Origin of the sequence: Mesorhizobium sp. M0016 (genome assembly GCF_040324035.1) — a bacterium.
Classification (GTDB): domain Bacteria; phylum Pseudomonadota; class Alphaproteobacteria; order Rhizobiales; family Rhizobiaceae; genus Mesorhizobium.
Genome location: NZ_JAMYVM010000036.1, coordinates 1 through 51,429, shown reverse-complemented (window position 1 = coordinate 51,429; position 51,429 = coordinate 1). Strand labels below are relative to the sequence as shown.

Annotated in this window: 48 protein-coding genes and 3 pseudogenes; 17 read left to right on the top strand and 34 right to left on the bottom strand. The window is 60.3% G+C overall.

The window, feature by feature from the left end; translation table 11 throughout:
- The 4 genes from NKJ88_RS31045 to choX form a co-directional block, all read right to left on the bottom strand.
- A partial coding sequence (locus tag NKJ88_RS31045; protein WP_352446739.1) for a helix-turn-helix domain-containing protein occupies positions 1-244 on the bottom strand: 244 nt, incomplete at its 3' end.
- A 95-nt stretch (positions 245-339) separates the two neighbouring features.
- The gene (locus tag NKJ88_RS31040) at positions 340-558 is read right to left on the bottom strand and encodes a DNA ligase-like domain-containing protein (RefSeq protein WP_352446738.1); all 219 of its coding nucleotides are present in this window, start codon (positions 556-558) and stop codon (positions 340-342) included.
- 541 nt (positions 559-1,099) lie between these two features.
- On the bottom strand, positions 1,100-1,933 hold the full coding sequence (locus NKJ88_RS31035; RefSeq protein ID WP_352446737.1) for an alpha/beta fold hydrolase: 834 nt from the start codon (positions 1,931-1,933) through the stop codon (positions 1,100-1,102).
- Positions 1,930-2,868, bottom strand: coding sequence for a choline ABC transporter substrate-binding protein (choX, locus tag NKJ88_RS31030; RefSeq protein WP_352446736.1), 939 nt, complete (start codon positions 2,866-2,868; stop codon positions 1,930-1,932). The genes NKJ88_RS31035 and choX overlap by 4 nt, the downstream gene beginning before the upstream one ends.
- 121 nt (positions 2,869-2,989) lie before the next feature.
- On the opposite strand from choX, the gene betI reads away from it, so the two are divergent.
- Complete coding sequence (gene betI / locus NKJ88_RS31025) at positions 2,990-3,634, top strand: choline-binding transcriptional repressor BetI (protein ID WP_352446741.1); 645 nt, start codon at positions 2,990-2,992, stop codon at positions 3,632-3,634.
- Between the two features lie 205 nt (positions 3,635-3,839).
- The gene (locus NKJ88_RS31020) at positions 3,840-4,061 is read left to right on the top strand and encodes a hypothetical protein (RefSeq protein ID WP_352446735.1); all 222 of its coding nucleotides are present in this window, start codon (positions 3,840-3,842) and stop codon (positions 4,059-4,061) included.
- A 51-nt stretch (positions 4,062-4,112) separates the two neighbouring features.
- Here the strand turns inward: NKJ88_RS31020 and NKJ88_RS31015 are convergent, their stop codons facing one another.
- From NKJ88_RS31015 to NKJ88_RS30985, 7 genes and pseudogenes are all read right to left on the bottom strand, one after another.
- Positions 4,113-5,441: an aspartate aminotransferase family protein gene (locus NKJ88_RS31015; RefSeq protein WP_352446734.1), complete on the bottom strand. Its 1,329-nt coding sequence runs from the start codon at positions 5,439-5,441 to the stop codon at positions 4,113-4,115.
- 85 nt (positions 5,442-5,526) lie between these two features.
- Complete coding sequence (locus tag NKJ88_RS31010; protein WP_352446733.1) at positions 5,527-6,657, bottom strand: phosphotransferase enzyme family protein; 1,131 nt, start codon at positions 6,655-6,657, stop codon at positions 5,527-5,529.
- Positions 6,658-6,831: 174 nt separating this feature from the next.
- Complete coding sequence (locus NKJ88_RS31005; RefSeq protein WP_352446732.1) at positions 6,832-7,500, bottom strand: haloacid dehalogenase type II; 669 nt, start codon at positions 7,498-7,500, stop codon at positions 6,832-6,834.
- A gap of 426 nt (positions 7,501-7,926) precedes the next feature.
- The gene (locus NKJ88_RS31000; RefSeq protein ID WP_352446731.1) at positions 7,927-9,381 is read right to left on the bottom strand and encodes an aldehyde dehydrogenase family protein; all 1,455 of its coding nucleotides are present in this window, start codon (positions 9,379-9,381) and stop codon (positions 7,927-7,929) included.
- Positions 9,378-9,518 (bottom strand): annotated as a pseudogene (locus NKJ88_RS33065) (FAD-dependent oxidoreductase); the annotation flags it as partial. The gene NKJ88_RS31000 and the pseudogene NKJ88_RS33065, both read right to left, overlap by 4 nt.
- 200 nt (positions 9,519-9,718) lie before the next feature.
- Entirely contained in the window at positions 9,719-10,897 is a 1,179-nt protein-coding gene (locus NKJ88_RS30990) for an alanine racemase (protein WP_352446729.1), read from the bottom strand.
- Between the two features lie 11 nt (positions 10,898-10,908).
- Positions 10,909-11,769 (bottom strand): GNAT family N-acetyltransferase, encoded by an 861-nt coding sequence (locus NKJ88_RS30985; RefSeq protein ID WP_352446728.1) that lies wholly within the window; start codon positions 11,767-11,769, stop codon positions 10,909-10,911.
- A gap of 305 nt (positions 11,770-12,074) precedes the next feature.
- Between NKJ88_RS30985 and NKJ88_RS30980 the strand changes: the two genes are divergently transcribed.
- Complete coding sequence (locus NKJ88_RS30980; RefSeq protein ID WP_352446727.1) at positions 12,075-13,013, top strand: ornithine cyclodeaminase family protein; 939 nt, start codon at positions 12,075-12,077, stop codon at positions 13,011-13,013.
- Positions 13,014-13,293: 280 nt separating this feature from the next.
- On the opposite strand, the gene NKJ88_RS30975 is transcribed toward NKJ88_RS30980, so the two are convergent.
- The 8 genes and pseudogenes from NKJ88_RS30975 to NKJ88_RS30940 all read right to left on the bottom strand — a co-directional run bounded on the left by NKJ88_RS30975 (position 13,294) and on the right by NKJ88_RS30940 (position 23,664).
- Positions 13,294-14,616, bottom strand: coding sequence for an NAD(P)/FAD-dependent oxidoreductase (locus tag NKJ88_RS30975; RefSeq protein ID WP_352446726.1), 1,323 nt, complete (start codon positions 14,614-14,616; stop codon positions 13,294-13,296).
- A 273-nt stretch (positions 14,617-14,889) separates the two neighbouring features.
- Positions 14,890-15,022 (bottom strand): annotated as a pseudogene (locus NKJ88_RS33060) (IS481 family transposase); the annotation flags it as partial.
- A 299-nt stretch (positions 15,023-15,321) separates the two neighbouring features.
- A complete protein-coding gene (locus NKJ88_RS30965) occupies positions 15,322-16,572 on the bottom strand; it encodes an NAD(P)/FAD-dependent oxidoreductase (RefSeq protein WP_502904781.1) in 1,251 nt (416 codons plus the stop codon).
- Positions 16,573-16,686: 114 nt separating this feature from the next.
- The gene (locus NKJ88_RS30960) at positions 16,687-17,565 is read right to left on the bottom strand and encodes an ABC transporter permease (RefSeq protein ID WP_352446724.1); all 879 of its coding nucleotides are present in this window, start codon (positions 17,563-17,565) and stop codon (positions 16,687-16,689) included.
- A gap of 32 nt (positions 17,566-17,597) precedes the next feature.
- Complete coding sequence (locus NKJ88_RS30955; RefSeq protein WP_352446723.1) at positions 17,598-18,548, bottom strand: ABC transporter permease; 951 nt, start codon at positions 18,546-18,548, stop codon at positions 17,598-17,600.
- Between the two features lie 81 nt (positions 18,549-18,629).
- Positions 18,630-20,300, bottom strand: a complete 1,671-nt coding sequence (locus NKJ88_RS30950) for a peptide ABC transporter substrate-binding protein (protein WP_352446722.1) — start codon at positions 20,298-20,300, stop codon at positions 18,630-18,632.
- A gap of 23 nt (positions 20,301-20,323) precedes the next feature.
- Positions 20,324-21,988 (bottom strand): ABC transporter ATP-binding protein, encoded by a 1,665-nt coding sequence (locus tag NKJ88_RS30945; RefSeq protein WP_352446740.1) that lies wholly within the window; start codon positions 21,986-21,988, stop codon positions 20,324-20,326.
- A gap of 788 nt (positions 21,989-22,776) precedes the next feature.
- The gene (locus NKJ88_RS30940; protein WP_352446721.1) at positions 22,777-23,664 is read right to left on the bottom strand and encodes a LysR family transcriptional regulator; all 888 of its coding nucleotides are present in this window, start codon (positions 23,662-23,664) and stop codon (positions 22,777-22,779) included.
- A gap of 73 nt (positions 23,665-23,737) precedes the next feature.
- Here NKJ88_RS30940 and NKJ88_RS30935 point away from each other — a divergent pair, with 73 nt between their 5' ends.
- The 7 genes and pseudogenes from NKJ88_RS30935 to NKJ88_RS30905 all read left to right on the top strand — a co-directional run bounded on the left by NKJ88_RS30935 (position 23,738) and on the right by NKJ88_RS30905 (position 30,497).
- Positions 23,738-24,790 (top strand): four-carbon acid sugar kinase family protein, encoded by a 1,053-nt coding sequence (locus NKJ88_RS30935; RefSeq protein ID WP_352446720.1) that lies wholly within the window; start codon positions 23,738-23,740, stop codon positions 24,788-24,790.
- The gene (gene pdxA / locus NKJ88_RS30930; RefSeq protein ID WP_352446719.1) at positions 24,787-25,779 is read left to right on the top strand and encodes a 4-hydroxythreonine-4-phosphate dehydrogenase PdxA; all 993 of its coding nucleotides are present in this window, start codon (positions 24,787-24,789) and stop codon (positions 25,777-25,779) included. Before NKJ88_RS30935 ends, pdxA begins: the two co-directional genes overlap by 4 nt.
- A 20-nt stretch (positions 25,780-25,799) precedes the next feature.
- The gene (locus NKJ88_RS30925; protein ID WP_352446718.1) at positions 25,800-26,516 is read left to right on the top strand and encodes a beta/alpha barrel domain-containing protein; all 717 of its coding nucleotides are present in this window, start codon (positions 25,800-25,802) and stop codon (positions 26,514-26,516) included.
- 318 nt (positions 26,517-26,834) lie between these two features.
- Positions 26,835-27,272: a cupin domain-containing protein gene (locus NKJ88_RS30920; RefSeq protein ID WP_352446717.1), complete on the top strand. Its 438-nt coding sequence runs from the start codon at positions 26,835-26,837 to the stop codon at positions 27,270-27,272.
- A 264-nt stretch (positions 27,273-27,536) separates the two neighbouring features.
- Positions 27,537-28,862 (top strand): annotated as a pseudogene (locus tag NKJ88_RS30915) (NAD(P)/FAD-dependent oxidoreductase).
- A 74-nt stretch (positions 28,863-28,936) separates the two neighbouring features.
- A complete protein-coding gene (locus tag NKJ88_RS30910) occupies positions 28,937-30,010 on the top strand; it encodes a tartrate dehydrogenase (RefSeq protein WP_352446716.1) in 1,074 nt (357 codons plus the stop codon).
- Positions 30,011-30,020: 10 nt separating this feature from the next.
- Positions 30,021-30,497, top strand: coding sequence for an Lrp/AsnC family transcriptional regulator (locus NKJ88_RS30905; RefSeq protein WP_140876882.1), 477 nt, complete (start codon positions 30,021-30,023; stop codon positions 30,495-30,497).
- A 181-nt stretch (positions 30,498-30,678) separates the two neighbouring features.
- Here NKJ88_RS30905 and NKJ88_RS30900 read toward each other — a convergent pair whose 3' ends face one another.
- On the bottom strand, positions 30,679-32,055 hold the full coding sequence (locus NKJ88_RS30900; RefSeq protein WP_352446715.1) for an aspartate aminotransferase family protein: 1,377 nt from the start codon (positions 32,053-32,055) through the stop codon (positions 30,679-30,681).
- A gap of 14 nt (positions 32,056-32,069) precedes the next feature.
- Positions 32,070-32,909, bottom strand: a complete 840-nt coding sequence (locus tag NKJ88_RS30895) for a GNAT family N-acetyltransferase (protein ID WP_352446714.1) — start codon at positions 32,907-32,909, stop codon at positions 32,070-32,072.
- A 321-nt stretch (positions 32,910-33,230) separates the two neighbouring features.
- Here NKJ88_RS30895 and NKJ88_RS30890 point away from each other — a divergent pair, with 321 nt between their 5' ends.
- Positions 33,231-33,920, top strand: a complete 690-nt coding sequence (locus tag NKJ88_RS30890) for a haloacid dehalogenase type II (RefSeq protein ID WP_352446713.1) — start codon at positions 33,231-33,233, stop codon at positions 33,918-33,920.
- A 141-nt stretch (positions 33,921-34,061) separates the two neighbouring features.
- Here the strand turns inward: NKJ88_RS30890 and NKJ88_RS30885 are convergent, their stop codons facing one another.
- The 5 genes from NKJ88_RS30885 to argE all read right to left on the bottom strand — a co-directional run bounded on the left by NKJ88_RS30885 (position 34,062) and on the right by argE (position 39,257).
- Positions 34,062-35,537 carry an NAD-dependent succinate-semialdehyde dehydrogenase gene (locus NKJ88_RS30885; protein ID WP_352446712.1) on the bottom strand — a complete coding sequence of 492 codons (1,476 nt, stop codon included), beginning with the start codon at positions 35,535-35,537 and terminating at the stop codon, positions 34,062-34,064.
- A 19-nt stretch (positions 35,538-35,556) separates the two neighbouring features.
- Positions 35,557-36,600, bottom strand: coding sequence for a tartrate dehydrogenase (locus tag NKJ88_RS30880; protein WP_352446711.1), 1,044 nt, complete (start codon positions 36,598-36,600; stop codon positions 35,557-35,559).
- Between the two features lie 219 nt (positions 36,601-36,819).
- Positions 36,820-37,176, bottom strand: coding sequence for a cupin domain-containing protein (locus tag NKJ88_RS30875; RefSeq protein ID WP_140499561.1), 357 nt, complete (start codon positions 37,174-37,176; stop codon positions 36,820-36,822).
- A 15-nt stretch (positions 37,177-37,191) separates the two neighbouring features.
- Positions 37,192-38,115 (bottom strand): 2-hydroxyacid dehydrogenase, encoded by a 924-nt coding sequence (locus NKJ88_RS30870; protein ID WP_352446710.1) that lies wholly within the window; start codon positions 38,113-38,115, stop codon positions 37,192-37,194.
- A 17-nt stretch (positions 38,116-38,132) separates the two neighbouring features.
- Entirely contained in the window at positions 38,133-39,257 is a 1,125-nt protein-coding gene (argE, locus tag NKJ88_RS30865) for an acetylornithine deacetylase (RefSeq protein ID WP_352446709.1), read from the bottom strand.
- A gap of 231 nt (positions 39,258-39,488) precedes the next feature.
- Between argE and NKJ88_RS30860 the strand changes: the two genes are divergently transcribed.
- Positions 39,489-40,367, top strand: a complete 879-nt coding sequence (locus tag NKJ88_RS30860; protein ID WP_352446708.1) for a GNAT family N-acetyltransferase — start codon at positions 39,489-39,491, stop codon at positions 40,365-40,367.
- A gap of 302 nt (positions 40,368-40,669) precedes the next feature.
- Positions 40,670-41,047, top strand: coding sequence for an SOS response-associated peptidase family protein (locus NKJ88_RS30855; protein ID WP_352446707.1), 378 nt, complete (start codon positions 40,670-40,672; stop codon positions 41,045-41,047).
- Positions 41,048-42,425: 1,378 nt separating this feature from the next.
- On the opposite strand, the gene NKJ88_RS30850 is transcribed toward NKJ88_RS30855, so the two are convergent.
- Entirely contained in the window at positions 42,426-42,650 is a 225-nt protein-coding gene (locus NKJ88_RS30850; RefSeq protein ID WP_352446706.1) for an ATP-dependent DNA ligase, read from the bottom strand.
- A 230-nt stretch (positions 42,651-42,880) separates the two neighbouring features.
- Between NKJ88_RS30850 and NKJ88_RS30845 the strand changes: the two genes are divergently transcribed.
- Positions 42,881-43,069, top strand: a complete 189-nt coding sequence (locus NKJ88_RS30845) for a DUF3606 domain-containing protein (RefSeq protein ID WP_352446705.1) — start codon at positions 42,881-42,883, stop codon at positions 43,067-43,069.
- 941 nt (positions 43,070-44,010) lie between these two features.
- On the opposite strand, the gene NKJ88_RS30840 is transcribed toward NKJ88_RS30845, so the two are convergent.
- The 4 genes from NKJ88_RS30840 to NKJ88_RS30825 form a co-directional block, all read right to left on the bottom strand.
- Positions 44,011-44,202 (bottom strand): hypothetical protein, encoded by a 192-nt coding sequence (locus NKJ88_RS30840; protein ID WP_352446704.1) that lies wholly within the window; start codon positions 44,200-44,202, stop codon positions 44,011-44,013.
- 442 nt (positions 44,203-44,644) lie between these two features.
- Complete coding sequence (locus NKJ88_RS30835; RefSeq protein WP_352446703.1) at positions 44,645-44,917, bottom strand: DUF6894 family protein; 273 nt, start codon at positions 44,915-44,917, stop codon at positions 44,645-44,647.
- 31 nt (positions 44,918-44,948) lie between these two features.
- Positions 44,949-45,683: a Crp/Fnr family transcriptional regulator gene (locus tag NKJ88_RS30830; RefSeq protein ID WP_352446702.1), complete on the bottom strand. Its 735-nt coding sequence runs from the start codon at positions 45,681-45,683 to the stop codon at positions 44,949-44,951.
- Positions 45,684-45,820: 137 nt separating this feature from the next.
- Positions 45,821-45,979 (bottom strand): hypothetical protein, encoded by a 159-nt coding sequence (locus NKJ88_RS30825; RefSeq protein WP_352446701.1) that lies wholly within the window; start codon positions 45,977-45,979, stop codon positions 45,821-45,823.
- A gap of 374 nt (positions 45,980-46,353) precedes the next feature.
- Between NKJ88_RS30825 and NKJ88_RS30820 the strand changes: the two genes are divergently transcribed.
- Complete coding sequence (locus tag NKJ88_RS30820; RefSeq protein ID WP_352446700.1) at positions 46,354-46,545, top strand: hypothetical protein; 192 nt, start codon at positions 46,354-46,356, stop codon at positions 46,543-46,545.
- A gap of 694 nt (positions 46,546-47,239) precedes the next feature.
- Positions 47,240-47,467 carry a KTSC domain-containing protein gene (locus NKJ88_RS30815; RefSeq protein ID WP_286456740.1) on the top strand — a complete coding sequence of 76 codons (228 nt, stop codon included), beginning with the start codon at positions 47,240-47,242 and terminating at the stop codon, positions 47,465-47,467.
- Positions 47,468-47,603: 136 nt separating this feature from the next.
- Here NKJ88_RS30815 and NKJ88_RS30810 read toward each other — a convergent pair whose 3' ends face one another.
- Together NKJ88_RS30810 and NKJ88_RS30805 are read right to left on the bottom strand one after the other, a co-directional pair.
- Positions 47,604-47,876, bottom strand: a complete 273-nt coding sequence (locus tag NKJ88_RS30810) for a hypothetical protein (protein WP_352446699.1) — start codon at positions 47,874-47,876, stop codon at positions 47,604-47,606.
- A gap of 125 nt (positions 47,877-48,001) precedes the next feature.
- Positions 48,002-48,220 (bottom strand): hypothetical protein, encoded by a 219-nt coding sequence (locus tag NKJ88_RS30805; RefSeq protein ID WP_352446698.1) that lies wholly within the window; start codon positions 48,218-48,220, stop codon positions 48,002-48,004.
- 888 nt (positions 48,221-49,108) lie between these two features.
- Between NKJ88_RS30805 and NKJ88_RS30800 the strand changes: the two genes are divergently transcribed.
- The gene (locus NKJ88_RS30800) at positions 49,109-49,936 is read left to right on the top strand and encodes a thermonuclease family protein (protein ID WP_352446697.1); all 828 of its coding nucleotides are present in this window, start codon (positions 49,109-49,111) and stop codon (positions 49,934-49,936) included.
- Positions 49,937-50,358: 422 nt separating this feature from the next.
- Here the strand turns inward: NKJ88_RS30800 and NKJ88_RS30795 are convergent, their stop codons facing one another.
- Positions 50,359-51,117, bottom strand: a complete 759-nt coding sequence (locus tag NKJ88_RS30795) for an SDR family NAD(P)-dependent oxidoreductase (RefSeq protein WP_352446696.1) — start codon at positions 51,115-51,117, stop codon at positions 50,359-50,361.
- Positions 51,118-51,429 lie beyond the last annotated feature (312 nt).

Genomic DNA, 51,429 nt, shown 5'->3' with positions numbered 1-51,429 from the left:
CCGCACCGCGGAACTTGATGCGCGCCCGCGGCCGGCCCCGGACATTGGCCTCGTCAAACCCGTCATACGCAACCAAATCCTCGGCGATCAGATCCTCGATCACGCGCACCACCGTGGGCAGGCTGATGTTCAGCCGCTCGGCGAGGCTCGATGGTGATGCCACTCCTTCGGTACGGATGAAATCCACCACGGCCGAACGATTGAGTCGGCGTAACAGGCTCGACGTCGTGGGCTGGCGCTTCATTCATGGACCAGTTGCAAAGGCCGGCGGACCGGCAACGAGCGTCGGCATAGACCAGAACCGTGCCAGAGTCCGCCTTTATCTGATGACGCCGAACGTCAGTTGTCGCTCCAAGTGAAAGCTACCGCGGTCGCCCGTTCGATGATTACGGCCTCGCTGAAGTGAATGTGCCCGCCGGGCGGTATCATCTGTTGCAGGATCTCGCGCTGGTCTTCCACCGGCAACCCTCGCAAATCGTAACCGTTGATGAACAGCAGATCGAATGTGACCAGATAGTTATCCGGTGATGGCCGGCGCATTCCAACGATGGCCTGCATAGCGTGGAAGTCGGACAGACCAGGCCGAATTGATCTTGATCGCCTCACCGTCGAGGATGAAGTTTTTCGCCTCGATGCCGGCCGCCTCTTCGGCGAGATACGATATCGCGCCGTCCAGCCGAAACCGTTCTTCGTATAGAACCGGGTGCCGTCTTGGTCCTTGATGACCTGAGTGCGCTAGCCGTCAAATTTGATTCATGAGTCCATTCGTCGCCGGTGGGCGGTGCATCGAACAGCTCAGGCTCCATCGGCTGGATAAACTTCAAACGCATGCAAACACCCACCGCCAGGCGATTTAATTAGGTCAAGCTAAATCGTTCCGAAACTGAAATTCGACCTTTGGTGCAACAAACACGTCAGCTGGGCGTTGCGCGATGATCGCAGGAGGAATCCAGATGGCCGACGACAAGGCGCCCGCTCGCCATGAAGCAGCGCTTGCGGGCTCGTCCCGGTGGGAGGCATTTCAGCAAAGTTGGGGATGTGATCAGGCCGCCCGAAACCGTGCGCCTGTCGCCGACATCGCAATGGCTGTTGCGATGAATTATTCCGCCGAGGCACCGAATGCATTGGCAATGGTCCGGGCGACAAAAGCCGGATCTTCCCAATGGGGATTGTGGCCGCAGTCTTGCGCCCAAAGCAGGGACGCGTTCGCGAGAGCGCCTGACAATGCCTGCTGATGCACCACGCCGAACAACGGGTCGCCTGCGCCAGCGATGATGAAGGCGCGAATCTTTACGCTCCGCGCCGGGCCGGTCAGGTCCGCGGTGCTGATTTCGTCCAGGATCGCCCGCCAACGCACCGCGGACATTGCCGAGGCGTCCCTTGCCATGGCGGCCAGGAATGCCTGCGGCACGCCGGACCTGCAGGCGTGCCACCAATCGTAGAAGGGATCGGTCGGGGATATCGGATCGCGCAACCTTTTCACGCCAGCAACCATTGGGTGATCGAGGCCAAGGTCAGGCTTCAAGGTGCCGGCCAGCAGCACCAGGCCACCAACGATTTCTGGATGTCTGGCAGCGATCTGGATAGAGATCATCGCGCCCATCGAATGGCCAACGAGCACGGGGCGGTCGATCCGCAGCCGCCGAACCAGCGCGGCAAGGTCATCGGCGAAGTCGGCAATGCCGCAGCCCTCCCCCGCCTGCGAAGCGCCATGGCCGCGCAAATCCGGAATGATCAGCCGGCGGCCGGTAAGATGCGGCACCAAAAGCGAAAAGCTGCGGCTGGTGTCGGTAAAGCCATGCACCAACAGCAACGCCGGCTCGGCTCCGGGGAACTCGACATAGGCGATCTTCAGGCCATCTAGGTCGATGATCCGCTTGCGGCTAGCCCAGCCCATCTGCTCGAGCGGAACGTCAAGCGTAGCCGGTCTCACAGGCCGAGCTTCTCCTTGACGGCGGCAAGCCCGGGTTTGCCGTCGAAAGTGGTGACTCCGGCAAGCCAGGCGTCGAGCCGATCCTTGTTCAGCGTGATCGCCTTCAGCCCCGCTTCCTCCGGCTTCAAGCCGTCGTTAATGAGGTAGCCCATGCCGACATTCTCGAAATCGATGTCGAAGGCCAAGTTCTTCAACAGCTGCCCGGCATTCGGGCACTGTTGCAGATAGCCCTTGCGCACTTGGGTGGTCACCGTCGCCGCGCCGAGGTTGGGACCGTAAAACTTGTCACCGCCAGTGAGATATTTGAAATCGTAAATGGTGTTCATCGGGTGCGGCGCCCAGCCTTGGAAGACAATGAACTGCTTCTCCTTTATCTCGTAGCCGACCTCCGACAGCATGCCGGCCTCGCTCGACTCGACGACCTGCCAGCCGTCGAGACCTAAGGACGGGTCGGCGATGGCATCCATCATAAGCTGGTTCGAACCGGGCTCGATGCCGTACATCTTCTTGTGGAACTGGTCGGCGAATTTGCGCAGGTCTGCAAAATCTTTGACGCCGGCATCCCAGACATAGGTGGGGACGGCGAAAGTGTATTTGGCGCCTTCGAGATTGACACGCACGTCCTCGACCGAGCCGTCCTTCTTGTAAGGCTCGTAGTAGGTAACCATCGCCGGATTCCAATAGCCGAGGAACAGGTCGAGATCGTTGTTCTTCATGCCCTCATAGATGACATTGATGCCGAGCACCGAACTCTGCGGCTGATAGCCGAGCGACTGAAAAAGGACATTGGCGATCCCAGTCGTGAAGGCGAGATCGTTCCAGCCGGGCTCGGCCATGCGAACCGCCTTGCACTGCTCGGGCTCTGCCGCTTGAGCCGCATGAGAGGCCAGCGCCAAGGCGGCGAAACACATACCATTTGCAAGGATGCGGGGCATTTCGGTTCTCCCATTGGTTGCAGGGAAATTGACCATGCGGTCTTTTTATTATCCCATTGGTCAATTGTTGATCTGGGCGGACGAAAATGTCAAGGTGGATTCGCAAATACGGATCAAACCTGTGAAACTGACGCGTCTCAGCGACATACGCCGCAAGGAACTGCGGCAGGCAGCCTTCGCGGTATTGGAGCGGGAAGGCGTAGCCGGGGCGACGCTGGAAAAGGTGGCCGCCCATGCTGGCGCCTCAAAGGGCATCGTCCTCCACTATTTCCGCAACAAGCAGGAATTGTTCGAGCACGCGATGCGCGAGGCCAATGCGGTGTTGCGCGATGCGGTGATTGCACGGCTCAGCCGGGCGCTTACGTCCATGGAGCGCGTTGACGCCGTGATCGAAGGCAATTTCGAGCCGCATCTGTTCCAGCCTTCCATTTGCCATGCCTGGCTTTCGCTCTGCGCGGAAGTGCCGCGCGACACGACGCTGGCGCGCATCCAAAAGGTACTCCACGCGCGCATGCGTTCAAACCTGTTGTCAGGGCTGCACGGCCTCACCTCGCCCAAGGAGGCAGACGAAATCGCACTAGGCGTCACGGCTCTGATAGATGGGCTGTGGTTGCGGCTCGGCCTGCACCCCGGCAGCGTTTCGCGCGAACAAGCGATCCGCCAAGTCAAGAATTATGTCGCCGCGCGACTGGCCATGCACGAGAACGCATCCGTCCGAGAATGCGGAGCAGCGGCAAGCGCAGCCGAAGTTCATAGTGTGCGATAGGCCGGCGAATTGACCGGCCTCGCCGATCAGCATTGCTTTCCTTGCGAGAGCGTCAATGAGACTTCAGGGCAACCGACAGGACAGGAACACACCGCCAACGTTGATGCTGTAGAGATCTTCCCAGGTTGCCAGCGCCAAAGTCTCAGCCGCATGCGCACCGGCAATGCCAGCAATGCGTAGGGCCCCCCGACGGGCTCGATGGCCGATGAAGACGATGCTGTCGACAAGCGAGTTGGCAAAGACGCAGTCGTCGGCGACGAAAGACAAAAGGGAGTCGGACGCACCCGCTGCGCTTGGCCAACGCGATCAACGCTTCCTTCAGTGTGTCGCCATTGCGGCCCGCAGAAAGCGGCTGGTGCCGAACTGGAAAATGGGTGTGACGATTTCCTTGGTCAACGATCGTTCTCTATCAGCTCGTGAAGGTTGAGGCGGCGTCGCCGGCATTGGACAATGGCCGGAAACTCGCCCGCTGTACGGACTAGCCAGCAACGTTGATCAACGCTCGCTCCATGGACGCAAGGAAGAGGTCGACATGTTCGGCCTGGCAAACGAGCGGCGGCCGCACTTTCAGTGAATCCTCGTTGGCCCCTGTCGTACTGATCAGGACACCGTCGTGCCGCATTGCGTTCACCACATCCAGCGCCACGGCACGCCGCCCTGCCGCGGCTGCGCGCTCTGACCCCATATCGACGCCAAAGAAGAGACCCGCGTTGCGGATTGCACGGATTCCGGGCTGCTGCTTCGCGAGTTTCTCCAGCCCAGCTCGGAGACGTTGGCCCATGGCAAGCGCATTCTGGGGGATCTGGTCCCGCTGCAGGATCGTCAGCACGGCGTCCGCCGTCGCTATTCCAACCGTATTTCCGGCGAACGTGTTCGAGTAGCGGGAGGTGGCACCAAATTTCTCCATTGGTCCTCTTCGACCAACGACGGCGCCAATTGGAAATCCATTGCCCATAGGCTTGCCGAGGGTAACGAGATCCGGAACGATCTCGTGCCGCTCAAAGCCCCATATATGAGCGCCGGTTCGTCCGAAGCCCGGTTGAACTTCGTCGGCGATGACGAGACCACCTGCCTCCCGCACCGCCGCAACGCCACCGGCAATGAAGCCGGGAGGATCCACCCAAACGCCATCGCTGGAAAAAATACTGTCGATGAGCAGGGCCGCAACGCCAATGCCGCGACGGTTCAGATCCACAATGGCCGAACGAACCTGTGCCTCAAAAAAGTCCGCGGCCTGGGATTCCGGCACACCCTCTGGCCCGGGTAGGGATACCATGCGCACGAACGGGCTGAGCTTGACCGCGTCGCCCAGGTTCGGGGAAACCGCGGCGGTAGCTGCACTGGTACCGTGATACGCATAGGTCGACACGATCACGCCTTCGTTGCCGCTCGCAAACCGCGCGATGCGCAAGGCCAAATCGTTGGATTCACTTCCCGTGCACGTGAAAACCACGCGGTCGAGCACGTCTGGGAACGTATGGACCAGGCGTTCGGCATAGTCGACGAGTTTTGGCTCGAGATAGCGCGTGTTGGCGCTTATGCGGCCTGCCTGCTCAGCCATTGCGGCGTTTACTTCTGGATGACAATGACCCAGAGACGGCACGTTGTTGTAGAAATCAAGATAGGGCCGGCCGTCAGGATCGTAGAGCCACATGCCTTCGCCGCGAACGAAGTGCACGGGGTGGCGGTACTGGAGCCGATAAGAAGCCCCAAGAACCTGATCACGGCGGGCAATCAGCTCGGACTCCCGCCTGGGAAGGTCGGATTCGCCGGCTCTGTAGCGATTTGGCATCAGATCTGTGGACATGTGCTTCTGCCTGCTTGAAAGAGTAGCTTGATCAATCGCGGTTCTTCTTTTTGTCACCGTGCCCGTCGAACCAACCGAAATGGTTTTACGGCTGGAAGGACGACATAGCCGCTTGGACTGCGGCCTCGCCCGATGCAACACCAAGAGGTCTTAGAATAGAAAGGCCGTGTTCAGCGCGCGCGACATTCTTTTTGATGTACTGGGCGTCGGCCGGAAACAGATGGGATCGCCAGTAGTTGATCAAGATCAGTGCGCTTTGTCGCGCCCGCATCAGTCCGACGAGCAGTCTTGCTTCCAGCGCCGAAAGGGTAATGACTGAGGCATAGCCGGCAATGAGATGTTCGGACCCACCCAAAGGAAGGGTCGCATCGTTTACGACATGGCTTGCCGCGATCGCCAGATCCTGGATCCGGGGGCCCCAGCAGCCATCACCGAAATCGATAAAACCAATTCCCTGGTTCGTCACCATCACATTGAACGGACTGGGATCGTTATGAGTTACCTGCCACGCCACATCCGAGATCTGCGGCTCAACAAACTTGGCATACTCGTCCATCGCGACGCGAACGCTGCTGGCGACGGTCCCGGATGGCAGGTACTGCTCCAGTTCCTTCAATCTCGACCAGCAACCGACATGCCATAGAACGGGACGGTGGGCCGCGGGCACGCTGACCCGATCAAGGGCTACGTCCAACTGGGCCAGAGCGCTGCCGGTTCGAAAAAGCAGATCGCCAGTTGGCTTCGCCTGGTGCAGCGGCATGCCTTCAATCCGGGTCTGCAGATACCCGCATACTCCCTCTTGCTCGAACATCGATGCGCCGCTGGTCGTGGGGACCACTTCGGGTGCAACGAAGCCTTCGGCGCCTTCCAATCCAGCTATGGTGGCGGATTGAAAACGAAAGCTGTCGACCGCCTCCGGTCTCGTCGACGTCTTCAGGATTAATCGGCGGCCGTCTGACAGGTTGACCTCAGCCGTGCGCTCGACCTCGGAGGATAATGTCGCGATCAATCCCGTCAATCCGTAATGGCGCTTGAGAAGTGTCGCCGATATGTCCGATTCGGAAGAGGCCGGCCGCACGGCCAAAATTGCACCGGCAGCGCGAAAATAGGCTTCGGTGAAAGCTGCCGCGTAAGGCGGACAGTCGCGTCCGGCAGCCGTAGAGCCGTTGCGTTGACCTACTTCTTCATCCGGGAGCACATCACTACAAGCACCCAATTTGAAAGATCCTCGTCTGTGGGGAATGGTTGTTCCTGATGCTTGGAGACATGGAGCGCTCCAGCGATGAGGACCTGTAAGCAAGTTTCTGTGGTCTCCGTGTTCAGATAGGTCTGGTGGCAACTCCGGTGAGGTGGGGCGGCACGATGCGCGGCCCGCCCCCATGCTCGCCCGTCAGAGTCCGAAGACGCCTGGCAGCTGGGTCACACCGGCGATCTCCGTATACTCATAGTAGGGGTTGGCTGGCTCATGACGGCGATTGACCCAGACCTTGCTCTTGATCCCGAGATCATAGGCAGACATCAGATCGTAGCGGAATGACGAGGAAACGTGAGTTATGTCCTCGGGGCCGCATCCCAGCATGTCGAACATGTACTCGAACGCTTTGAAGTGTGGCTTATAGGCACCGGCCTGTTCAGCGGTGTAGACCGCATGAAATGGCGCGCCGAGCTTTGCTACATTCGACGGAATTAGATCCGTCATGGCGTTCGACAGGATAACCAGCGGAATTTCCTTGGCCAGTTTGGCCAATCCCTCGGGTACATCCGGGTGCGGTCCCCACGTCGGGACGCGGTTGGAAATCGTTTCGGCATCTTCGGCACGGAACGCAACGTTGTTGCGCCGGCAGGTGCGCTCCAGTGCGTTGTAAACGACATCAGCATAGGGCTTCCAGTCTTGCATCACCTCGTCGAGGCGGTAGGCTGAGAAATTCTTGAGGAATTCGTCCATGCGTGGTCGGTCTAGAAGGTGGCCGAACAGATCGCTGGCGGCTTCCGCCATTTGGAAATTGATCAGCGTGCCGTAGCAATCAGAAGTCACGTATTTAGGCCGGAAGCGTTGCATGTCCCTGGTTCCTGTCAATTTGCCTACCAGCCAAAGCATAGCCGCAGGCGTTTGGCAGAATGTGCTGCAATGCAAGGTCATTTAGCAGAAGAACCTCCTGTCGAGCGCAGAACCAGCATGTCCTTCCGCAGTGCTGCCTCTTTCGCCCCTGAGCCAAACCGACGTGCACAGCGCTTGCCCGGCGAGCGCCGTCATCAGATACGCGGCGGCAGACCAATCGCATCATCTTGAGCCCGGCGGGTTGGCCTGTCGCCGTGGGTAGTCGCTCCAGGCCAAAAGTGCATTCGGGCCAGGATCGCCCCTTGGCGACATCACCGCGACGGAATAGTGCGAAGATACTTCCCGAATGCGGAAGCGCCCGCTAAAAGCAGGCTACTGGCATGGATGGCGCCACCGGCGCGCCTCTGCGCCTGGCGAAGATGGCTCCTAGAAATAGCCGAGGATGGATTTGACCTCGAGATATTCCTGCATGCCCTCGACACCATATTCACGTCCGTTTCCGGACTGCTTGAAACCGCCAAACGGGGCGTGCGGATCCCAGGCCGGGTAGTTGAGATGCACCTGGCCGGAGCGGATCTGCGACGCGACGTCCCTGACGGCATCCAAGTCCTCGCCCTGCACATGGGCTCCCAGGCCGTACACCGTATCGTTGGCGATACTTACGGCCTCATCAACAGTGTCGTAGGGGATTATGCAGAGAACTGGACCGAAAACCTCTTCCTGTGCAATGCGCATGCTAGTGCGCACGTCCGAAAAGATCGTCGGCTTCACATAGAGGCCGACGTTCAGATCGTGTGCACGACCCGGTCCGCCGATGATGAGCCTGGCGCCTTCCGCAATGCCGACGCCGATCATGGTTTGGATGCGTTCGAATTGGGCACGGTTGGCGATTGCACCGTGAGTGGTGGCTTCGCAAAGAGGATCGCCGACGACGATCTGGGCCGCGGCCCTCTGGGCGATTGCCTCGATCTCGGACAGCCGCTCGCGTGGCACGATCATGCGCGTCGGGGCGCTGCATGACTGGCCGAGATTGCGGAAGGCGGCGGCTATGCCCAGGGAAACGGCGCGGTCGAGATCGGCGTCCGGCAGGATCACGTTGGGGGACTTACCACCGAGTTCCTGCGCGACACGCTTGACCGTCGGCGCTGCCGCCTGGGCCACCGCAATGCCCGCGCGGGTGGACCCGGTAATGGAGATCATATCGACGTTCGGATGGGATGCCAGACTAGCACCCACGCATGCACCATCACCTTGCACCAGATTGAACACTCCGGCAGGGAAGCCGGCTTCCTCGATCGCCTCGGCGAACAGCAGGGCGTCCAAGGGAGAGAGCTCGCTTGGCTTCAACACGACCGAGCAGCCTGCCGCGAGCGCCGGCGAAACCTTGGCGGTGATCTGGTAAAGTGGCCAGTTCCACGGCGTGATCAACGCACAGACACCGATCGGTTCGTGGCTGACGGCGGTTTGCCCCCGCTGCTTTAGGAAGGGAAAAGCTTTCAGGACCTCGCAGGCGACCCTGACATGGGCGATTGCCAGCGGCACCTGCGCGCTGCGCGCATAGCCGATCGCCGCGCCCATTTCGAGGCTCAGGCATTGAGCCAACAGTTCGCCGCGCGCCTCGAGCAGCGCTTGCAGGCGCTCGAGCAGACCCGCGCGATATTCTGGCGTGGTCCGGCTCCAGGTGGCGAATGCCCCGCGAGCCGCAGCAACGGCTGCGTCCACGTCCTCTCTATCGCCAAGCGGAAACTGGCTTACTACCTCTTCGGTGGCGGGATTGATGACCACGCCCGTCGCGGTGCCGCGCGGCTCGACCCATCGTCCGTCGATGAAGAAGTTGTCCAGGTGGCCGTTGCGCGACAGGTGTTCGAGGGGCCCCGTCACCCGACAAGCTCCTTCATGCGGTAGTAGGCACCGAGAACCGGCAGGAACCAGGGACGTCCGAAATAACCGGGGATCGCCGGCCAGTCGAAATCCTTCCAGGGGTTCAGGTCGGGGCGCCCATCCATGACATCGGTCATGGTGCTGCCAAGGGGCAATGCTCCGGAAGAGTCCGTCAGGGCGCCACCCACGATTGTCAGGTCGGAGTGGCCTTCGAGCGGTTTGGACGAGCCCTCGTTGATCGGCTGAGACGTATCCAACCAGTAAGAGGTAAATTTCATTTTCTTGACCGCCAGTGCTGATTAGAGTGGGGCAACATCCGAGGCGTCTGTTCGCGCGCCTACCAGCCGCGCATCCGCTCCCAACGCGCTTCAATTTTGGGGCTGTCCCCGTTGACGACGCTGTAGAAGTCATGCTGGGCGGCCATCGCGCACGCATGGTTGGGCAGGATCCTGACTCGAGACCCGAGCGGCAACTCGGGCATGGACTTGCCAGAACCGGCACGCACGGCGAGGATACCGTGTTCCTGGCTGGCCTGGGCCACGATCACATCTTCAAGCACCCGCCCCTTCTCGTCGCAGACCACGCCGTAACCCTGGTCGATCTGCTGGTTTGCGGTTCCCCGGTCGCGAGAAAGCGCCATCCACCCGGCGTCAACCAGCACCCATCCCTTTTCCGGCTTGGAGCCGATCACCGTGGCCAATACGGAAATCGCGATATCGTCGCGCTCGCAGACCCCTACCCCGTGCTGGACGAGGTCGAAGAACATGTAGACCCCGGCGCGCAACTCCGTGACACCCTCGAGGTTCTGGGCGAAATGGGCTGTCGGCGTCGAGCCGACGCTGACGATCGGGCAGGCATGGCCATGGGCGCGCAACGTTTCAGCAGCGCGCACGGCAGCGGAACGTTCATTCTCCGCCGCCTTGACCAGCGCCTCGGGCGTGTTCAAACCATACGACTCGCCTGCATGGGCGAGAACGCCGACTAGCTTGGCACCGGCAGCGACGACGCTGCTGGCCACGTCGAGCAACTTCGGGCCGTCCGGCTTCAATCCGCCGCGATGGTCATCGCAGTCCAGTTCGATGAACACTGATGGCGTCACGCCGGTGGCTTCGCGCAGGCCGGCGAGGGCGTCGGCCTGCTCCACGGAATCGAGCAGCAGCTTCACATCAGCACCGGTACTACGACAAAGCTCCATCGCGCGCCTGGCCGAAGCCGGCGAGATGCCGACCGCATAGGTGATGTCGCGAAAGCCGTGGTCCGCGAAATACTCCGCCTCGGCGATGGTCGAGACCGTGATCGGACCGGGCTCGCGAGGGAACGCGTATCGGGCGACGTCGATGCTTTTGGCCGTCTTCATATGCGAACGCAGCACCACGCCGAGCTTCTTGGCGCGTTCAGCCAGGCGTTGAATGTTGCGTCCGAGCCGTCCGCGGTCCAGCAGCAGGGTCGGCGTCACAAGGGCGTCGATACTCTTCGCCGTCGCGCTCCCTGATAGATTTGTCGCCATAGTGTCCATGACCTTGTTTCCTAAATGAACGACTGGTTTGCCAATGCGTACATGTGGGCCGGCCCGTCGGAGGCGGGTCGTTGCCCTTTGACCATAGCGGTGGCACTGCCCGCTCGCTTGAGTCCGAGGCTCGCAAGCCAGTCGCCCAATCCATCTTCGGCATAGACGTCGATGCGAACGAATTGACCGTGAAGCTTCGAAAGCTGCGCCAGGATCAGAAGCCGCGCATCATCCACGCTTTCGGCCGCACAAGGGCCGACGACATAGCCGCGCCCGAATTTCCTGGCGATGGCGTAGCCGGCAACCCGCCCCCCGCGTTCGATTACGACGACCTTGCCCGCATCGGCGAGCGCAGCCACCATCGCCGACCGGAGCATGCCCGTAGCCCGTTCATCGAAGGCCTGGATTGCCGCAAGGTCAGAGACCGTCGCTTGACGAATGTCAGGGGTCGTCTGCGCCACGGCAATAGTTAGCCGGCCCTGGTGCTGAAGCACCGTGCCCCAGGCCGTGAAGCCGCGTCGCTGGTAGAGCGCGAGCCCCTCGTCGGTCGAATTGAGCAGCACATGGCGCCCGTGTGTAGCCTCAAGCAATCCATCAAACAGCCGGGAGCCGTTCCCGCCCCCTTGTGCCGAGCCCGTGACGATGATCATCCCGGCAGACGCATAGGTCGGTCCGTAATTCCAGGACATCGCCGTGCCGATAACGTGCCCTGCCCGCTCCAGGACCAGGCCATTTCCGACCATGGCGGCAAATTCCCAATCCTCATGGCGATAGGGCCAGCCCATCTCCTGCGACAGCTTGAGCGCGCCCGGCAGATGGCGGGGTTCCAATTTCATCAGCTCGCTAGGGATGACGATATCTCGCTCGAGTTGAGGGGCCATGGGGAGGTGCCGTCTCTTGATCACTGTCGAATTGAAGTCGGACCTTAGAATTGCGCCCCAACAGCAGATTTCTCTGCTGTTTTGCCCTTTCAAATAAGCGAGATCATTCGTTTTCGGCAGTTCCTCGGCACGCCAAGTTGCACAAATCGGGCGAAGAATGTTCGGCAGCTTGAGTCCCGTTTGTGATTACCCTAGCTGGGCGAGTCGTCCGCACCATCCCACATGGATGCGATCTCAGCCTCTACGATGGCATAGCCGCAAACACTTCCCAGTGATGAGCGATTGATGCTCAAAAGGAATTTCGGATGATCTATATCAGCGAGGAGGAATCAGCCGCCCTCGTCACCCATGAGCTTGCTTTCGAGGCGGCGCGGGAGGCTCTCGTGGCAGCAGCATCGGGGCAGAGTTGGGTCTTTCCCGCTGTTCTCGGGCGCACACAGAAGGCTAGCAATACCTTCTCTATCAAATCCGGGTCATCTGACGACCTCACCGGAGTGAAAATCGGGTCCTTCTGGTCGGGCAACCCGGCACGTGGCCTTCCCCGCCACAACTCCACCATCGTGCTGCTCGATCAGAATACAGGACGGCTCCGCGCCGTAATCGAGGCCGGAAAGGTGAACGCCTACAGGACGGCCGCAGCCGACGCGGTTGCAGCTGATCTTCTTGCGCGCAAGCAGGCCAAGGTTCTGGCGATATTCGGCGCCGGCAATCAGGCGGGCTTCGAAGTGAGGGCGCTGGCACGCATCCGCGCAATCGAAAGCGTGGTGGTGGTGGCCCCGCCTTCGCCTCGGCGCGACGCTTTTGTCGATCAGATCGGCGAATGGGGCCTGCAGGCGCGCGCTGCCTTGCCCGAAGAAGCCGTGCGTGCGGCCGACATCGTGGTCACGGCGACGCCCTCACGCGAATCGCTGTTCGATGCCGCTTGGGTGGGACCTGGAACCCATATCGTCAGCATGGGGTCGGATGCTCCAGGCAAGCGCGAATTGCCGAGCGAACTTTTTCGCAACGCGCGTCTGTTTTGTGATCTGCTTTCCCAGTCCGTTCAGATCGGCGAGTTCCAACACGTGCGCGACGAGATCGACGCCGGCGTGCTTGCAGTAACACCAATCGGCGACGTCATTGCCAAGCGTGTGTCCGGACGCCTCTCCGACACCGAAATCACTGTCTTCGACAGCTCCGGTATCTCCCTGCAGGACCTCTACATGGCTGACGCGCTGATCCGCGCCAAGACGCCCCACCGCTGATCAACTTCGCAGCGACAAGTTCCCGCCTCGATGGTGCGGCTGCACTGGAACAAAGAGCCTTACGGCGGAGCTCCGCGGCCCCGAATGAGCGCAAGTCCGCCAGCCTACCGCCAACCACACACGGCAGCCCTGGGTGGGAAAGCGACATCATCATCGACCTCAGCAATCGGAAATCGCGTTGCCCCGGAAGTTCATGCCGTAGATCGCTCCTCTCGAGGCTAGTCCCGACCGCCGCCTACCAATCCATCACCACCTTGCAGGCCTGACTTCCGGCTGATCTTCAGATAGCGGCGATGTCCAGCTTCGAGCCGTCGACCAGACGCGACAGGCGGAGCGGTGTAGGATCGACGCAAGGCGTGTCGTTTACGACAAGCTGTGCGGCCAGATAACCAAGCCCCGGGCCCAAACCGAAGCCGTGGCCCGAGCAGCCCGCCGCGAGGACGAGGCCTTTTACCCCGTCCACCTGCGAAACCACAGGCACTGCGTCCGGCGTGCAATCCACGAAGCCGCCCCAGGCACTATCGATCTCTATATCGCCGAGTTGGGGGAAGGTCTTCCGGACACTCTCCACCACTTGGCTTACCAGCCATTTTAAGGGTGGAGGATCCAGCACCCGATTCTGTTCGAAGATCCGATGGTCGTTGGTCAGCAGCGCCGGCATTGAATCCGGCCCCGAAAGGAACGATCGGCCGATGCCGAGCCTGACGTTCTTCAGGCGACGCAAGAATTGCGGCATGAATTCCCGGCTATACCGGATAGCCTGGGGCGTGATTTCGAGGTTCGCCTTGCCGCTGATCGCAAGCGTATAGCTGCCGTCCAGTCGACGCGTGATCGTGCAGTAGGGTGTGGAGATTGCCTCGCCTATGTTGATTGTCGGGGTGGAACGCAGCGCGGTCTGCCGGATGCTCGCTTGGGGGAAACTGATCCCGAGCGGCCTAAGGAAGCGCGAGGACCAGGCACCAGCGGCGCACAGCACCGCGCTGGTTCTGATGTAGCCCTTCTCCGTGTCTACGCCCGCAATCTTGCCATTGGCCAAGTCGAGCGCCCGCGCGGCGCATTCCTGGTGGATGGTGGCGCCCAGAGCTCTGGCCCCATCGGCGATAGCCGGCGCGGCGAGCGCAGGTTCGGCCTTACCATCCCGTTCCGAATAGGTCCCGCCGACCCATTTGTCGCGCGCTTCGGGGACGCGCTCGGCCACCTCCGCCCGGCTCAGCATGCGGGTTTCGACCTCGTACTCCCTGGCGACCTCGCGCCACCTTTCCCAGCCGGCGAGCACAGCCTCGTCGTGAGTCGCAGAGACGAGACCGCAACGTCGAAATCCAAGGTCGCGATTGATATCGCGCGTCAGCTCGTCCCACAGTCGCATGGAGATCACCGAGAGCGCCAGTTCGCGCCGATCGCGGTTCTGCTGGCGGCACCAACCCCAGTTTCGGCTCGATTGTTCACAGGCGACGTGCCCCTTCTCAAGCAGAGCCACAGAGAGGCCACGCTTCGCCAGGAAATAGGCTGCCGTAGAGCCGAGGATGCCGCCGCCGACGATGACGACGTCGACTTCGGCCGGGAGACGCTCATCGCTGTGAATGCGTTCGACTCGGGGCGACATGTTCCAACCAACCTCGGCTGCCAAGAATGCGGAAGCAAAGTTCCGATCAGCCTTTCATCGCATCGTGCGCTCGAAAGAATGTGCCGAAATCATCTAGGACTTCGCCAGATGTGCGGGTTTTTGATCCCTTGATCGATACGAACTGCTCAAGCCTGACCGAGTTTCAGTTCGGCGCAGGGCGGCGTAACCTGCTCGCGAGTCCGTTGGATCTCGCTTAAGGGTCTTGAGCCTGCGTGCGAAGTTGTCGGCGGCAACGAAGTCAGCGAGGTGTTACCCGAGCTGATCGTGGCTCTCGTAGTAGAAGCGTTTGACGGTGGCGTCCTTGATCGTGCGGTACATCCTCTCGACCTGTCCAATGATGCTTGGCCTTAGTCGTACGGTGCTCGATGTCGTTCGTGGCGCAGGCACATTCGATGGCGTGCGCCCAGAGGCGTTCGCCGTTGGCGATAGCCTCTTTGATCTGCGGCACGGCCGAGCCCGGGCATTGGGTGTGGTGAACTGATTCCATCGTCGTGAGGCACGGTTTGGATCTTATAGGGAACGGCCGCGATCAGCCGGAGCAGGAACTCTCCGGGAGACGACAGTGGTGGCCTTCCCATGCAACTCCATGAAGGCGACCTTCGAGCTAGATCCGCCGTCAAGCTCCGCGGTGCCTCCAGCCGGGCCGCAGCGACGAATGGTCAACAAGTCTGTCACCTTTGGCCGTCAGCGGCTGGCGCGCCAGAAGGCGATACGGTCCTGCAACCGGTAGCCCTGGATAATCGCCGGCATGAACCACGGATTGCCGCGGTAGAGCGGGATGGCCGAAGGCGGTCGAAAGTCGAACGCGGTGCGCGACTGCTCGCCATGCCCCATCAGCTTGTGGGCCGCACGCATACCGATCCATGGCGCCCAGACCACGCCCGAACCGCAGAAGCCGGTGGCATAGACCACACCATCCTTCTCGAAGATGCGAGGCAGCATGTCGCGATTCATCGCTACGTTGCCGAACCAGCAATGCGAAAGGCGCACGTTTTCCAACTCCGGGAAAAGGTTCACCAGGCCCTTGCGTAGGAGAAGTTTCGGGGCAATCGGATCGCCGACACGAGAACTGTCGCGCCCCCCCAGCAGGATGCGTTTCCCGTCGGGCGAGGGACGATAATAGAAACCGAGTTGCCGGCCCTCGGTGATCGTCATCAGCTTCGGCATCAGTCGCGCCATGATATCGGGCGCAAGTTCCTCGGTGACGATGATCCGGCTGCGGACCGGAACCAGCCGGCGGCGCAGGAAGGGAGCGGCGCCATCGGTATAGCCGTTGGTACAGACCAGAACCTGCCGCGCATCCACCGTCCCTGCCGAAGTCACGACGCGGAACCCTGAACCATTCCTCTCGATCGACTTGACCGCCGTATGCGAATGGACCGTCAATCCGGATGCGAGCGCTACCCGCAGGAGTTCAGCGTGGAACTTTGCGGGGTGCAGCCCGCCAATGTCCGTCCGAACGGTTCCGCCGCGGTAGAAATCGGTGCCGATATAGTTCCGCTGCTCAGCATGCGGAACGGCGTAGGACTCGATCCTCAGTTTCTTTGCCAGCCTCTCGGCGCCGCGCGCCATCTTCTCATACTGTTCATGTCCGAAAGCGCCTTTGAACTGGCCGACCAAGCGGAAGTCGCAGTCGAGCCCTTCGGTCTTGATGAAGTCGTAGAGGAATTCGCGCGCGATCTTGCCCTCGGCCTCGATCGCCATGGCCTTCTCTTCACCGAAGCACCTGGTGATCGTGGCAGAATCCGGCCGGATGCTCCCGCTCGTAATCCCGCCATTGCGCGTGGAAGCACCCTCGCCCGGATGCATCGCATCAAATGCGGCGACCGAGCGCCCCTCGCGCGCCAGCACAAGCCCGGCCGAAAGCCCGGCATAGCCGGCGCCGATAATCACCACGTCGAGCTTCTTTGCCAGCGGCTGCCGCGGCAGCGGCATGACGGGTGCCGCTTCCCACCAGTAGGGCGTATTCTTTTCGGCGACTTCGGGCTCTTGCACGTGACTGACTTCTCTTGATGTTCCAGGGTTTAGGAATGTGACGGGTCGCGGTATTCAAATATGGTCATCTCGCACATCCAGAGCGTCACGCAGTCCGTCGCCGATGAAATTGAAACTGGTCACCGCGATGGTGATTGCCGCTCCGGGAATGATTGCTAGCCAGGGTGCGCTGCCCAGATATTGCTGGGCGCCGTTGAGCATGTTGCCCCAGCTTGGCAGTGGCGGCTGGATTCCGTAGCCGAGGAAGCTGATGTAGGCTTCCATGAGAATGGCGCGCGCGACGGTCAAGGTGGAAGCAACGATGATTGGACCGATGGCGTTGGGAAGGATTTCCCGAAACATGATATGTGTGCCGCTCAGCCCCAGCATTCGCCCGGCCTGGACGAATTCGCGCTCGCGAAGCGAGCGGACCTCGGCCTCTACAATTCGGGCGACTTCCATCCAGCTGGTCGCAGCGATCACGACGGTGATCATTATCGGGCTGGGTTTCAAGGCTGCGGCAAGGGCCAGCACAAGGAAGATAGACGGGAAGGCCAGAAAGCCGTCTACCATGCGCATCAGCGACGCTCCTATCCAGCCGCCGCGGTATCCAGCAATTACCCCAACGAGCGTGCCGATCAGCGTCGACAACAACATGGCGAAGAAGCCCACAAGCAACGAGATCCGTCCCGCCATCAAGAGCCTTGCCGCCAGGTCGCGGCCGAGCGGATCAGTGCCTAGAAAGTGGTGGCCCGTAAGCGGAGGAGCGAAGCGGGCCCGCAGATCGATATACAGTGAGTCATAAGGCAGGAGATGCGGGCCGACGACGCAAGCGAGGCTGAGGAGGATGATCATCGCCAAACCGAGCAGCGCCAGGCGATGCCGCATGAAACGAAGCGCCGCGCGGTTGCTTGTCCATCGGCTTGGAGCTGCCTTTGCGGTGAGAGCGGTCATATCGGCTGTCTCCTGTCGGGGAAGTTGCGCGCTCAAGCCAGACGAATGCGCGGATCGACGATAGCGACGACAATGTCGGCGATCAGGTTTCCAAGCAGAACGAGGATAGCGGAGAACATCAGCAGCCCCATCACAACCGGATAGTCGCTGTAACCAAGGCTATCGAGGAACAACCGTCCCATTCCTGGCCAGGTAAAGACAGTTTCGGTCACCAGCGCGCCGGTGAGGACGCTGGGAAGCTGCATCCCGGCCAGGGTAATCATCGGCAAAAGTGCGTTGCCGACGACATGCTTCATCAATATCCGGCGTTCACTCAACCCCTTGGCCCGAGCCGTCTTGACGAAGTCCTGGCTGATGGCGTCGAGGGTAGCCGTCCGCATGTAGCGGCTCCAGATCGCGACATGGACCAGCGACAGCACGATGCTTGGCAGGATCAGATGGTGAAGATAGCCCAGGATCGAGCTATCGCCGATCTCGGACATATTGCCCGCCGGCAACCAGCCCAATTTCAGGGAAAAGATGTAGATGCCGACGAGGCCGAACCAGAAGGTGGGGACCGACAATGCTACCATGGCGCCAACGGTGGCGAGATAATCGAACAGCGAGTAGCGGCGGGTGGCGCCGCGGATTCCAATCCAGGCGCCGATGGAGATCGCAATCACGGTTGAGGATCCCATCAGCAGCAGCGTGGCGAACACATGGCTGCCAATGATCTGCAATACCGGCGCTCCGTCGCGGAAGGAGTGACCCCAGTCGCCCCGCACCAGCCGCCATGCCCAGTCCAGATATTGGACCCATATAGGACGATCAAGGCCCAGCAGCCCCTTGAGTCGCTCGATATCCTGCTGGGTCATCCCGGGATCGAGCCCGAATTGCGCCATCGGTCCGCCGGGAAGAAGGTTCAGAATGCCGAAGCCGATGATCGAAACGATCACAAGCAGCACCAAGCTCTGCGAGAGGCGATTGAGCAGGAAGCCGCGCATTCTGAGTCCTCCTTTGTAGGTTGACGATTTCAGTCTGTTGCCGCCGCCGTGGTGAAATTGGGCGGCGGCAACGGCTTGGGTTTAGGCCTTCCACTGCCAGACTGCGGCATGCCACGACGCGGTGCGCGTGTTGGGATTGGGCTCGAAGCCGTCCAGCCCCTTCTTGCGCCCGAGGACGTTTGTGTAGGCGAACAGCGGCAGGAAGGGCAGATCTTGGCGCACCATCTCCTGCACGCGATTGTAGATCCCACGCCGCTCTCCCGGATCGAAGCTGCGAGCCCCCTTGTCGAGCAGGGCATCGACCTCGGGATTGGAATATTGCGCGGTGTTCGAACCGTGTCCGCCTTGAGCCGCGATTGCCTTCGTATGCAGCCGGTTTGTGGCGTCGGGGTCCGCGGCAATCAGATAGGTGACGCCCGACATGGCGGTGTCGAATTGCGACTTCAGCCAGAAATCTCCCCACATGACGGCAGCTGGCAAGTTCGAGATCGTCATCTCGACGCCGATCTCGGCAAACGTCTGCTGCATGAACTGCTGCGTCTGCTCGCGCAGGTTGTTGCCAGAGGTTGTTGAGTTGGAGAAGGACAGCCTAACTCCGTCCTTGGCGCGAATCCCATCCGGCCCTGGCGCCCAGCCCGCCTCATCGAGGATTTGGCGCGCCCGGTCTAGATTGAACTCCTGAGCCGGCAGGTTCGGGTCGTAATAGAAGGACTCCTTTGGCATGAAACTCTCGGTGAGAGTGCCCACGCCGTAGTAGATCGTGTCGACAATCGCTTTCCTGTCCAGGGCCGCGTAGAGCGCCTGGCGCACGGCCACGTCCTTGAACTGCGGGCGGCCCAAATTCAGGAAGAACGACTCCAGGGACGACCCGGTCTCGAGTGTCACCAAACGGTCGGGCAGTTCGTGGGCTTCAGTGTAGTGGTCGGGAGTGATGTACGACTGATCGACGAGGTCAACGTCGCCGCTCTTGAACTGAGTGTAGAGCACCGTCATATCGGGAATGTATTTGAAGATGAGCTGTTCGATATACGGACCGTCGCCGGCATACTCAGGATTGGCGACGAGTTCGATATGATCGCCCGCTACCCGCTGGCTCCATTTGAATGCGCCGGTGCCGACCGGCGCCTGGTTGAACCCGGCTGCATTCGGATCGGCCTCTTTCCCCAGAATGTGCTTGGGCACCATGAAGGTCTCGGCCAGGAAGGAAAGATAGGGCGCGAAAGCCTCCTTCATCCGCCATGTGATCTCGGTGGGTGAAACCACTGTGATGTCCTGGACGAGCGTGTGACCGCTCGTACGCCAGGCGCGAAACTTCGGGTTCGTGATGAGTTCCAGGGTGTACTTCACGTCCTCGGCCGTGAAGGGCTCGCCGTCGTGCCAGCGTACATCGTCACGTAACCGGATGCGCCAGTTGAGACCGTCCGGCGAAATGCCGCCGTTCTTCTGGCTTGGCACCTCGGCCGCTAGATTCGGCTGAAAGACTCCCTTGGCGTCCATCCGGACCAGCGCATCGAAAACCGAGAAATGGACCGCGTCATCGACTTCGATGTGCGCCATCAACGGATTGAACACGGTCGGCTCTTGTGAAAGACCGACGACGACGCGACCGGCCGGACCTCCGGCAGGGGTCTTGGCAAAAGCGGGCTTGCCCAGCAGATTGGGCGCGATCAAGCCTGCAGCTCCACCTAGCGCCATCAGCCGCAGCGCCTGGCGTCTCGAGTAGTTGGATGTAGTCGTTGAATTCTTGGTCATCGTAGTTCCTCTCTTGTTATTTTTCATGCGTTTGCTGCTACTGGACGAGCATTGCCCGACCTCTCTCCGGGAATTGCCGCCACGAGTTGGCGCGTGTAGGCCGCTTGCGGGTTCAGGAATATCTGCGAGGGCGGTCCGCGCTCGACGATCCGGCCTTTCTGCATCACAGCGATTTCGTCGCAGATCTGGCTGGCGACACGCAAATCGTGCGTGATGAAGACCATCGACACGCCGGTCTCTCGCTGGATCTGATCCAGGAGCTGCAGGATCTGCGCCTGGATCGACACGTCGAGCGCGGAGACCGCCTCGTCGGCAATCAAAAGCTTCGGCTTGAACATCAAAGCCCGAGCGATACCGATTCGCTGGCGTTGCCCACCAGAAAACTCGTGCGGATAGCGGTCGAAGGCGCCGGCATCGAGACCGACATGGGCCAGAAGCGTCCGCGCTTCTTCGCGCGCCTGCGCATAAGGCATCCCGTGTGCCACCGGGCCTACCGTGATGATGTGGCCGACCGTTGAGCGTGGGTTCAGGGACGCGAAGGGATCCTGGAAGATCATTTGGATCCGTGGTCTTAGCGGGCGGAACTTCGCTTCGGAAAGCTTGGCGATGTCAGATCCCTCGAACAAAATCTCGCCGCCGTCGCTGTCCAGCAATTTGATCAGAAGCCGGCCCAGCGAGGATTTTCCCGAACCGCTCTCGCCTACGACCCCCAGCGTTCGGCCAGGCGCCAGTTCGAACGAAACCTCGTTCACAGCTTTCACAATTCGTTGCGCGCCGAACAGCGCGCCGCCGCCACGATAGGTCTTCACCAGACCCTCGACCTTCAGGATTGGCTCCTTGCTGGCAGGCTCCCCACGAGGGCGATCCTCGCCGATCAGATGTGGTACGGCCGCGATCAGGCGCTGGGTGTAAGGATGCTTGGGCGCCTTCAAGATCTGCTCGGCGCTGCCCTGCTCGACGATGTGACCCTTTTCCATCACCACGACACTGTCGGCGATCTCGGCCACCACGCCGAAATCGTGGGTGATGAACATCACGCTCATGCCCTTGCGGCGCTGAATGTCGCGGATCAGCTCCAGAATCTGTGCCTGGGTGGTCACGTCGAGCGCAGTGGTCGGCTCATCGGCGATCAGCACCGTCGGCTCGAGCGCCAAGGCCATGGCGATCATTACGCGCTGCCGCTGCCCGCCCGAAAGCCGGAAAGGATATTGGTGATACATGAGTTCGGGATCTGGCAACCCCACTTCGGTGAGCAACTCGATGGCGCGGTTTCGACAGGCTTGTGACGTGCCGAAGCCATGCGCGGCCATGACCTCGTCGATCTGCGCGCCCACCGTCATCAGGGGGTTGAGCGCCGAGAGTGGGTCCTGAAAGATCATCGACACGACCCGACCACGCAGGTTGCGCAGCTTGTCGGGCGACATGCCGACGATGTTCATTCCCTCCAGCTGGATCACACCCGAGGAGACGCGGATCACCTTTGGCAGAAGGCCCATGATCGCGTTTGCCGTCACCGACTTACCCGATCCGGACTCGCCGATGATGCACAGGATTTGGCCGCGTTTCAGATCGAAGGAAATGTTCTCGACCGCATAGGTTCGCTCCATGCCTTTCGGCAAATTCACCGTGAGGTCGCGCACCGAAAGCGCCACATCGTGAGAGGCTACAGCCTGGATGCTTGCGACCATCTGGATCACCTCCCATTCCATCGAAGCGGATCGACCCTGTTGCGGACCGCAACATCGCCCCTTGAGCAGCAACGCGTCACCGTAACAGCCGTAGCCTGGCCCCCTCGGCGCTCCGCGCCTTGAGGCTGCGAGAGACGGATACTACTCATCCTGGCGGCTCCCTTATGAAGCCCGGCCCCCGTACCGGACACTGTTCCCTTTTCTTGGAGAACCCTCCAAACGGGCAAGCTCTGCCTATCGGAGGTCCTCTGGAGCTTGCCTGCCGTAAGGGTGCCCCGTTCTTCCAGCCAGTTTGACTGTTCTGTTTCCGCAGAGTCTTCGAAAGTTGGCTCTCGGGCGGCAGGAACTTCTGAAAAGAACGCCCCAATTGGCATTTCACTCTGTTTGGCCTGATGGTGATGGCGTGGGATAGGTGAGAGTCTGAGAGTGATTGCCCGAAAAATGAATGAGCGATGACGCCAGCGGCCGTGCCGACCTGTCCAAGGCGGGGCACGGAATTCCTTGCCACAGGAAATTTGCACGATCCGCCGCGCCGGAATTTTCCGCATTTGAAATGGATTGGCGCCCATCCAGGCGTTGAAGGTAAGTAACAACCGGTATCACCTGCACGAAGCCCGTGATGCGCCCATGCGATGCCTCATCTGGATGCCTATAGAAGGTAGTGCGGAACCAAGCACGGTAAACTGTGCCGCGCATCGAGAAACTCTACCCGGCCCATCAATGCTCGGGTGCTCCTTTTCGATGCCGGTCGACCACATTCAGCTGGGCGAAGCTCGCAGGGCGCTCTTTCAAAGGTGATTTAGGCCTAGGCGGCTGAACTGCGCTTGGAGCCACTCTGCGAGTTCAAACTCCACACCTTGCAGTTCACTCGACCCCAACCATATCAACCCATATTGACTGCCGTCAGGGTCAAAGCCAGCAGGTGCCGCCAGGCTTCCTCGTTCCACATCGTCAATCGCGAGTACGAGCGGACTGAGGGCTACACCCAGGCCTGCGGATGCAGCTTCGACAATCAGGGCGTGATTGTCGAAATACCGGATTTCTGTGGGTCGACGCGCCGACGGATGGGTCTTCAGCCATTGCGCCCACGCGCCAGGTCGAGTCTTCGACCCGAGAGCGAGATAGTCGCCATGTTCAAACGCTGGCACGAATTCCCGCCTCATAATGGGCCCAACCTTTTCGGGAAAAAGGGTCCGGACGTTCCATAACTCGGGCACAGCGAAGTCTAGCCGTCGAATAGCGAGATCGACCTGTGTCTTACGAAAGTCGACAAGCCCTCCCCCTACCGAGAGGTGGAGGGCCATGTTCGGATGCGCCACTTGAAGCGCCCCCAGCCGCGGAATGAGCCAACGAATGGCAACTGAAGGCTCGCAGGAGAGCACCAAGGCACTCTTCCCGGCATTGGCAGCACGCAGGCTTTGAACTGTGGCGGCCAACTCACCGAAGAACCTGCCGAGGGTGAGGTTGAGTGTCTCGCCGGCCGGGGTGAGCCGCAGCCCTCGCCCATTCTTTTCAAACAACCTAACCCCGATGTCATTGGCGAGTTTGGTGATACGGCGACTGACGGCGCCGTGCGTGAGCGCAAGCGAGTCTGCTGCAAGCCGGACCGAGCCCAGCCGCGCTGTTGCTTCGAACGCTCGCAGGTCGTCGAGCGACGGTATGTCTGAGCGATCCATCAGTGATAATCTATCACCGATTTCGTTAGAAACTATCGCTATTCATCCTTGGTGAGGCTTTGTTAGTTGATGCATGCGCACCAATCATCAACCCAGTATAGCGGTCCTCGCCGATGACCTCACCAGCGCGGCAGATGGTGCAGCACCTTTCGTCGCCCGGGGCTTGACTGCGTCAATCGGCAGAGGCCAGCTTCCGCGCCAAGCGGAAGCGGCAGCGATAATTGCAGTCGATAGCGGTTCGCGGTCTGCTACTCCGTCGCAAGCGTTCGAGGCGGTCGCTCGATTAACCGCCCGACTTGCCGGCCGTACCGTGCTCTATAAAACGGTGGACTCCACACTTCGCGGTCACATAACGGCGGAGCTTGAAGCATGTTTTGCGGCGAGCGGCCGCAAAGCACTGGTGTTTGCACCGGCGTTCCCGCAGGCCGGTCGTACGACAGTGAGGGGCATTCAGCTTGTTGACGGCATTCCGGTCTCGGAAAGTTCGTATGGCCATGACCCTGTGCATCCCGTGCGGCATTCCGCGCTAGTCGACCTGGTCCCGAGTTGCATCAAGAATGTCACGCTGCTTGATGCAGAAAAGCAGGAAGAACTCGACTCGCAGATTGCTGCCATCGAGGACCCAGCGTCGATCCTTTGGGTTGGCTCTCCTGGAATGGCTGCAGCCCTATCGCGGCGTTTTGTGTCGGCGAAGACCCTACCACCATTGATCGATGGCATCAGCAGCGATGTCTTGGTGGTCATTGGGAGCGCAAATCTGCGCAGTCAGCGGCAGGCAGATCAACTCCAGAAGGTCAGCGGCGTCATGCTGCTGCGCGGACCAAGCGCGCGCGAGGGGGACTCGGCAGCGGTGCTGCGCCGTATCGCACAAGACGCAGCGCGAGAGCTCCAAAGCCTACGCTTCGGCGCTTTGATCGCCACTGGCGGCGACACGATGGAAGCGATCCTGGACCTTCTCAACGTCCGTGAGTTCGAGATACTGCAAGAACTCGATCCCGGATTCCCGCTTGGTCTCGCCAGGCTTGGCGATGGACGCTCGCTCCTGCTCGCTATGAAGGCCGGTGGCTTTGGCAGTGACGATGCTGTGAAGCGCGCTGTCGCCCGGATACGTGGAGCAGTCCAATGAAGAATTTTTCCCCGCTTGCTCTCACGATGGGCGACGCATCCGGAATTGGGCCGGAGATCGTGGCGAAGGTGCTCGCGAAGGGCGGCGAACGCGTCGTCGTGTTCGGCAGCTATGTTGTCATGCAGGACATCGTGCGGCGGCTCGGGTTGAACGTCGAGGTGCGACGCATCAATGCGGCCGATGCAGCTCAGTTCCAGCCGCAGGTAATTGAAGTCATCGACACCACCCGGATTACTGAGCCTCCTCCAATCGGGCGTATCAGCGCGATCTCCGGACAGGCTGCCTTCGACGCCATCGTTGCAGCGATCGCGGCAGCGAAGTCCGGAGAAGTGAGCGGCATCGTCACGGCGCCGATTAACAAGGAGGCCATGGCCAGCGGGGGAATCCGCTACCCCGGCCATACTGAAATTCTGGCCGACTACGGCGGCGCCAAGCGCGTGGCGATGATGCTTGCGAACGATGACATCCGCACAGTGCTCGTCACGATCCACACGTCGCTGAGCAAGGCGATCGAACAAGGCGATTTCGACGCTCAGCTATCCGCTATCCGGCTTGCCCATGAGGGTGGAAAAGCTCTCGGCTTCGCGACCCCGCGTATCGCTGTAGCGGGTCTCAACCCGCATGCAGGTGAAGGTGGTCTCTTCGGCGACGAGGAGATCCGGATCATACGACCTGCAATCGACGCATGCCGAGCCGAGGGCATCGATGCCACTGGCCCATATCCGGGCGACACCGTCTTCATGCAAGCACGCCAAGGCCGATTCGATGTTGTGGTAGCTCAATACCACGATCAAGGGCTGATCCCTGTGAAGTATCTCGGGCTGGAAAAAGGCGTGAACATCACGCTTGGCCTGCCGTTCGTCCGCACCAGCCCAGATCACGGCACGGCGTTCGACATCGCAGGCCGGGGGATTGCAGACCACGCCAGCTTGGAAACAGCACTTGCCTACGCCAAGCGCCTCGTGCTGGCGCAAACCAAGACGAACTAGATACGAAAGGAACAACACCAATGGGGTTACGCTTCATCTTCATGCTCACGCGCAACGACCGAACGGTTCCGGACGCCTCGCAGCAACTTCAAACCGCGCTCAGCCTCGGCGTGCGGCACATCGGGTTCAAGGATATCGGCTTGCCTATCGAGCAGCTGAAAAGCCTCACTGCAGCCATCAGGACGGGCGGTGCAACTTCCTACCTGGAAGTCGTGTCCCTGGACCGCGAAAGCGAAATTGCTTCGGCAAGAGCAGCTGCCGAAATCGGCGTTGACGTTCTTCTTGGTGGCACGCGGGTCGACGATGTGCTGCCGATCATCAAGGACACCGGCATCCAGTACTTCCCGTTTCCGGGTCGGATCGCCGGTCATCCGAGCGTGCTTGAAGGCGCCATCGACGAAATTGTCGAAAGTGCCAAGACGATTGCAAAGCACGATGGAGTGCATGGCCTGGACCTGCTGGCATACCGTTCAGCGGAGAACGTGCCTGAGTTGATGAAGGCTGTCTGCGCTGCAGTCACCAAGCCTGTCTACGTTGCAGGTTCGATCGACACCCCTGAACGAATTGCAGTCGTCCAAAGCGCCGGCGCAACTGGCTTTACGATTGGGACTGCGGCTTTGGATGGCAAATACCCGGCCAATGGGAATGACCTAACAAGCCAACTCACCGCAATCATTCGCGACGTCGCTGTCCTGAACAAGCACCTTTCGCCAATTCACGACGGTGCCGTCTGCTAAGTTTTCAGTGAGCATCATGGCGCAATTCGCAGGAGCAATCATGACCGTGGCTATAGTGCTGCATCGCGCCGGCGGCGCTCCCGTTGCAACCCCTTTCCGCAGGGCAGCGTTTGGCACGGACGACTTTGTGGGGCATCGCGAAATCGCCTGGGAAGGACCGGACTCGATGATCGTGGGCCGAACCAGCTTTGTTGGTGAGCTCGAAGTCGCAAGCTTCCCCCACATCGAAACCATCGTCGTCGTGGAAGGAGAGCTGATCCTGACGGCGGCCGGGACGTCCCCGATGGTGCTCGGGCCGCAAGCGGGTGCTGTCATCGGATGCGGCACAGCGCTTCGTATCCAGACCGGATCAGGCGTGCGGTTTTCGTTCTGCGCGGCCGCTTGCGACAAACCGACGAAGCCCGGCCTTGTCCCGTTGCGCGCCGACGCCGACTTCAAGCCGTCTGCCTCGCTACCGGCCGAGGCTTTGCTTGGCCCTGCCCCGCAGTGCCGCAGCGACAACGTCTTCTCCAGCGACGGCGTGGATTACCGTGCGGGCACCTGGGTTCGACCCCATACCACCGGATTAATCGCCCGCATCGCCAGAACGAGTTCATGCATCTGCTGGCCGGGAGTGTACGATTCGCCGCGCCCGATGGCAGCGTGCTGCCGGCGGGCACCGGAGACGCGCTTTTCGTGCCCCAGGGCGCATCTATCGGGTGGGAAAGCAACGATCGCGTGGCGAAGTTTTTCGTGGTCCAAAGCGTCCAAGCCTGACGTGGAGCGAGATCCATCATGTCCCCTGGCAAGGTCGCTGAGTTTTAGGCCGCACACGCAACGCGACGCCCCTTCACATGAGATGGCTTTGAAGCTTCAGCCTACCTCCCCTCTGTGAGGGTGGGACGCCAGCGAGCTTTTCACGCAACAATTGCATGTCCTAAGGGCCGCTAACCGCAGGATATTCCGTCCAGGCACACAACTCCGCAGCGTGTCTATTCTCGGCGCGGGCTAGAATGCTCCAAAGTTACCGGAGTTCCGCAGATGCCCGCGCCGCTCATGCACATCGAGTGCAGCCCTTCCCTGCCCCGCGAGGCAGACGTCGTCGTCATCGGCGGCGGCGTGGTGGGCGTGTTCACGGCGTACTATCTCGCGCGCCGCGGCGTCAGCGTCGCCCTGGTCGAGAAAGGGCGCGTGGCCGCCGAGCAGTCGAGCCGAAACTGGGGCTGGTGCCGCCAGCAGAACCGCGATGCGCGCGAGTTGCCTATGGCAACCAAGAGCCTCGATCTCTGGGAGAAGGTGGCACAGCAGACTGGCGAGGATACCGGATTTCGCCGTTGCGGGCTCCTCTATCTCTCACAGGACGAAAATGAGTTGGCGGGCTGGGCGAAATGGCGTGACTTCGCCAGGACGGTAGGCGTGAGGACGCCATGTGCTGAGCGCGGAGGAAGCCACCGAGAAGCGCAAAGCGACCGGGCGCAAATGGAAGGGCGGCGTTTTCTCACCAACGGACGGAACGGCGGATCCCTCCAAGGCAGTGCCGGTTGCCGCGCGCGGCATCATGGCGGCGGGCGGTACCGTGCGTCAGCATTGCGCGGCGCGTGGACTGGAGTTGAGCGCCGGCAGGGTCAGCGGCGTGGTGACGGAAGCGGGAACCATCCGTACGAAGACCGTGGTTATGGCCGGAGGCGCGTGGGCCTCTCCCTTCTGCGACCAGCTTGGTATGCGCTTCCCGCAAGCTGCCGTGCGTCAGTCCATTCTAGCCGTGGCGCCAGGCGCAATCGGTCTGCCCGATGCCCTGCATACAGCGAGCGTCTCGCTGACGCGGCGCAGCAACGGTGGATACACGCTGGCGATCAGCGGGCGGGCTCGCGTCGATCCAACGCCACAGCAGTTCAGGTTCAGCCGCGAGTTTATCCCGATGTTCGCCCGCCGCTGGCGCAATCTCGCACCGGGCGCCCTCGAGGGCTGGCGTCAGGGCCATGAAAGCCTGCGCAAATGGAGCCTTGACGATATTACGCCAATGGAACGGAACCGAATTCTCGACCCGAAGCCTGACATGGGACTGATTCGGCTGACATATCGAAGAGCCTGCGAATTGATCCCCGAACTCCAACGCGTCGCGATCTCCGATGTCTGGGCGGGTTATATCGACAGTACACCCGACGGCATTCCCGCGATCGGCGAAGTGGAGGGGATTCCGGGCTTCATCCTGGCGGCGGGATTCAGTGGTCACGGCTTCGGGATTGGCCCGGCGCGGGGCATTTGATCGCCGACATCATCACAAGCAGCGAGCCTATTGTCGATCCGCGTCCTTATAGGCCCGAACGCCTGAAGAGCGCTGCGTGGGGCAAGGTTGCTGAATTCTGAGGAGATCAGCTTGCCAAGGTACAATCGGCGCACACGAGATTGAGGCCGCGAGTGCTCAAAACAGGGAAGTGACGATGCGCGAATACGAGATTGCCGCCATTCCTGCCGACGGGATCGGCCCCGAGGTGATCGCCGCCGGTCTCCAGGCGCTTGAGGCGCTGCAGCAGCGCTGCGGCGACTTCAAGCTGCGCGTCCAGTACTTCGACTGGGGCTCGGACTACTACAAGGCCAATGGCCGGATGATGCCCGAAGATGGAGTGGCGCAACTGAAGCGCTTCGATGCCATCTTCTTCGGGGCGGTAGGCGTCCCCGATCTGCCCGACGACATCACTCTTTGGGGTCTCCGGCTGCCGATTTGCCAAGGCTTTGATCAGTACGCGAACGTGCGGCCGACCAGGATACTGCCCGGCATCGTTTCGCCGCTGGCGGGCGTTGGCCCTGGCGACCTGGATTGGGTGATCGTGCGTGAGAATTCCGAAGGCGAGTATTCGGGCCACGGCGGCCGCGCCCATCGCGGTCTTCCCGAGGAGGTTGGAACCGAAGTCGCGATCTTCACGCGCGTCGGCGTCACCCGCATCATGCGCTATGCATTCCGGCTGGCGCGGTCACGGCCGCGAAAGCTACTGACTGTTGTTACGAAATCCAACGCGCAGCGTCACGGCATGGTAATGTGGGATGAAATCGCAGCCGAGGTGGCGCTAGAGTTCCCTGACGTCGCGTGGGACAAGATGCTGGTTGATGCTATGACGGTGCGCATGACACTCAAACCTCGCAGCCTCGATACGATCGTCGCCACCAATCTTCATGCCGATATTTTGTCTGACCTTGCAGGCGCGCTGGCGGGCAGTCTCGGCGTTGCACCGACCGCCAACATTGATCCAGAGCGGCGCTATCCCTCGATGTTCGAGCCAATTCACGGCTCGGCCTTCGACATCGCCGGCAAGGGTATCGCCAACCCCGTCGCCACCTTCTGGACCGCTGCCCAGATGCTCGAACATCTGGGCGAAAGCGCAGCCTCCGTCCGGTTGATGAGCGCCGTGGAAACAGTGACGAGTGAAGGCGTGCTGACGCCGGACGTTGGTGGGACAGCGACCACGCAGGACGTGACTGACGCCGTCTGCCGGACGATCCGCGGTTCGAACGTGTGACAGGTTTGCGATGAAGCTCGACAAGATCGACATCAAGATCTTATCCCAACTGCAGAAGAACGGGCGGGTCACCAACGTCGAGCTTGCCGACCTGGTCAACCTTTCGCCTAGCCCCTGCCTGATGCGGGTGAAAAAGCTTCAGGCGGAAGGTTTCATCACCGGCTATTCCGCCCAGATCGATGTGTCGAAGCTCGGACAGACTCTGACGATCTTCACCGAGGTTACGCTCAAGCACCATCAACAAAACGACTTCGCGAGATTTCTCACCGCCATTCAGAAAGTCGATTCCGTCATCGAATGCCATCTGATTTCGGGCGGCTACGATTACCTTGTGAAATTCGTCACAGCGGGCATAAGCGAGTATCAGACGATCATGGAGCGCATGCTCGAATTGGATATCGGGATCGACAAATATTTCAGCTTCGTCGTGCTGAAGTCACCGATCGTAAAATCCCATTTGCCTCTCGATGTCATTTTCGACAAATGAACAGCCGCTCCGCAGTCTTGGACCTAGAATCTCACCGTTTCACGAAAACGGCGAACCGCTCTACCTCTTCGGTTTGACGCAATTCCCAAGGGAAAGGGCTATGCGCTTTTCCCGGGAAAACCATTCACCCTTTTCTTGTTCTGGCGAGCAGCGCCACCGAGATGGCTCGGCGATGGCAGGATCATCCCTTCATCGCTGCCCGGACGTCCTTGTCTTCGAGGGTTTGATCCAACGTCATTCGCGTGCGTTCGAGGATTCCATCAATATCGTCGTCCGTGCAGCAGAGCGGCGGCGCAAAGCCGAGGATGCCGCTGTTGAAGGCGCGAATGACAAGGCCGTTGTCCCACGCGCGGTCGAAGATGCGGCGCCCCGGATCGGCCGCCGCCGGCAGCGGTGTTTTGCGCTCTTTGTCCGCGACCAGCTCGATCGCAGCCAGCATGCCGCGACCGCGAATATCGCCAACCAGCGGGTGATCGGCGAGCGAGTGGAGGCCTTCCATCAGGCGCCTCCCGGCCTTCCGGCCGTTCTCGAGCAAGCCATCTTCATAGAGACGCAGGCATTCGAGCCCGACCGCCGCGCTCACCGGATGGGCTGAGTAGGTATAGCCGTGGCCCACAGCCGCTTTGCCGGCTCCGTCCGCGATCGTATTGTAGACATGGTCGGTCATGAAGACGGCGCCCATCGGCACGTAGCCCGACGTCAGTCCTTTCGCCGTGGTCATCAAATCCGGCACCACCTCGTCTTCCTCACAGGCGAACAGGGGCCCGGTGCGGCCGAAGGCGGTGATGACTTCGTCGGCAACGAACAAGATGTCGTGTTCTTTGCACACGGCGTGCAGTGCCTTCAGCCAGCCTGCCGGCGGAACGAGGACACCGCCCGAACCCTGGATGGGTTCGGCGTAGAAGGCTGCGACGCGATCAGCACCCAGTTCGGCGATCTTGGCCCGCAGCGCCGCGACCGATGAATTGATGATCGCCTGGGGGTCGGAACCGACCGGATTGCGATAGGCGTAGTGCGAGGGAATTTTGTGCTGCCAGTCGTAAGGCACACCGAAACCGGCATGGAAAGCCGGGAGCGCGGTCAAACCTGACCCTGCCGTCGAGGATCCATGGTAGCCATGCCCGACCGAGATGAACTGGTCTTTTCGCGGCGTACCCCTGGCGTGGTAGTAATAGCGAATGAAACGGATCGTACTGTCTATCGCGTCGGAACCGCCCAGCGTGAAATAGACATGGTTCAGATCGCCAGGCGCCAGTTCGGCAAGCCGCGCGGCAAGACGAATGGCCGGCTCAGACCCCAGCCCGAAATATCCTGTCGCATAAGGAAGTTCTCTGAGCTGCTTGGCTGCTGCCTGGACGACGCTTTCCTGCCCGTATCCGATGTTGACACACCACAGACCCGCGAACCCGTCCAGCAGGGTTTTCCCGCTTGCATCGGTCACCGTTGCGCCCTTGGCGGATTTGAGAACCCGCGCGCCCGCCTCTTCGTGACTCCGATAGGATGAAAACGGGTGAACCAGATGTGCACGATCGAGTTCGATCAATGAGTTGGCCAGCATTTTCTTCCTCCGTTTCAGCCTAGCGCCTGACTGACGAGCGCATAAGTCCGGTGTGGTGTGGGTTCGTTCTTTGGCTCGCCCGCGGTTCGTCGCATCGTTATGCCACCACCGACATGGGCCAACCCGCGACGGGTGAGCCATTCGCCGAGATCTGTGGATTCGTCAGTGTCGATACGGACAAGCTCGCCCGCACTGTCGGCCAGCAGGAAGTCGACAAGGCATCTCGCTTCGTGAAGCTTCCTCGCCACCACCGGCCCAATCACAAGCCCTCGGCCAAACCGACGAATTGCCGCAAACGCCTGAACATCGCCTGCATCGCGAACGACTGCGAACTTCGCTCGCTCACGCAACGAGCACATGAGCGCCGACCGGTCATGACCAAACGCTGCGCGATCCAGAACAACAAGGCGCGCGTGGTCCCGGTCGTCGCCCCATGACACATGTGCCGGTGTGTCTACAGACGGCGCCCGGCCCTGGTGCTGCACGATCGTGCCGGTCGCGGCAAATCCCAGCTTCTCGTAAAGCGGGAGCCCTTCCTGTGTCGCCACCAAATAGCAGATGCGCCTGCCTGCCCTGGCAAGCGCCTCCTCCATCAGCTTGCGGCCAAGCCCACGACCGCGCATTGCGGCATCGACGATGACCATGTTGACGGTGGCGGCATCGCCGCCATAGGGCGTCATCAAGATCGTCCCGACCACGCGTTCCCCCTCCTGGACAACGACGCCTTGGCTGAGCGATTGCATCAGTTCCCAGTCTTCACGACGGTGCGGCCATCCAACATGACGGGACAATTCGACGGCATCGGTCAAATGCTCGGCTGTCATCGTTTTGAGCGTGACTCGCCCTGCTGTCATGGGTCGTTTCCCGGCCTGAATTCTTCAATGCCAAGTTAGGCTGCGGCCGACAGCAGTTCCTCCCGACGCGTACCGGTGGGCTAGGTGTTTTAACTTTCTTTTCCGCCGGCGCCGCATCTTATGCCGACGAGCCGGCGGGCGTGGAAGCGTCTGGCAAGCTCGGAACCACGTCGTGCGCAACTCTCTGCCAAAGCCCTGCCTGGATACAAAACAATCTGCTTCAAGCGGCAAAGAATGAGGCGACTAGTCCTTTCCCCTGCCCGTTATGATCCTTGTCGTTAAAGGCACGCGGTGCCGACAAGATTGGAAGGATCGACGCCCATGACCCAATTCAGACCGAAATACATCACCTTCGATTGCTACGGTACGCTGACCAACTTCGACATGGCCGGCGCGGCGAGACGAATTTACGGTGCGGAGCTCTCCCCAGCCGCAATGGCGCAGTTCATCAAGGATTTCTCGGCCTATCGCCTCGATGAGGTCCTTGGCGCCTGGAAGCCCTATAGCGAGGTCGTGCACAATTCCGTGGAGCGCGCCTGCAAGCGCAACAATGTGACGTTCCGGCCTGAGGATGCCCAGCGCATTTGTTCGGAAATACCGACATGGGGTCCGCACCCGGATGTCCCTGCCGGACTGGCCAAGGTCGCCAAGGAAATCCCACTGGTGATCCTGTCGAATTCCATGAAGAGCCTGATCATGTCGAACGTTGAGAAGCTCGGCGCACCCTTCCACATGGTCATCACGGCCGAGGAGACCGGCGCCTACAAGCCGCACATGAAGGGCTTCGAATACATGTTCGACAAGCTCGGCTGCGGCCCGGAGGACATTACGCATGTGTCGTCCTCATTCCGCTACGATCTCATGACCGCCTATGATCTTGGCATCAAGAGCAAAGTGTGGGTGAATCGTGGTCACGAACCCGCGAACCCTTACTACGAGTACACCGAAATCAAGGACGTCGGCGGTCTGGCCGGCGCCGTCGGACTGGAGCCGGTTCGCGAATTAGCCTGAACGTCTGGTGCCAGTCTAGTCGTGCCAGGTAGAGGCGCTTCCCCCAGGTTAACAACCACGTGGCGCAATGCGGAGAAAGGGGCGGTTTCACCGCCCCTTTCTTGTTTTCCAATGCTATGTTTCCACCAGCTTGCAATAGAACTAGTTAAGCCCGCCCACATGAAGCGTCTTGACCTCGAGATATTCCTCGATGCCGAGCTGTGATCCTTCGCGACCCACCCCTGACTGCTTGACACCGCCGAAAGGCGCAACCTCGGTCGAGATCATGCCTGTGTTGAGCCCGACCATGCCGAACTCCAGCGCCTCGGCAACACGCCATGACCGTTTGAGATTTTCGGTGTAGAAGTAGGCGGCAAGGCCAAAGGGCGTACCGTTCGCGATCGCGATGGCCTCTTCTTCGGTCTCGAAGCGAAACAGCGGGGCCACCGGGCCGAACGTCTCTTCGGATGCCAGGAGCATTTCGGTGGTAGCCTCTCCAAGCACGACGGGCCGTGCATATTGCTTGCCGTCCGGCACCGTCTCGCTTTGGGCGATGATCCGCGCGCCTTTCGCCTGTGCATCCGCGATGTGACGCTCGATCTTGTCGATCGCGGCCGCATTGATCATCGGGCCGATCTCAGTGCCGTCGTCGGTTCCCGCGCCAACCTTCATTCGCGATACGCGCTGGCTCAGCTTTTCTACGAAAGCGTCGTACACGCCCGCCTGCACGAGAATCCGGTTCGCGCAAACGCAGGTTTGACCGCCATTTCGGAACTTGGATGCGATCACCCCCTCGACCGCATTGCCCAGATCGGCGTCGTCAAAGACGATAAAGGGCGCGTTGCCGCCGAGTTCGAGGCTGAGCCGCTTGATGCTATCGGCAGCACCTCGCATGAGCAGCGCTCCGACGCGTGTCGAGCCGGTGAACGAGATCTTGCGCACCGTCTCGTTGGCCATCAGTTCGTTGCCGATTTCGGCGGGCATGCCGGTCACAATGTTGATCACGCCGGCAGGAATACCTGCCCGTTCCGCCATGACGCCGAGCGCCAGCGCCGAGAACGGCGTGAATTCCGACGGCTTGATGACAACCGTACAACCCGCGGCCAGCGCCGGCGCCACCTTGCGCGTGATCATCGCGTTGGGGAAATTCCATGGCGTGATGATGGCGCAGACGCCGACGGCCTCCTTCAGCACCAGAATGCGGCGATCGGGCGTGGGCGACGGAATGGTCGAGCCGCCTATCCGGCGTGCTTCTTCGGCGAACCATTTCACGAAGGAGGCGCCATAGCGGATTTCACCGCGAGCCTCGGCTAGAGGCTTGCCCTGTTCCAGCGTCAGCAGCAATGCCAGGTCCTCTTCATTTTCCACTATCAGGCTGTGCCAGCGTTCCAGAAGCGCTCCGCGTTCGGCATGGGTCCTGGCCTTCCAGTCCTTGAACGCCGCCTGCGCTGCATCTATTGCAGCCCTTGTCTCATCCCGGCCCATGTCGGGCACGGTTCCAAGCACCTCCAGACTGGCGGGATCGATCACATCGACAGTCGCGTTGCTGTGTGCCTGCTGCCAGACATCGCCAATAAGCCCCCGCTGGCGAAACAGGTCCGCATCCTTCAGGAAACCAATCTTCGTTATTGCGTTCATGGTCTTTTCCTCTGCTCTTTCAGCTTAATCCTGTCAGCACGGCCTGCGTGATTGCTTCAGTGCTATCCTTGCCCGCAATCGTGCCTATCCCGCGTGCGGTTGCGGACTCGATTGCCGACATCACTTCGGCCGCGGCCTGCCCCTCGCCCAGGTGGCCGAGCATCATGGCACCGGACCAGATCGCGGCGATCGGATTGGCGACGCCGAGATGCGCGATATCGGGTGCCGAACCATGGACCGGCTCGAACATCGAAGGCGCGCTGCGGTCGGGATTGATATTGGCGGAGGCGGCGTAACCTAGTCCGCCCTGAATGGCCGCTCCAATATCCGTTAGGATGTCGCCAAAAAGGTTCGAGGCAACGATCACGTCGAGGCTTTCAGGCGCCAGGACCATGCGGGCGGCAATGGCGTCGACGTGGTAGTGCGAGACCTCCACATCTGCATAGTCTTTCGCCACCTCGCGCGTTACCTCATCCCAGAAAACCATGGAATGTTTCTGCGCGTTGGATTTGGTGACGGATGCGAGCTGCTTGCGGCGCGTCCGCGCCTGTTCGAATGCGAAGCGAAGGATCCGTTCGACACCCGCACGCGTGAAGATTGCCGTCTCGATCGCGACCTCATTGGCCGTGCCGGTATGAATGCGCCCACCGGCGCCGCAATATTCGCCTTCCGTATTCTCGCGGATGCACAGGATATCGAAACCCTTACGACGAAGGGGGCCCTGAACGCCTGGCAACAGCCTGTGCGGCCGTATGTTGGCATACTGCGTGAACCCTTTGCGGATCGGCAGGAGCAGTCCGTGGAGCGATACGGAGTCGGCCACCTTCGCTGGCCACCCCACAGCGCCGAGGTAGATAGCATCGAACTTCCGCAGCGACTCGACGCCGTCAGGCGGCATCATCGCACCGGTTTCCAGATAGTAGGCGCACGACCATGGGAACCTTGTATCCTCAAGGGCGAAACCGCCCCGCTTTGCCGCCGCCTGCAGCACCTCCCATCCCGCCTCGGTCACGTCCTTGCCAATGCCGTCGCCCGGGATGTGCGCTATCGTGTAAGCCTTCATAGAGATCCTCCTGGAGGCCGATGGTCGCAGCTTGCTCAACACGGCAGCGACATTCAGCGTCTCGTACCGGGTTTCATCGGAACAGTAGTCGACAGCGCGCCGCATTTTCCGCCGAGGATGAGCCGCCCGACGGCGTTGAATCGCGTCGGGCGGGACTTGGAAAGTCGATTGTTCTGGAACCGCCGCGCGCGCTTTTCGGGCGGACCTTGAGCGTTGAGCTCAGTCGTAAACGCTGACGTAGATCTTGCGCACGGTTTCGATGGTGCGCCAGACGCCGACAAAGCCGGGCTTCATCACGAAACTGTCTCCGGTGCGGTAAGTCTTGGTCTCACCGCCCTTCTCCTCGATCTCGACGAGACCCGAAACGATGTGGCAGAATTCGCAGGTCGTGCCCTTGATAGAATGCGTCTCGCCGGGCGTCGCCTCCCAGACGCCGGTCAGGACCTTCTCGCCTTTCGAAGCGTCCTGCGCCCAAGTCTTGAAGGATGGATTGCCGGAGATGAGCCGCTCCGGAGCCGGTAATGCCTGCTTGGGCGCGAAGGCTGGATCTGTGTCGATCGTGATCAAAAGCGACATGTCATGTTTCCCTGGTTAGTAGCCGAGTGTCCGATCGACGAGGCCGATCAGTTCTTCTCCGGCGCGATGGCGCCGAATATTGTCCACGACGGATTGCGCCGCGGAATCTGCTTGCGTTATGGAAGCGATGTGCGGCGTGATCGCCACCTTCGGGTGCCGCCAGAGCGGATGGCCGTCCGGCAGCGGCTCGGGATCGGTGACATCCAGCATCGCGGCCGCGAGGTGACCGTTGTCGAGAGCCTGGAGCAGGGCGGTTTGGTCTAAGTGCGGTCCGCGGCCGACATGCAGCAGCCTCGCCCCGGCCGGCAGGAGGGAAAAGAGTTCTGCATCAAGGATGCCGCGGGTTTCTTCGGTCAGCGGCAGCAGACAGACGAGAATATCCGTCCGCGCGAGAAAACCGGCAAGCTGATCCGCGCCATGAAAGCAGGTGACGCCGTCGATCTCCTTCCTGCTTCGGCTCCAGGCAGCGAGGGGAAAGCGAAACGGCAGCAATCGCTTGATAGCCGCCTGCGCCAGCATGCCAAGGCCCAGAAAGCCCACGCGGCGCTCGGCGGCTTGCGGAGCGGCAAGACCGAGCCACACTTGGCGGCTCTGCTGTTCACGATACGCCACCATATCCCGGTGGAGGCTCAGCACGCCGAAAACGACATATTCCTGCATCATGCGAATGATGCCGTCCTCGACCATGCGCACCAGCTTCACCTGCTGAGGCAGGCTTTCACGTTTGAACTGATCGACGCCCGCGCCCAGCGAAAACAGCACTTCGAGATTGCCGTAGCGCGCGATATCATCCGGCGCCGTCCAGGTCAGGAGGTAGCGCACCTTCTCCGGGTCGACACAGTCGCTGCTGTGGAACAGTTCGACGTCCGGGAGTTCGCGTGCGAAAACCTTGCGGAAGACCGCTGCGCGCACCAGGTCGGAATTGAAAAGAAAAGCCATTAACGTGCCCTCTCCCGCTACGCGGCAAGGCGCATGCCGAGACGCTCGATCATGCTGTGGCAGGCAGCAAGTTCGCCGATCTCGATATACTCGTTGGCACGATGAGCCCGGCTGATATCGCCGGGACCGCATATGATCGCGTCGATGCCGGCCTGCTGATAGAGACCAGCCTCCGTGCCGTAACTTACCGCAGGCAGCGGCTCTTGCCCCGTCAACTCGGCCAGAAGGGTTGTCAGTTCACTCTTCCGCGGCAGCGAAAGGCCGGGATAGGCGCTCAACTCATGCCACGCCACCTCAAAGCCGCTGTCGCGTAGAGCCAATAGCTCGCCCTTTACGGGCTCCAGCAAAGATGATGGCGAAACACCCGGCACGGCACGGACCTCGATATCGGCGGTGCAGCGATCGGGGATGATGTTGACGGCCTGGCCGCCGGCGATGACACCAACCTGCAATGACGAGTATGGAGGCGCGAAATCCGTATCGAGCGGTCCGTGCACAAGGGTCTGGCCATAGGCCACGATCTGCGTGACGAGACCAGCCATTGCATGCACGGCATTTAGTCCGAGCTCAGGCCGTGAAGAATGACCGGACCTTCCGATCACTTCGAGCCGCACAGCAGCCTTGCCTTTGTGCCCCCGCACGGCTTCCATCCGGCTCGGCTCACCGATAATCGCGCCAAGCGGCTTCTCGCACAGGTTTGGCAGAGCGGCGATGAGATGCGGCACACCACGTGCACCTGCCTCCTCGTCGTAGGAGAATGCGAGATGAATGGGCCGCTGCAAGTTCATTGCCGCAAGCCGCGGCAGGGCGGCCAGCACGCAGGCGAGAAAGCCCTTCATGTCGGAGGTGCCCCGACCATGAAGCCTGGCGCCGTGTTGACGCAGCATAAAGGGATCCGAGTTCCATTCCCGTTCCCCGGCCGGCACCACATCCATGTGGCCCGACAAGATGTAGCCGCGGGCGCGCCGCGGTCCGATTGTGACAAACAGATTAGACCGGTCGCCTTCGGGACCGCGAAGGACAGTCACTTCCGCTCCGGCCGCCTCGCAATATTCACGCACCCAGTCGACGATCGCGCCATTGGGCGAGCCCACGACCGAGGGGAACGCAATGAGCCTCGCAAGAATTTCTTCAACATTCACCGGGCACCGCTCCACTCGCAGTTCGCTGGATGCAAGTGTGGCAGCAGGCGAGAGCATTCCGTGCCGAATGAAGCTATGCTTTGGCCGAAGATTCCGAATATCGGCGCGGAACGAGCGAAACCTGCTGGCTTTCGGGTGCAATCATAGGGCAAAACACGGCTGCGGCACCGTCAGCAGCGTCAGGACGTGCTCGCGAGCATAGGATTTGGATAAAGGAGCAGGTCGACTGAAATGCAGAGATCAGTGCGCCTGAAGTCTTTCGAACTGGTAGCGCGGGACATCGACGAAGTCGAAGTCGATCTGCTCCACGCGCTGTCGATCTCAGTCCGCTGGCCGCATCGGCCGAAGGACTGGGACACTCTGCGCCGTGCGGGCCGCGGCATAGTTGCCGTAGACGGCATCGGCCGGGTTTTCGGCAGCGCGATGTGGTTTCCGCAAGGGGACGATTTTGCCACCATCGGCGTGGTGATCACAACGCCCCGCACACAAGCGCAAGGCGGCGGCCGATGGCTCATGGACCAGGTGCTCGAGCAATGTGGCGATCGCAATTTGGCGCTCAACGCCACCCATGCCGCCTATTCCCTCTATGTCTCACTCGGTTTCACGACCGAGGGAATCGTATTCATGCGCCAGGGAGAGGTTCCACCAGCACTCCCGGCCATGCCGGCCCTGGACGGCGAATTGCAGGCGCTGTCGAGCGACCGGCTGAATGAGATCATCCAGCTGGATACGCGCGCGTTTGGGACGAACCGCGAGAAGCTGCTCGCACTTCTTTCAGCCAATGCCTCAATCCAAACTTTGAGCCGTGGCGGCGACATCGTCGGCTATTCCATGTGTCGCGAATTCGGGCGTGGATATGTGATCGGCCCGATGGTCGCGCGCAGCGATCTCGACGCGGTCCACCTCACAGCCGTTCATCTGAGAAATCTTGCAGGACTGTTCGTCCGAGTCGATGCCCGGGAGAAGGATGGCATGTTTGCCGCGTTTCTCGAGCAGTGCGGCCTTGGCATTGCCGAGACCGTTACGACCATGTCCAAAGGGCGCCGTTTCCTGAACCGGGAAGAGAACGGACCGTGGGTTTATGGATTAGCCGGCCACGCATTGAGCTGACGACAGAAACAACACGCTGGAAAGCGCGGCTGGGAGACTGCGGGGGGTGCCGTTCCCGACCTTGTCGCCTTGGCGTTCTCATATCTGGTTTGCCGTTCGCTTTGGGTCTGGGAATTCTTCGTTAGACCTGTCCATCATGCATAGCCGACGGGATACATCATGACCTCACCCATCAGACCAGAGGTCGTAAACTAAGTGTCTGCTCGGAAGTGCGGGCGAAGCACAGATGCTGCGCTTCGGTTGTTTCTGTCGCGGTGGAAAGCATCGAGCATCGGGCGTGAACGTCTCTCCTGCTGGCGCAGGTGATCGCTCGGGGGCTTTGTAGACCTCCATGGACGGCCCAGATCGACAGCGAGAGGGCCCGTAAACCGATTGGCGGGCTGATCGATCGTCGTCGCGATGTCAGAGGTAGTGTGATAACCGGTTGCACCATCATCACAGAGCCTGCCGCAGACCCGATGAAGCATTTGCACGATCGACAGCTTCTCATTCTCGACCAGGCAAATTATGACGCCTGGCTGGATCCGGCGACGCCCAAGGACAGCCTCAAGGACATTCTCAGCCACGACACCGATGGTCAGCTGCAGTTCAATCGCGTTGGACGTGAGGTGAATACGAGCGCCGTCAACAAATTGCCCAACGACCATTCCGGCCTGGTCGGGCCGATCAACCCGTTATGAGCGACGAACCGAGCCGGCTTGTCGACGGGATCATAGCGGTTCCGCGCGATCGGCAACGGGCTGACAATCAACGTGCGAGCACCCGGGCTGCGGCATGGATGCTGGGTTTGGCTTTGCCAGGCGCGCCAGCGATCGCATTGGTTCTGCATGAAGCATCGCGGAGACGGCGAGCGATACTTATGCAAGCAAAAGGCTCGCCGTCCCATCCGCGAGACGGCGAGCCTCCCCCGTGCCCCAACCCCAACACTAGCCATGCAATTTCAGTGCCAGCTTATATGCCCCATCGCGGGACGGCATGACGTAACGTCAAGAATCAGATATCGCTGAAGTTGCGGCGGACCTCTATCCCGCCTTGGCCGGCGCCGCATTGGCAACTCCCACCTTGGGCGCCGGCCATTTTCATTTTTTTCAGGCGGCCCGAGAATTAGATCGATCGCAGGTTGCCTCTAAGCAAATTGGCTGAAGCTTAAGAAGCGAACGTATGCGATGATCCAGATTGCGTTCGAATGTGCTTCCGCTCATTCTTAGGTCAGCCAGCACCGCGCCTCTTCAAGCCAGACTGGTCAGGCCCAGCGGCACCCGCTGCAAAAGTCCCCATTGCCGCTGGGCCGCCCTGATTCCAGCATTCTCCGGCTCATAGGCGGTGCGGATCCTTAGCGGCACTAAGTCCGAGACAGCTCGTCGAGAAAGGCCCCCGCCTTTTTCGCTCTCGACGAGCCGGCCGCCGTCTACCCCCGGACGGCTAGACGCTGTCGCAGTCCGCTTCGATCGTCAAGCGAGCGTTTGTTCGCCTGCTCATTAGCGCAATTAGGTTGCGCTAATGTCACATTCGATGGACGCGTACGGGTGCGGGTAAGTGCCGGCTAATGTAGGTAGGAACGACAACTCGACGTTTCGTGAACGGAACGAGCCAAGATTAAATCAAAAGGATTACGTAGCCAGAGGGCGGCAGGCACGGTGCGCTGGGTGACAGCGTTGCCTGGATTCGCTCCGGTCAACGCTTGGACGAGGCTGAGGTAGACCAATCGGGTAAATTGCGTGATTGCTAGTATGACTTTAGCTTCAGCGGCGTGGGGGGCTTAATACCTTCCCGCAGTGACCGGTGCGGCCTGTACCCCCAACGATAGCCCCGGGTCGCACCGGCCATTCCCTCAGACTGGGTTCGCGCCGCTCTTTGCGACGCCGCATCACCTCCAAGATCACTTCGAAGACGCTTTCAACCTCGCCCTTGATTTCGTCGGCCGGGATGCCGGCCTTTTCGGCAGCTGTCATCAACTGGTCTGCCAAGTCGCTGGCGGCGATCGGATCGCCGCCCCGCGCCACAATGGGAGTTGCTCGGCAAGAACCCACCTGTCGAGAAACTTCAGGCCGCGGACGCTCATTCGGTCAAACCAGGATCAAAGTGCACATCGGCATCGACCAGCGTACGATATAGGTCGGCGAAGTCCGAAAGGCCCTTGTCGTTCAAAACGACGATCTCGCCGTCGACAATGGCGCTTTCGGCACCAAGGCTCTTAGCCTCTCTCACCAAGTCGCGATATTTCGCAGTCCAGTCATGGCCGTTGCGCGTATAAATGCGTGTGCCGTCTTCATCGATGATCATCTGCGATCGGTAGCGTCGAACTTGACCTCGTGGGTCCAGCCTTCACCCTCGGGAGGCTTCTCCACAAGGGTCGGCATCAACGGCTCGATGAATTTCAAACGCCTGCACTGACCCACCCTCCGGCGATTCAATAAGATTAAGCTAAAATAGTTCCGAAACCGGAAATCAGCCTCTTGGGTGCAACAAACACGTCAACTCGACGTTGCGGGATGAGGGAAGGAGGAAACGATATGGCCGATGACAAGAGCAAGCGGGATTTTCGCGATCGGGACCGTGTCTCAGCCGACGAGGATTATGAAGTTGAGTATTTCGCAACAAAGACCGGCATCACACCCCAGCAGGTCAAAGAGCTGATTGCGAAGCACGCCAACCAACGCGAGACTTTGGAGCGGGTAGCCAAGGCGCTGCGGAAACAATGACCAGGCTATCTGATCTCGGCAGACCACTAGTCGGGCACCGACATGAAGGCCCGCCCGCGAGCGAACTCGCGCATTTCCTCCCTTGCCCTGTTTGCGGGCAACAGATTGATATGCGCGATTTTCGCCAGGTCACTTATCATGCCGATCCGGAGCACGAGCCTCTCGAACTGGACGCTTAGGCGATGCGAGCCCGGCCGAGTCTCGGATAGTCTCGACCACCAGCGACCACTCGTTGCCCTCCAATCAACAAGGCAGCCGGCCAGTTCAAACAGTGGAATGTTGCACTGATGCGCCATGACCGCCGATCCTGTCGCCATCGGTAGCAGGGGGAAAGCCATTGTCCGAAAGCGTACGGACGTAACATAGCGCTAACGTTCCGCGCATACAGTTGCGGAATGCTTTCACGTCAAACCCTCATGGAATATGCCGTCATCGCTGCGCTAGTGGCAATCTGGGTCGGCTTACACCGATGGGCTACCACCCCTCTGACAGACCGCCACAGGGAATATATAAAATTTTTGGGGAACTAATCCGCCGGCCGTTACGGCCACATGCGGTCGATTCCTCTCCCCCACGATGGATGTAGCCGCATGCTAATCCAAAGTCCCCAAAGGCCCGCTGACTATTAGACAGCGGGGTCGGGTTCCGCCCTGGACTTCTGCCACATCGACAAGGTGGCCGCAGTCGTAGTAGCCGCGCGAGGCGATATCCATCGGCGTTGCACCATCGCAGCCTGCAGGCGACCCACCAAGTTGAGCGTTGACGCCGTTCGAAGCCGCCGCAAGGGCGGTTAACCGAGTGGCCACTTTGCGAAATAGCCAAGCCAAATGGCTCAGAGGGACCTTCGTAGACGTCCCGAAGGGAGGCAACAAAGGTCCACCTGCGGTCTATGGCTATCGAGGGATCGGCCCAGTGCGGCGATAGCGCGAGCAATTCAGGTACTAACGCGCGATGATGTAGCCGATCATGTCATCGTCGGGGTCTTCATCGCTTAGCTGTTGGAAGAGCCGCTTCGCATGATCGGGCCATCGACCCTCTGCGATCCCTTGTTCGCATACCGACTGCCGAAAGGCCTGGCGCACAATGGCGAAATGGAAGGCCGAAATCTGACCGCATTCACGGTCCTTGCCCATGATGCTAAGCCTCCCGAGGAGATCGAGAGCTGGCGAACTCTCAAAGCAAGCAGCGCATAAATCACCGCTCCCTTACAACCATAGGCCGATGGAGAGGCGGGACAATAACTTTTGATTGTACGTTTTTTACCAAGGTTAGCCGCGCGGTTGTCGGTTTTGTCACCGGCGCTATGTCGGCTGAGCGGATATCACACAGCCGGAGCGGCGCGGGTTCACGTCGGGCCATTTTGAACAGGTTTTGAGGGGCGGTAATGGTTAAGGCGCAAAGAGTGCTCGATCCGGGTTCAGAGGGCGATCCATATGCAGTGGCGTACTTTGCCGACAAGCATGGACTCTCGTTGAAGGCCGCTGAGATCATTCTCGTTTCCAATGGGCCTTCGCATAATGCGTGCGATGCCGCAGCGCGGGCGTTTCGGGCGGCGCTTGTTTTGCGTGGACGCTATCAGACGTGCGAATCGGGAGAACTGCCGCCGCCGTAACGGTGCTCTGCCTCAACCTCAAAGTTCAGCGAGACCTGCAAGACGACGCCGCCTCCGTCGTCGCGGACCTTGATCGTCAACCTGTGATGATCGCCATCTGGCAGGCTCTCCTTGATCATTTCAACGAGAGTGCGAACGGCCTCTTCTTTGACTTGATCGAAGGCCGAACAATGGGTGCCCTGGTCGTCATGGTAGACTAAGCCATTTTCATCGAGGTCGAAATAATAGAGGGCCATTTGCCCAAACCTGGGTCAACGTCGGTTCCCGTCAAGGGACAATCTGCGGCTGGATCTCGATTTCGCCAACGAGCCGCCTGTATTCCGCTTCCGGCTCCCCATAGCTACCGTTTGCAAGATTAATCAAACCTTTTCGGTTCCGAATGACCACTTCACCGCGCCGGGACTGTATGAGCCCGCGCCCCTCAATCATCTGCAGTGCGACCGTGACTCCAGGGCGTCTCACACCGAGCATCACGGACAGGTATTCATGGGTGATGAAAAGACTATTGCCAACAACACGGTCGTCACACATCAGAAGCCATCGAGCCAAACGTTCCTCGATTTTGCATCGCGCATTGATCAGAGCGGTGTAGGTGGCTTGTATATGGAAGGCGTGGACGTAGCGCATCAGAAACGGCCGAAGTGTGTTGCTCGCCTTTAAAGCCGCTTTGAACTGCGAGGCGTCGATCACCAACACCTCGCCGGTCATCTGAATAAAGCAATCATGCGTGGCCTGGTCGTCGCCCATCACAAGAGCCGAGCCGGTCATGCCTTCGAACCCGATGATGCCGACTTCTGCGTCGGCTCCCCTGTTCTTCCTAGCCACCACCGAGGCTAGGCCGCTGCAAGGGAAATAAACATGTTCGATTTTTTGCCCGGCATTTTCGAGCGGCGTGCGTAGATCGAGGAAGGTGTTGCGCAGATGCGGCTTGAGAGGATCCAGATCGGCAGGATCGAAGCGCCGCAGAAGCGCATTTTTGTTTGTATCAAGATGCAGGTCCATAGCGCTCGCTCCTCACGGGCGAGAGCACGCGTCCCTCTGGCGTCGGCGCCCAAGGCAATTTGCAGACGATGCAGGTGGGATAGCGCCAGCAGCAGAGTCTGTCCGCCTCGGTACAAAACCGACAATTACGTGCTCACTTACCTCTTCTTAAGCAGGCGAGCTTCCCGCAATATCGAGGAACGATCGAAGCCGACCAACGAAATTATCTCGGTGATCTGCTGCTCCGTGGCCCCGGCTTCCAGCGCAAGCGCGCTGACGATCTCGGGTTTAAGGCCGGGGCGACGTTCTTCTGTCATCGCGTTTGCTCTCGCTTCAGGGCAAGAGTGCGATGGTCGCTCCCAAGCGTCAGCGCCCATTACTGTTCAGCTGACGACCTGGCCCTTGTACGCTTTCGGACGAACAGTAGCGAGTCAAATCCTCGGCCCGGCATTCATTCGCCATTCTCCCGGAAATCCTGCAGCGAGGCATTCGCAAGTCCTCCTCGCGCGTAAGTGCTTCACGCGGCCGATTAGCCCGGCTTGACCCACTGCGTCACCGGCCGCTTCGACAGGCCCAGCCGCGATCCGCTGACCCGAACGGTATGAATCCGGACCATCTTTGTTGTTGAAAACCAGCTTTCGACGGGCGTATAGGACTCGACGTTACCATTGCTTTTCGTAGGGAGGCTGTGATGGCTAACGTGGTTCCGATCCGCAATGCATTGCCTTGCGTGGAAGTGGTCGAAGCCTGCGGCGAATGGTCCGTTCGTGTGGCCGAGGAAGACCAGGAAATTACCCGATCATTCGTGATTGAATCGTTCGCGTTGTCCTATGCGGAAGGACAGCGGATGCGCCTGCATCTCGACAAGTTCGTTCGCCTGTAAGAGAGGCTAAGTCGATGAAAGACAGGTGGGAACCTGATCACCAGTTCATTGAAAGCGCCCGTCGTAGCCAGCGCCGAGCCGCGAGCCAACTGGACTCCCTGCAATCGACCATCGCCGAAACGCGCCGCGTCCTAGAGGCTTCACGGAAGCTCTTGGAGAAGATTGCCGAGCGCGAAGACCATACCCAGCCATAGGGATTGCTAAGGCTCTCAGTCCGCGACGGCTCGAACGCGGATGGTTCGCTATCTGCGGTGGAAAAAGTACCAGCTAACGAGCCCCGCCGAGGGTGCTGCAGAAGCATTGGTTTCGTGTGGTGGACGAGCATGCGCGAAGAACGCATGTTTCAGCCTTGAGGACTGCGGCGCTGCGATTCGTGAAGTAGCCATGACCAGAATGGCCGACCTTGGACCACCATCCCCGGCAAACCACAAGACCCTGACAGGCAGGCGTGCCCCATCTGCGGGCAGCAGGTAGACCGTCGCAAATAGACGGCGATACCGTGACGGCTACCCACATCGCGCGACAACGCCGATCGGGGCGGCGCGGCAAGCGACGGAGCGCGACCTCACCCTGCGCACCAGCGAGCCCATCTGGATCAGGGTTGCCGACGAAAAGCGCGGCGATATATTCGAATACAGTTTGAGCCTGTAGCTGACGATCCAACTCGGCTGGCTGAGTTTTTGAATGGCATACCATGCCGTCGACCTCGATACGCAAGTTCGACTATGACCCCAGCACCAGGGTTCTCTCGGTTTGGTTTGTAGCGAGCGGGAAGCATTACGAGTTTTTGGACGTACCTGCTGAGGCCTTTGCCGCGTTCAAAGCTGCCTTTGCCAAGGGCGTCTATTTTAACAGCCACATCCGCAATCGTTATGCATTCCGGCTCGCGGCAGGGAGGGTAGCACCCGCTTCGGGCGATTAACAGAATCTCAGATTCGAGGCGGCCCGCGCCACCCCAGGGGAGCAACTGTGCGAATTGACCCAGGTTCCGAGGGCAAACGAAAGAGCCCGCCGGCCGGGGCCAGCGGCCGCGTTTTATACTAAGCTAGGTGTTGGGCCTATTTCCCCATCATCATCGCAGCTTTGCAGAAATCTTCATGGGCCTTCGCAATGTCTGCGTCAGCGCAGTCCTTCATCACCGCGTCCTTATCCTCCTGAGACATAGCCGCCCAAGCGGTTTTCGCTTCGGCCTCAGACTTCATGGTCTTCATGGCGCTGTCCGTGAAGAAAGGAGACATTTTTGCAGGATCGTCGAGCGCAGACGTGCCAGTGGAACTGCCGGCAAAGGCCGATCCGGTCATAAGGGCAAATGTCGCGCCGAGAATAAGCATTTCGAATGCATCAAAATTCCTCCGAATGCAACTGCTTGAATGGAGCCGTGCTAATGCAATGCGGGTCGGCAGAAAAAGTTTCCAACAAAACCAGAAATTGCAGAACTTGCGACCGATCGTCCGCTTTAAGCCTTCGGAACAAGCAAATCTGCCAAAGCCGAGAAGCGCGTATCGTGGTTGAACGCTTCGGTCAGATCGGTTTCACTAATACCCTCCGCCTCAGCGTCGGCGATGAGGCGTCTTGCCAACCGCTCAACCTTTGTCTGGTCGCGGCTGGAACAAACTTCAATCAAGTCGTACTTCTCGATCCATTCATCCAGAAATTTTTCAGCACGCTGTTTCATCGAGGAAGCCTTGGGAGATGGCCCGCGCTTTCGGTCAAGGCGGCGCGGGCCTGACCATGATGGGGCACACCTAGGTCACCAGCGCGCGCTGAGGGAGCACGGACCGGGCGAGTCACAACAATCTCAGTAGAAAGACGTTCCTACCCACAATGCAAAAAAGCCCGCCAGCGTGAGCCAGCGGGCAATCGGTCTGGAGTTGCTGGCATGAGCCAGCATTGGTCAACGAGCGGCGGAGGGGTTGGTTGCCCGACCACTTTCCAGGCGCTGCGACGAAGCCCAATTGGTATCTCCAAAATTGCTCGTGGGGCGGAAAGCTCGATCGCGATGGCCATAAGCGGCCCGAAGGGTGAAACCCGACCGTTGCCATCTCAACATCGGGGCCAGGGTAATTCGTGTTCGTTAGGTGTTGCCTCGAGTGGAACAACCACATCACCAAGCGCAGCTCGCTAAGCTGCGCCGGAATTCTGCTGCGCATTGCCGGCTTTGCTCAGCACAGAGTGTATCAATTTAGCACAATCTCTAATTGGTAGACTCGCGTGAAGCAAAGGCGGTTGATCTCGCCCGTCACGCCCAAGGAGGGATAAGGCCAAAGAGAGGAAAAACGATGTCCGTGAAAACAGAAGACTATCGAACGAACAGAGCCGACTATGCGATCGCCGCACATGGCGGAACGACCGCCGATGATGACGACCGCGAAGAGTTGGCGGCAAAAAAGAGGTCGCTGTGGCTAAGAGATCGGCGAACCACCAGATTGACCGCAAACCCGTCCGAAAGCTTGCCAGGACCGAAAGCCAGGTTGCGGGCTAGTTAGCGCATCCCCGAACCTGCGGAGCCGGCCGGCTGGACTCCAAACGATAACAGTAGCATCCTCTCCTCGGGGAGAGGGGTTTGGACAAATACCGATACGACAATCGGTCGGGCCAATGGGGCAAGCGGAGCGCCACTAAGCTGCGGGGTGCACGCCAATTGGCTGGCATTCCGAAGCGCCTGATTTTCATGACGGTCGCTGCAATGTCCGCCTTCGTGACGCAGTTCGTCCTGCAGCACAGCAACCGTGCACCCGAGATACATCTTTCGAGCCAGATCAGCCATAGCCCAGGGCTGACCACCGGTGTCGCCTCGGTCATCGACGGCGATACGATCGAGATCCACGGCCAGCGCATCCGATTCAACGGCATAGACGCGCCCGAAAGCCGACAGCTATGTAAAAACGCGAGCGGCGCCGACTATCCTTGCGGCCAGGGATCAGCCCGAGCGCTGGATGCTTTCTTGGCCGCATCGAGGCCGATCGACTGCACATTCGTAGCGTGGGACCGCTATCAACGCTTTGTCGGTGACTGCCGGCGCGCCGACGGCGCCAGCGTTGCCGCCTGGATGGTTGAGCGCGGTCAGGCGGTTGATTGGCCCCGCTACAGCCACGGCGCCTATGCAGCGCAGCAGGCGACCGCAGAGGCGGCAAAAGTCGGTTTGTGGGCCGGAATGTTTCAGGCGCCTTGGGAGTGGCGCGGTGCGCACGCTCAGGGTCCGGCAGCGTCGAGCCGTCCGCTGGACATCATCAGCCGCCCACAGGTAGCGCAAAGCTACTCTTGCCAGCCACGGCGGACCTGTTCGCAGATCAGCTCTTGCGATGAAGCCCAATGGTATCTGCAAAATTGCTCGTGGGGCCGGAAGCTTGATCGCGATGGCGACGGGCAGGCGTGCGAGACGCTCTGCTGAGGGGGAGGAAACATGCATGGCGAATGTGGTGAATACGGCAACTCAGACCAAACCAATAAACCATTGGCCAGTTTTCTTCGTCGTTTTCGCCGTTAGCGTCGTCGTCGCCGCTTAAACAAAACTTGCGTACGCTGTTGGAAATGCGGGCATCTTCAATTTCTTCGGGTATTTAGTGTTGCGCAAGGTGCGGACTGTGCAAGCAGTCGTCACTGCATACGTCTCAATATTCGCGATACTGATCGTTCTCATAGGCGGGGAATTAAAGCGTGACGTAGACAAGAATGCAGAAGAGATTGCGAGCGCCTGTAAGATGAATCCATACGTGGTTGCACTCCCAAGCGACCAGCAAAAGGTCTATTGCAATTGCTATGCCGAAAGCATGGCGATTAAGCTCAATTCCTGAACGGCCGGTTCTTACAGAGTCAGCCCTTGCGCTCCTGAAGACTGTTGCCGCCGTCGACCACCAACAGGGCGCCGTTGACGTAACTCGCGCCTTCCGATGCCAGGAACACCACCGCTGCGGCAACCTCGTCCGGTCGCCCGGCCCGCGCCGGTGGCGTGTGTAGGGCAGCTTGCCGCTCCATTGCGCTAGACGAACCCGTTTCGATCCAGCCGGGCGCCACGGCATTGGCCGTGATGCCGCTTTTTGCCACTTCGAGCGCCAGCGTGCGCGTCAGGCCGACCATGCCTGCCTTGGCGGCGGAATAGGCTGCTGTGCCTTCGAAAGACACCAGCGGCCCGGTAACCGACGCCACATTGACAATGCGCCCATAGCCTGCCTCTACCATCGCCGGCAAAAACGCGCGGGTGACCAGGAATACGGTCTTCAGGCTGACGTCGATCCCTTGGTCCCAGTCTGCCTCGGTCATGGCAAGAAACGCCTTATCGGACGAGGGCGATGCCAGCGAACCCATGCCGGCATTGTTGACCAGGATGTCGACAGCGCCGACATCAGCCCGCAGCCTGGCGACTTCAGCTGCGATGGTGAGATCGGCGACAGCGGCTTTGGCATTGATGCCCTCGGCGCAAAGCTCGGCGGCGCGATCGAGTACACGCGCGCTGGCACCGTTCAGGAAAACGGCATGACCGGCTAGGCCGAGCTGCCGCGCAATGGCAAAGCCGATGCCGTCGGCAGCACCCGCCCCGGTAATCAGCGCACGCTTGGTGGTAGAAGATGGCATGGTCAAATCAGACTCCGCTGGTTTCCGCCGTCGCAGTCCTAGCACGCAGATTGGGCGACGGTGCTGCGAAGGTTTGCTCTGCAACATCCCGGGCCGCTTTGCGTTCTCGAAATGCCGAAGCCGGCCGCTCAGGGCTGTCGGCTCTGCTGCCGGAAGCTTTCTCGTCAGACTTGATCCGACCAGAATGAGACCCCGACTCTGTTCCTCGTCCAGCGCCTGTGTAGCGTTTCTAAATGCCGATTGCGCAGCCGTCCTTGCGTGGGTCTGAACCGCCCTGCAGCGTTCCATTCATCCAGTCGATCATGATCGCTT

Coding starts and splice junctions, on each gene's coding strand:
- NKJ88_RS30895 (WP_352446714.1), bottom strand. CDS start 32,909: ATGACAGCAGGGCGAGTCACGCTCAAAACGATGACAGCCGAGCATTTG.
- NKJ88_RS30810 (WP_352446699.1), bottom strand. CDS start 47,876: ATGCTTATTCTCGGCGCGACATTTGCCCTTATGACCGGATCGGCCTTT.
- NKJ88_RS30950 (WP_352446722.1), bottom strand. CDS start 20,300: ATGACCAAGAATTCAACGACTACATCCAACTACTCGAGACGCCAGGCG.
- NKJ88_RS30955 (WP_352446723.1), bottom strand. CDS start 18,548: ATGCGCGGCTTCCTGCTCAATCGCCTCTCGCAGAGCTTGGTGCTGCTT.
- NKJ88_RS30875 (WP_140499561.1), bottom strand. CDS start 37,176: ATGTCGCTTTTGATCACGATCGACACAGATCCAGCCTTCGCGCCCAAG.
- NKJ88_RS30905 (WP_140876882.1), top strand. CDS start 30,021: ATGAAGCTCGACAAGATCGACATCAAGATCTTATCCCAACTGCAGAAG.
- NKJ88_RS30990 (WP_352446729.1), bottom strand. CDS start 10,897: ATGGACACTATGGCGACAAATCTATCAGGGAGCGCGACGGCGAAGAGT.
- NKJ88_RS30795 (WP_352446696.1), bottom strand. CDS start 51,117: ATGCCATCTTCTACCACCAAGCGTGCGCTGATTACCGGGGCGGGTGCT.
- NKJ88_RS30965 (WP_502904781.1), bottom strand. CDS start 16,572: ATGCCGCTGCCGCGGCAGCCGCTGGCAAAGAAGCTCGACGTGGTGATT.
- NKJ88_RS30840 (WP_352446704.1), bottom strand. CDS start 44,202: ATGGGCAAGGACCGTGAATGCGGTCAGATTTCGGCCTTCCATTTCGCC.
- NKJ88_RS30835 (WP_352446703.1), bottom strand. CDS start 44,917: ATGGCCCTCTATTATTTCGACCTCGATGAAAATGGCTTAGTCTACCAT.
- NKJ88_RS30805 (WP_352446698.1), bottom strand. CDS start 48,220: ATGAAACAGCGTGCTGAAAAATTTCTGGATGAATGGATCGAGAAGTAC.
- NKJ88_RS30820 (WP_352446700.1), top strand. CDS start 46,354: ATGGCTAACGTGGTTCCGATCCGCAATGCATTGCCTTGCGTGGAAGTG.
- NKJ88_RS30850 (WP_352446706.1), bottom strand. CDS start 42,650: ATGATCATCGATGAAGACGGCACACGCATTTATACGCGCAACGGCCAT.
- NKJ88_RS30890 (WP_352446713.1), top strand. CDS start 33,231: ATGACCCAATTCAGACCGAAATACATCACCTTCGATTGCTACGGTACG.
- NKJ88_RS30900 (WP_352446715.1), bottom strand. CDS start 32,055: ATGCTGGCCAACTCATTGATCGAACTCGATCGTGCACATCTGGTTCAC.
- NKJ88_RS30945 (WP_352446740.1), bottom strand. CDS start 21,988: ATGGTCGCAAGCATCCAGGCTGTAGCCTCTCACGATGTGGCGCTTTCG.
- NKJ88_RS30885 (WP_352446712.1), bottom strand. CDS start 35,537: ATGAACGCAATAACGAAGATTGGTTTCCTGAAGGATGCGGACCTGTTT.
- NKJ88_RS30925 (WP_352446718.1), top strand. CDS start 25,800: ATGGGGTTACGCTTCATCTTCATGCTCACGCGCAACGACCGAACGGTT.
- NKJ88_RS30845 (WP_352446705.1), top strand. CDS start 42,881: ATGGCCGATGACAAGAGCAAGCGGGATTTTCGCGATCGGGACCGTGTC.
- NKJ88_RS30985 (WP_352446728.1), bottom strand. CDS start 11,769: ATGGCCCCTCAACTCGAGCGAGATATCGTCATCCCTAGCGAGCTGATG.
- NKJ88_RS30975 (WP_352446726.1), bottom strand. CDS start 14,616: ATGTCGCCCCGAGTCGAACGCATTCACAGCGATGAGCGTCTCCCGGCC.
- NKJ88_RS30870 (WP_352446710.1), bottom strand. CDS start 38,115: ATGGCTTTTCTTTTCAATTCCGACCTGGTGCGCGCAGCGGTCTTCCGC.
- pdxA (WP_352446719.1), top strand. CDS start 24,787: ATGAAGAATTTTTCCCCGCTTGCTCTCACGATGGGCGACGCATCCGGA.
- NKJ88_RS30830 (WP_352446702.1), bottom strand. CDS start 45,683: ATGGACCTGCATCTTGATACAAACAAAAATGCGCTTCTGCGGCGCTTC.
- NKJ88_RS30860 (WP_352446708.1), top strand. CDS start 39,489: ATGCAGAGATCAGTGCGCCTGAAGTCTTTCGAACTGGTAGCGCGGGAC.
- NKJ88_RS30940 (WP_352446721.1), bottom strand. CDS start 23,664: ATGGATCGCTCAGACATACCGTCGCTCGACGACCTGCGAGCGTTCGAA.
- NKJ88_RS30815 (WP_286456740.1), top strand. CDS start 47,240: ATGCCGTCGACCTCGATACGCAAGTTCGACTATGACCCCAGCACCAGG.
- NKJ88_RS31015 (WP_352446734.1), bottom strand. CDS start 5,441: ATGTCCACAGATCTGATGCCAAATCGCTACAGAGCCGGCGAATCCGAC.
- NKJ88_RS31040 (WP_352446738.1), bottom strand. CDS start 558: ATGCAGGCCATCGTTGGAATGCGCCGGCCATCACCGGATAACTATCTG.
- NKJ88_RS31005 (WP_352446732.1), bottom strand. CDS start 7,500: ATGCAACGCTTCCGGCCTAAATACGTGACTTCTGATTGCTACGGCACG.
- choX (WP_352446736.1), bottom strand. CDS start 2,868: ATGCCCCGCATCCTTGCAAATGGTATGTGTTTCGCCGCCTTGGCGCTG.
- NKJ88_RS30825 (WP_352446701.1), bottom strand. CDS start 45,979: ATGACAGAAGAACGTCGCCCCGGCCTTAAACCCGAGATCGTCAGCGCG.
- NKJ88_RS30935 (WP_352446720.1), top strand. CDS start 23,738: ATGCGCACCAATCATCAACCCAGTATAGCGGTCCTCGCCGATGACCTC.
- NKJ88_RS30920 (WP_352446717.1), top strand. CDS start 26,835: ATGCGGCACAGCGCTTCGTATCCAGACCGGATCAGGCGTGCGGTTTTC.
- NKJ88_RS30880 (WP_352446711.1), bottom strand. CDS start 36,600: ATGAAGGCTTACACGATAGCGCACATCCCGGGCGACGGCATTGGCAAG.
- NKJ88_RS30980 (WP_352446727.1), top strand. CDS start 12,075: ATGATCTATATCAGCGAGGAGGAATCAGCCGCCCTCGTCACCCATGAG.
- NKJ88_RS30910 (WP_352446716.1), top strand. CDS start 28,937: ATGCGCGAATACGAGATTGCCGCCATTCCTGCCGACGGGATCGGCCCC.
- NKJ88_RS30960 (WP_352446724.1), bottom strand. CDS start 17,565: ATGACCGCTCTCACCGCAAAGGCAGCTCCAAGCCGATGGACAAGCAAC.
- NKJ88_RS31020 (WP_352446735.1), top strand. CDS start 3,840: ATGAAGACGATGCTGTCGACAAGCGAGTTGGCAAAGACGCAGTCGTCG.